The 57,671-nt window shown below is 41.2% G+C and carries 46 protein-coding genes, 1 tRNA gene and 4 pseudogenes (1 of these 51 running past the window's edge); 17 read left to right on the top strand and 34 right to left on the bottom strand.

All coding sequences use genetic code 11. From position 1 onward, the window contains the following. From F9856_RS04285 to F9856_RS04270, 4 genes are all read left to right on the top strand, one after another. Positions 1-58 carry the end of a flavodoxin gene (locus tag F9856_RS04285; protein ID WP_012775265.1) on the top strand. Its footprint begins 404 nt before the window's first position, so only the last 58 of its 462 coding nucleotides appear in the window; the start codon falls outside the window, past its left edge; its stop codon occupies positions 56-58. A 139-nt stretch (positions 59-197) separates the two neighbouring features. After that, positions 198-467 carry a 30S ribosomal protein S14 gene (rpsN, locus tag F9856_RS04280; protein ID WP_002940393.1) on the top strand — a complete coding sequence of 90 codons (270 nt, stop codon included), beginning with the start codon at positions 198-200 and terminating at the stop codon, positions 465-467. An 81-nt stretch (positions 468-548) separates the two neighbouring features. After that, complete coding sequence (locus tag F9856_RS04275; RefSeq protein ID WP_029173708.1) at positions 549-827, top strand: chorismate mutase; 279 nt, start codon at positions 549-551, stop codon at positions 825-827. Next, positions 817-2,001 carry a chloride channel protein gene (locus F9856_RS04270; protein ID WP_202105855.1) on the top strand — a complete coding sequence of 395 codons (1,185 nt, stop codon included), beginning with the start codon at positions 817-819 and terminating at the stop codon, positions 1,999-2,001. Before F9856_RS04275 ends, F9856_RS04270 begins: the two co-directional genes overlap by 11 nt. 105 nt (positions 2,002-2,106) lie before the next feature. Here F9856_RS04270 and F9856_RS04265 read toward each other — a convergent pair. The 4 genes from F9856_RS04265 to holA form a co-directional block, all read right to left on the bottom strand. After that, positions 2,107-2,178, bottom strand: a tRNA-Arg gene (locus F9856_RS04265). Between the two features lie 197 nt (positions 2,179-2,375). Then, a complete protein-coding gene (locus F9856_RS04260) occupies positions 2,376-4,400 on the bottom strand; it encodes a surface-anchored 5'-nucleotidase (RefSeq protein ID WP_202105854.1) in 2,025 nt (674 codons plus the stop codon). Positions 4,401-4,812: 412 nt separating this feature from the next. Further along, on the bottom strand, positions 4,813-5,418 hold the full coding sequence (gene sodA, locus F9856_RS04255) for a superoxide dismutase SodA (protein ID WP_202105853.1): 606 nt from the start codon (positions 5,416-5,418) through the stop codon (positions 4,813-4,815). Positions 5,419-5,509: 91 nt separating this feature from the next. After that, positions 5,510-6,541, bottom strand: a complete 1,032-nt coding sequence (holA, locus tag F9856_RS04250) for a DNA polymerase III subunit delta (RefSeq protein WP_202105851.1) — start codon at positions 6,539-6,541, stop codon at positions 5,510-5,512. A gap of 145 nt (positions 6,542-6,686) precedes the next feature. On the opposite strand from holA, the gene F9856_RS04245 reads away from it, so the two are divergent. After that, complete coding sequence (locus F9856_RS04245) at positions 6,687-12,317, top strand: G5 domain-containing protein (RefSeq protein ID WP_202105849.1); 5,631 nt, start codon at positions 6,687-6,689, stop codon at positions 12,315-12,317. Between the two features lie 326 nt (positions 12,318-12,643). Here the strand turns inward: F9856_RS04245 and F9856_RS04240 are convergent, their stop codons facing one another. The 3 genes from F9856_RS04240 to F9856_RS04230 form a co-directional block, all read right to left on the bottom strand. After that, positions 12,644-14,881, bottom strand: a complete 2,238-nt coding sequence (locus F9856_RS04240) for a DNA internalization-related competence protein ComEC/Rec2 (RefSeq protein ID WP_202105863.1) — start codon at positions 14,879-14,881, stop codon at positions 12,644-12,646. Beyond that, entirely contained in the window at positions 14,865-15,527 is a 663-nt protein-coding gene (locus tag F9856_RS04235; protein ID WP_202105848.1) for a helix-hairpin-helix domain-containing protein, read from the bottom strand. Before F9856_RS04235 ends, F9856_RS04240 begins: the two co-directional genes overlap by 17 nt. Before the next feature lie 66 nt (positions 15,528-15,593). Continuing rightward, positions 15,594-16,340 (bottom strand): lysophospholipid acyltransferase family protein, encoded by a 747-nt coding sequence (locus tag F9856_RS04230; RefSeq protein WP_202105847.1) that lies wholly within the window; start codon positions 16,338-16,340, stop codon positions 15,594-15,596. Between the two features lie 146 nt (positions 16,341-16,486). On the opposite strand from F9856_RS04230, the gene F9856_RS04225 reads away from it, so the two are divergent. From F9856_RS04225 to F9856_RS04205, 5 genes are all read left to right on the top strand, one after another. Continuing rightward, complete coding sequence (locus tag F9856_RS04225) at positions 16,487-17,932, top strand: UDP-N-acetylmuramoyl-L-alanyl-D-glutamate--L-lysine ligase (RefSeq protein ID WP_202105845.1); 1,446 nt, start codon at positions 16,487-16,489, stop codon at positions 17,930-17,932. Positions 17,933-18,083: 151 nt separating this feature from the next. Continuing rightward, positions 18,084-18,869: an ABC transporter ATP-binding protein gene (locus F9856_RS04220; RefSeq protein WP_202105843.1), complete on the top strand. Its 786-nt coding sequence runs from the start codon at positions 18,084-18,086 to the stop codon at positions 18,867-18,869. A 12-nt stretch (positions 18,870-18,881) separates the two neighbouring features. Then, the gene (locus F9856_RS04215; RefSeq protein ID WP_024378241.1) at positions 18,882-19,811 is read left to right on the top strand and encodes an ABC transporter substrate-binding protein; all 930 of its coding nucleotides are present in this window, start codon (positions 18,882-18,884) and stop codon (positions 19,809-19,811) included. A 13-nt stretch (positions 19,812-19,824) separates the two neighbouring features. After that, the gene (locus F9856_RS04210; RefSeq protein ID WP_029185280.1) at positions 19,825-20,850 is read left to right on the top strand and encodes a FecCD family ABC transporter permease; all 1,026 of its coding nucleotides are present in this window, start codon (positions 19,825-19,827) and stop codon (positions 20,848-20,850) included. Next, the gene (locus F9856_RS04205) at positions 20,847-21,848 is read left to right on the top strand and encodes a FecCD family ABC transporter permease (RefSeq protein ID WP_202105842.1); all 1,002 of its coding nucleotides are present in this window, start codon (positions 20,847-20,849) and stop codon (positions 21,846-21,848) included. Before F9856_RS04210 ends, F9856_RS04205 begins: the two co-directional genes overlap by 4 nt. An 18-nt stretch (positions 21,849-21,866) precedes the next feature. Here the strand turns inward: F9856_RS04205 and F9856_RS04200 are convergent, their stop codons facing one another. Continuing rightward, positions 21,867-22,346 carry a glutathione peroxidase gene (locus F9856_RS04200; protein ID WP_202105840.1) on the bottom strand — a complete coding sequence of 160 codons (480 nt, stop codon included), beginning with the start codon at positions 22,344-22,346 and terminating at the stop codon, positions 21,867-21,869. Between the two features lie 13 nt (positions 22,347-22,359). Beyond that, complete coding sequence (locus F9856_RS04195) at positions 22,360-23,076, bottom strand: pseudouridine synthase (RefSeq protein ID WP_202105839.1); 717 nt, start codon at positions 23,074-23,076, stop codon at positions 22,360-22,362. A gap of 138 nt (positions 23,077-23,214) precedes the next feature. Here F9856_RS04195 and F9856_RS04190 point away from each other — a divergent pair, with 138 nt between their 5' ends. Then, complete coding sequence (locus tag F9856_RS04190) at positions 23,215-24,171, top strand: glutathione S-transferase family protein (protein ID WP_202105838.1); 957 nt, start codon at positions 23,215-23,217, stop codon at positions 24,169-24,171. 72 nt (positions 24,172-24,243) lie between these two features. Then, a complete protein-coding gene (locus F9856_RS04185; RefSeq protein WP_202105837.1) occupies positions 24,244-25,359 on the top strand; it encodes a low temperature requirement protein A in 1,116 nt (371 codons plus the stop codon). Positions 25,360-25,448: 89 nt separating this feature from the next. On the opposite strand, the gene dltD is transcribed toward F9856_RS04185, so the two are convergent. From dltD to F9856_RS04155, 6 genes and pseudogenes are all read right to left on the bottom strand, one after another. Continuing rightward, complete coding sequence (gene dltD, locus F9856_RS04180; RefSeq protein WP_002941704.1) at positions 25,449-26,714, bottom strand: D-alanyl-lipoteichoic acid biosynthesis protein DltD; 1,266 nt, start codon at positions 26,712-26,714, stop codon at positions 25,449-25,451. Continuing rightward, the gene (gene dltC / locus F9856_RS04175; protein WP_002937198.1) at positions 26,707-26,946 is read right to left on the bottom strand and encodes a D-alanine--poly(phosphoribitol) ligase subunit DltC; all 240 of its coding nucleotides are present in this window, start codon (positions 26,944-26,946) and stop codon (positions 26,707-26,709) included. The genes dltD and dltC overlap by 8 nt, the downstream gene beginning before the upstream one ends. Positions 26,947-26,988: 42 nt before the next feature. Continuing rightward, the gene (gene dltB, locus F9856_RS04170; protein ID WP_024399067.1) at positions 26,989-28,230 is read right to left on the bottom strand and encodes a D-alanyl-lipoteichoic acid biosynthesis protein DltB; all 1,242 of its coding nucleotides are present in this window, start codon (positions 28,228-28,230) and stop codon (positions 26,989-26,991) included. Further along, positions 28,227-29,789, bottom strand: a complete 1,563-nt coding sequence (gene dltA / locus F9856_RS04165) for a D-alanine--poly(phosphoribitol) ligase subunit DltA (protein ID WP_202105836.1) — start codon at positions 29,787-29,789, stop codon at positions 28,227-28,229. Before dltA ends, dltB begins: the two co-directional genes overlap by 4 nt. Then, positions 29,779-29,904, bottom strand: a complete 126-nt coding sequence (gene dltX / locus F9856_RS04160; RefSeq protein WP_002937209.1) for a teichoic acid D-Ala incorporation-associated protein DltX — start codon at positions 29,902-29,904, stop codon at positions 29,779-29,781. Before dltX ends, dltA begins: the two co-directional genes overlap by 11 nt. Before the next feature lie 245 nt (positions 29,905-30,149). Then, a pseudogene (locus tag F9856_RS04155) lies at positions 30,150-30,963 on the bottom strand (IS982 family transposase). A gap of 127 nt (positions 30,964-31,090) precedes the next feature. Here F9856_RS04155 and F9856_RS04150 point away from each other — a divergent pair. After that, entirely contained in the window at positions 31,091-31,648 is a 558-nt protein-coding gene (locus F9856_RS04150; protein WP_202105835.1) for a low temperature requirement protein A, read from the top strand. Positions 31,649-31,686: 38 nt separating this feature from the next. On the opposite strand, the gene F9856_RS04145 is transcribed toward F9856_RS04150, so the two are convergent. Continuing rightward, positions 31,687-32,391, bottom strand: a complete 705-nt coding sequence (locus F9856_RS04145) for a glucosamine-6-phosphate deaminase (protein WP_202105834.1) — start codon at positions 32,389-32,391, stop codon at positions 31,687-31,689. A gap of 347 nt (positions 32,392-32,738) precedes the next feature. On the opposite strand from F9856_RS04145, the gene queA reads away from it, so the two are divergent. Both queA and F9856_RS04135 read left to right on the top strand, forming a co-directional pair. Then, a complete protein-coding gene (queA, locus tag F9856_RS04140) occupies positions 32,739-33,767 on the top strand; it encodes a tRNA preQ1(34) S-adenosylmethionine ribosyltransferase-isomerase QueA (protein ID WP_202105833.1) in 1,029 nt (342 codons plus the stop codon). A 63-nt stretch (positions 33,768-33,830) separates the two neighbouring features. Then, complete coding sequence (locus F9856_RS04135; RefSeq protein ID WP_002941715.1) at positions 33,831-34,304, top strand: arginine repressor; 474 nt, start codon at positions 33,831-33,833, stop codon at positions 34,302-34,304. A gap of 325 nt (positions 34,305-34,629) precedes the next feature. Here the strand turns inward: F9856_RS04135 and F9856_RS04130 are convergent, their stop codons facing one another. The 17 genes and pseudogenes from F9856_RS04130 to F9856_RS04050 form a co-directional block, all read right to left on the bottom strand. After that, on the bottom strand, positions 34,630-35,970 hold the full coding sequence (locus F9856_RS04130; protein WP_029997586.1) for a dipeptidase: 1,341 nt from the start codon (positions 35,968-35,970) through the stop codon (positions 34,630-34,632). A 115-nt stretch (positions 35,971-36,085) separates the two neighbouring features. Next, a complete protein-coding gene (locus F9856_RS04125) occupies positions 36,086-37,591 on the bottom strand; it encodes a YfcC family protein (protein ID WP_105147235.1) in 1,506 nt (501 codons plus the stop codon). 342 nt (positions 37,592-37,933) lie between these two features. Beyond that, positions 37,934-38,881, bottom strand: a complete 948-nt coding sequence (gene arcC / locus F9856_RS04120; protein ID WP_002941719.1) for a carbamate kinase — start codon at positions 38,879-38,881, stop codon at positions 37,934-37,936. A 313-nt stretch (positions 38,882-39,194) separates the two neighbouring features. After that, positions 39,195-40,208, bottom strand: a complete 1,014-nt coding sequence (gene argF, locus F9856_RS04115; RefSeq protein WP_105118362.1) for an ornithine carbamoyltransferase — start codon at positions 40,206-40,208, stop codon at positions 39,195-39,197. A 17-nt stretch (positions 40,209-40,225) separates the two neighbouring features. Next, positions 40,226-40,666 (bottom strand): GNAT family N-acetyltransferase, encoded by a 441-nt coding sequence (locus F9856_RS04110; protein WP_002941721.1) that lies wholly within the window; start codon positions 40,664-40,666, stop codon positions 40,226-40,228. Continuing rightward, positions 40,666-41,895 (bottom strand): arginine deiminase, encoded by a 1,230-nt coding sequence (gene arcA, locus F9856_RS04105; protein ID WP_236659542.1) that lies wholly within the window; start codon positions 41,893-41,895, stop codon positions 40,666-40,668. The genes F9856_RS04110 and arcA overlap by 1 nt, the downstream gene beginning before the upstream one ends. 260 nt (positions 41,896-42,155) lie before the next feature. Continuing rightward, positions 42,156-42,851 (bottom strand): Crp/Fnr family transcriptional regulator, encoded by a 696-nt coding sequence (locus F9856_RS04100; protein ID WP_029944536.1) that lies wholly within the window; start codon positions 42,849-42,851, stop codon positions 42,156-42,158. 410 nt (positions 42,852-43,261) lie between these two features. Then, positions 43,262-44,179: a DNA-binding protein WhiA gene (gene whiA / locus F9856_RS04095; protein WP_202105832.1), complete on the bottom strand. Its 918-nt coding sequence runs from the start codon at positions 44,177-44,179 to the stop codon at positions 43,262-43,264. Then, positions 44,176-45,150 (bottom strand): YvcK family protein, encoded by a 975-nt coding sequence (locus F9856_RS04090; RefSeq protein ID WP_002937257.1) that lies wholly within the window; start codon positions 45,148-45,150, stop codon positions 44,176-44,178. Before F9856_RS04090 ends, whiA begins: the two co-directional genes overlap by 4 nt. Further along, positions 45,147-46,034: an RNase adapter RapZ gene (rapZ, locus tag F9856_RS04085; RefSeq protein ID WP_202105831.1), complete on the bottom strand. Its 888-nt coding sequence runs from the start codon at positions 46,032-46,034 to the stop codon at positions 45,147-45,149. Before rapZ ends, F9856_RS04090 begins: the two co-directional genes overlap by 4 nt. A 20-nt stretch (positions 46,035-46,054) precedes the next feature. After that, the gene (locus F9856_RS04080) at positions 46,055-46,432 is read right to left on the bottom strand and encodes a RidA family protein (protein ID WP_172108798.1); all 378 of its coding nucleotides are present in this window, start codon (positions 46,430-46,432) and stop codon (positions 46,055-46,057) included. 50 nt (positions 46,433-46,482) lie between these two features. Beyond that, positions 46,483-47,328 (bottom strand): annotated as a pseudogene (locus F9856_RS04075) (MATE family efflux transporter); the annotation flags it as partial. Positions 47,329-47,604: 276 nt separating this feature from the next. Then, a pseudogene (locus F9856_RS04070) lies at positions 47,605-48,069 on the bottom strand (MATE family efflux transporter); the annotation flags it as partial. Positions 48,070-48,194: 125 nt separating this feature from the next. Continuing rightward, complete coding sequence (locus F9856_RS04065) at positions 48,195-50,960, bottom strand: G5 domain-containing protein (RefSeq protein WP_202105830.1); 2,766 nt, start codon at positions 50,958-50,960, stop codon at positions 48,195-48,197. A gap of 866 nt (positions 50,961-51,826) precedes the next feature. Next, positions 51,827-53,173 carry an asparagine--tRNA ligase gene (gene asnS, locus F9856_RS04060; RefSeq protein ID WP_024379823.1) on the bottom strand — a complete coding sequence of 449 codons (1,347 nt, stop codon included), beginning with the start codon at positions 53,171-53,173 and terminating at the stop codon, positions 51,827-51,829. A gap of 14 nt (positions 53,174-53,187) precedes the next feature. Next, a complete protein-coding gene (locus F9856_RS04055; protein ID WP_202105829.1) occupies positions 53,188-54,369 on the bottom strand; it encodes a pyridoxal phosphate-dependent aminotransferase in 1,182 nt (393 codons plus the stop codon). Beyond that, the gene (locus tag F9856_RS04050; protein ID WP_202105828.1) at positions 54,366-54,863 is read right to left on the bottom strand and encodes a DUF5590 domain-containing protein; all 498 of its coding nucleotides are present in this window, start codon (positions 54,861-54,863) and stop codon (positions 54,366-54,368) included. Before F9856_RS04050 ends, F9856_RS04055 begins: the two co-directional genes overlap by 4 nt. Before the next feature lie 213 nt (positions 54,864-55,076). Between F9856_RS04050 and F9856_RS04045 the strand changes: the two genes are divergently transcribed. Both F9856_RS04045 and F9856_RS04040 read left to right on the top strand, forming a co-directional pair. Next, positions 55,077-55,526, top strand: a complete 450-nt coding sequence (locus F9856_RS04045; protein ID WP_002938613.1) for a MarR family winged helix-turn-helix transcriptional regulator — start codon at positions 55,077-55,079, stop codon at positions 55,524-55,526. Positions 55,527-55,588: 62 nt separating this feature from the next. Continuing rightward, a pseudogene (locus tag F9856_RS04040) lies at positions 55,589-56,139 on the top strand (NADPH-dependent FMN reductase). Positions 56,140-56,343: 204 nt separating this feature from the next. Here F9856_RS04040 and glf read toward each other — a convergent pair. Beyond that, positions 56,344-57,456: a UDP-galactopyranose mutase gene (gene glf / locus F9856_RS04035; protein WP_202105827.1), complete on the bottom strand. Its 1,113-nt coding sequence runs from the start codon at positions 57,454-57,456 to the stop codon at positions 56,344-56,346. Positions 57,457-57,671 lie beyond the last annotated feature (215 nt).

Genomic DNA, 57,671 nt, shown 5'->3' with positions numbered 1-57,671 from the left:
TGTTAACCTTGAGCAATTTGCGACAGACCTTGTTGCTAAACTAGATACAATGAATTAACTGACAGACAGACTGGCTTATCAATAGGTCTAGTCTGTTTTCTTTTAGCCTTTTATTAAGATTGTACACCTATTGCTTGCAATCTTAATAGTTTTGATATGTAATTAACTGGTTAAGTTTTTTAAAAAAGGAGAATTTTATGGCTAAAAAATCAAAAATGGCACGCTATCAGAGACAGTTGGAGTTAATCGAGCGCTATGCGGATTTACGTAAAAGTCTCAAAGAAAAAGGTGACTATCAAGCACTTCGAAAATTGCCTCGCGACTCAAATCCAAATCGACTGAAATACCGCGACAGGACTGATGGCCGTCCGCATGCCTATATGCGAAAATTCGGTGTGAGTCGGATTACCTTCCGTGAATTAGCCCATCTTGGTCAACTTCCTGGGGTAAAAAAAGCAAGTTGGTAACTTCCTCAAACAAGGCTAGTATTCTGCCTTGTTTTTTGCTATACTAAAAAACAACTGAAACAATATACGGAGGTTTATAAGATGAATTTGGATTGCATCCGCGAACAGATTAACACGATTGATAGCCAATTGGTTGAACTACTTGAAAAACGAATGGAGTTGGTCGACCAAGTTACAGCCTATAAGCGTGCAACAGGTAAGCCTGTTTTGGATACCAGCCGAGAAAATGCTGTCCTTGAAAGAGTTGGAAAATTAGTTCAAAAGGATGATTACCGCTCTGCCATTCAAGCAACCTTTAGCGATATTATGGCCCAATCAAGAGCTTATCAATCTTCCAAGTTAGCGAATCATGAGCAATAAGATGAAACAAGCCATCCAACTCCTTTTCTTTTCCAGCTTAATTGGAGTCGGTGCAGGAATTATCACCACACTTTTTGGGAAAATTCTACTAGGGATTGGAGACTTACGGTCTGAATATTTTACATATCTAATCCCCTTTCTGCCACTTGCAGGGGTGGTGATTGTTTTCATTTATCAAAAATGGGGAAGGGAAGTCCAAGCAGGTATGGGCTTAGTCTTCAAAGCTGGACAAGGGGAGCTAGTGCAAATTTCTCCAGTTCTCATTCCACTCATCATCTCTACAACTTGGCTCAGTCATCTTGTCGGTGCTTCCGTTGGTCGCGAAGGTGTAGCTGTCCAACTTGGAGCCAGTCTCTCACACTGGTTACAAAAACATGATTTCACACACTTGCCCAAAGATATGATAACAAAGATTGGTATGGCCGCAGGTTTTACAGGGCTATTTCAAACACCATGGGCTGCTAGTTTCTTTGCCATTGAGGTATTAATCGTTGGCCAATATTCTTGGACTAGTCTCCCCTATTGTCTAGTTGCCGCTTTCACGGCTTCTACTATTTCCCATTTATTGGGATTAGAGAAATTTTCGCACACTATTTCATCTTTTTCATTCCAGTTTACAGATAGTTTCAAATGGCTATTTATTGCCCTTTGCTTCGGTTTCATCGGCAATTTATTTGCTTGGTTTCTGGCGCAAGCAAAAAGCATCTCGACTCGATGGCTTCCAAATCCTTACATTAAAATAGCTATCATGGGAGTTGGACTGACCGTTCTACTATTCTTCTTTCATCAAGGTCGTTATGCTGGTTTGGGAACCAATTTGATCGATGCCAGTTTAGCTGGGGAACAGGTGTTTGCTTTCGATTGGCTACTAAAACTCCTACTAACCTGTCTTTGTTTGGCTGCAGGTTTTCAAGGGGGCGAAGTTACTCCACTCTTTGCGATTGGAGCAAGTTCTGGGGCTGTTTTAGCAGGATTACTAGGTCTACCAACTGAACTTGTTGCAGCCCTTGGGTATTGTGCCGTATTTGGAACAGCCACCAATACCATACTGGCTCCTCTCTTCATTAGTTATGAAGTATTCGGTGCTAATATCCTGCCCTATGCTATTCCTGTACTTGCCATAGCTTATCTTATAAACAGAAAACAGACTATTTATGGGGTGCAGGTGAGATGAACTATTGGATTCATAGTTTGCCCCTTTCTTACCCCTCGGTCACATTTTGGAAAAAACAAAACCCTTGAAAACATTGATATTTCAAGGGTTTTCGTTGTATTTCCATCTCCCCTGCAGGAATCGAACCTGCAACTAATTCTTAGGAGGAATTTGTTATATCCATTTAACTAAGGGAAGTCTGCTTCTCTATTGTACACCAGAAGAGAGCAGATTGCAAGAGCAAGGTTATGTAAGTTTTTTCAAATTTTTACAAAAAAGCAGAACTTACTCTAAGATGAAATACTTATTATTTTTATGCATTTCTCTCATGATAGTCTCTAAAAGAAGTAATTCTAGAATGTACCTCGAAAGTTTGTCGTTTTTATGCTTGATTCCTATTCCCCTTCCTTACGTCTCATTGAGACAGCCATTCCGAGTGAAACTAAGCCACCCAAGCTAATAAGAAGGGAGCCTAGGGCTTCTTGACCGGTATTTGGAAGTGTTTGATTTCCTGATGCTTTTTTAGCTTTCTTATTTGAAATAGGAGCCACACTTCCAGATGGTGCCGGTTGCTCGTTTGCTTTCTGATTTGCCACACTATCGCCACCGTCGCTTACTTTTTCAGGTGTTTTCGTATCGGTAGTTGTCCCAGCAGTATCTCCTTTTTCTTCTGCTTTTGGTTCTTCTACGTACTCCTCTACAAATGCTTTTCTACCTGTAATAGTTGCACTAATGGTTTGACCTGCTTTTTCTAAATCAGTCAAATATTCAACAAATACTTCTGTATCTGGATTGATAGCGCCAATCAGTTTAGCTTCTTTGAAAATCGAGAAGCCATCCCCACCGCCAAATAGGAAGTCATTGATGACAAGTGTATAGGTTTCTGTCGGAACAATCTCTGTTCCATCTTCTTTGAAGGCTTTAACAACCTTGTAAGGATTTTCTTCCGTTGGATTATCTGCTTTCGTGTAGATATATTTAATTCCAGACATTTGAAGGAAATATTTTTCGCCTTCATCGTATTGTTGATTTAAGGCTGTATAGATCTGCTCACCTGTCATTTGAACGACTTGTAGGATATTCCCAAATGGTTGAACAGCTTGTGCTGATCCCCAAGTAACTGTTCCATCCTCTTGGACCTTCAAATCTGCCCGAATCCCGCCATTGTTGGTCATTGCAAAGTCAACATCATAACCTGATTTCTTAGCAATAGCTAATTGAGCCGATGTTACTAAATTGCCCACAGCACTTTCTTTAAATTCATTTACCTCGCGAGAAATATCTGTCGCTTGACTAGCCGTACCAATTTTTTGCTCTGTTACTTTTTTAACGATGGTATTTGCTTCGTCTACAATCGCCTGAATTTCTGGACTTGGTGTTTTCTGCCCTGGTGCTACTGCAATAATTTTCGCAGTCGGAACTTCTTTAAAGTCGGCAATATCTGTATCATAAACAGCTCTAACATCTGCATAAGCCTTACCTTGTGAGGTAGCTTGTACAATCAAGGTTTTGCCTGTTGTACCGTTTGTATAGACATGGTTGTGACCGGCAAATACAAGGTCAACGGAGTGTTCAGGATAGATTTCATTTAGCTTAGCAATCATATCTGCAGCTTCACCAGCAGCCACACCATCCTTGCTTGTAGCTGGGACGTGAGCCAGTACAACTATCGCATTTACACCCTTTTCAGCTAACTCACGCGCATATTTCGCAATCGTCTCTGCCTCATTCAAAAAAGTGTACTGCTCATAGTTTTTCTTCAAAACAAGATTAGGAATTTCTGTCGTAACTACACCAATAAAGCCAATATTTGCTTCTTTATCATTTACAGGAATAGTCTTAATAGCATACGGTTTCCAGCCATACGGAATTTCACCCGTCTCTTTGTCAATAACGTTGGCGATAACAATCTCCTGTTTGGCTGCTTCATGAGTATAATTATCTACAATCTCATTAAACTGGCCTTCTTTTGGAGCTTCACCAGTCATGATACGGTTATACTCATCAAGTCCCTCATCAAATTCATGGTTCCCCAAAGTACCGTATTCAACATCCATTTTGTTAAAGACTTTTACAGTTGGTTCATCTTGTAAAAGTCCAGAATTCGATGGACTTGCACCAACCATATCTCCAGCTTGAACACGGATAGACTCTGCAGGTGTTTCTGTTTCTGCTGCTGTTTCTTCAAATTCTGCTTGCGAATCATCCATGTAAGCATCAAGCAAAGCGGCAGTTCCTGCATTCCGAACTGTTTCCCCCTCCAATCGCGCTGTCCCTGTCGTATCAAGCGCACCATGGAAATCATTAACTCCCATAATTTGGACAGCTAATTCATCTGCTAAAACAGCCTGTGTTGTAATGACACTAAAACCAGCTACAAGAGCTAGTACACTGCTTTTCAACCGAATATTCTTTTTCATAAGCAAAACAATGCTCCTTCTATTTTTTTCATATTGACATATCTATAATAATCCTTTTTTTACGGCTTTTCAATATCAAATCAGTCATTTATAACAAAAAATTATAAAAATATTCGTTTATTCTTACTTTTACATCATTTTTCTGAAAATATCTTGTTGTTTTTATCCATAATACGAAAAATCATCACTCTTCCCTTACACAATTCTCTCCAAAATACTCCTCACAACTAAAAAAGGGAGTGGGAAAGAACTCGACCATTCATAGAAGAGTTCGTCTTCCCACCCCCGCACAGTTGATTAGGTCAGATTTGGAGTGTAAAACACGAATAAATCTGCCAATCAACCACTGCGCTGAGATGTTGACACTAACGTTGAGAAGCGGTGCTGGGCTTTTTACCCAGCCTCACTGCTCTTATTTAGCTGCTTTATAAAGTTCGTTAACCTTGTCCCAGTTAATCACTTCAAAGAAGGCTTTGATGTAGTTTGGACGGACGTTACGGTAGTTAAGGTAGTAAGCATGCTCCCAAACATCCAATGCCAAGATTGGTTTCAAACCTTGCATGATTGGTGTGTCTTGGTTAGCAGTTGAGATAACTTCCAACTTACCTTCTTTATTAACAACCAAGAAAGCCCAGCCTGAACCGAAACGAGTTGTTGCTGCAGTTGTGAAGGCATCTTTGAAGGCATCAAATGAACCAAAGGTCGCATCAATATCGGCTGCCAATTCTGCTGAAATGTCTGTTTTTTCAGGTGTAAGCAATTCCCAGAAAAGAGCATGGTTCAAATGACCACCACCGTTGTTAATCAAAGCTTGACGAATGTCAGCTGGAATTTGCTCCACATCTGACAAAAGTGCTACCAAGTCTTCACCGATTTCTGGGTGTTTTTCAAGGGCTGCATTAGCATTTGCAACATAAGTTGCATGGTGCTTGTCATGGTGCAGGGTCATTGTTTCTGCATCAATATGTGGTTCCAAGGCATCGTATGCGTATGGAAGGTCTGGTAAAATAATTGCCATTTTCGTTTTCTCCTATACTAAGTGATAGTTCTATTCTACTCCAATGTGAGAGCCTTTTCAATTTTTTTGTCTGAAAATACTAATCAGACACTTAACTCGTTGCAATTTTTAACAATGTAAGATCAAACAAGTAATCCTTATCAAACCGTCCTGTCTTGATTTGATAATCTGTTTCTATCAATAATCGAACAACTTTTTTCAAAAATCCAATGGACAGATGGCGTGAATCACGCAAAGCATACTTTACTTGGTATGGATTCACCTTACGCCCCATAATAGTTGATAACTCAGCTACTATCTGCTGTTCCCCTCGGCCTTGCTCTACTAGGATTTGCACTTGTAGATAGGTTCGAAATTGAGTTAACATGATGGCAATCAACTTAACCTCTTCCTCCCCTTGCAACCGCAAGTCACGAACTAAGTTGCGAGCCTCGTCTACCTTGGATTGTAGAATTAACTGTGTTAAATCAAAGATATTATCCTGTAGTGTCTTGGGGATAGCCGCATCAATATCTGAAATTTCAATCGTCTCTTTTCCCTTATAAGATTGAAGAAAGACTAGGTTCTTACTGATTTCTGCAAAATCAAAATTGGACTTTTCTAAAAGATATTGAAAAACCTCTCCTCCCATCTGCAATCCAAAACGCATTATCTCCTTTTGGAAATGATTTTTCAAATCCATCTCCTTCAGAGGATTGGCTTCTAATACTAGTCCATCTCGTTTGAGGAGTTTAACCAGGCGTCGCTTGCTATCCAACTTTCCTGGGGCTAGGATAATCAAACGTGTTGTTTCGACAGGATTTTCCAAATAAGCCTCAAACTGTTTAAGCTCATCGTCTGTCAAATGCCGCTTCTTGTCTGTGGTCAAATCAGAAAAATAATCCAGTATGACAACTTTTTCGTCTGAAAAAAATGGGAGAGAAACCAAATCCAAATCTACCTGATGATAATCAGCCTCCGACATATCAAAATAGGCAAAACCTAAATCTGCCGCATCAAAATCAAGCTTCCGAAGAAGTGAGTCTTTCGCTATTTGGTATTGTCCGATGTCTTCACCGCATAAAACGGTCAGAAGCTCTAATTTCTCTTTTTTTAATTTTTCAATCTGTTCAATAACTAACATGTATACCTCATATTCTGTTTTCATTTTACCACAAAAGCAATGAGGCTGGCAAAGTGTCTAACAAAATCAATTACTATACTATTTGCAAAAACGCTTAATTTCTGTTATATTCTAGATAACAACATGAACTAGAAAAGGGGAAAATATGGAACGGAAACAAAGATTTTCTATAAAAAAATTATCAATCGGTGTTGTGTCCATTTGTATCGGATTTGCATTTCTTACTCAAGGAAACAGTACTGTAGCAGCCGCTGAAAAGAGTGTTGAAGTTATTGTTAGCAACGCAACAGGCGAAGAGGAAAACATCCCTACTCAACCTACGGAAACTCCTAACAATAGAGAGAGCATTCAAAATACGGAAACTACTACTCAAGAAGAAATCACCATAGATAATACGGTTGAGGGACAAACTGATACAGAAAAAAGTACCAGTCCGGAACAAGCGGTACCCGAATCTACCGCCAGTCATACTGACCACCTTGCAAATACCGTAGACACCACTACAACTTCATCTTCAACAGAGAGCTCAGTAAATGAAGTAGAGTTACCAACGGAAACTACTGCTCTTTACTCCCCTGAATCATCCTCTAAAATAGAAACTATCGACGCCAGTCTTAAAGCAGAGCAACCTAACACAAGCGAAGGAACAACAGCCCTTCGTGCCGCAACCAATACAAGCCCCACAACTACTGTGTCTGGAAATGATACTGCAATCCAAGCAATCGAAAAAGGAAGCATCACTCAGTCTAAAACGATAGCATCTCTAAACGCTGAAGAGAAACAAACACTTAGCAACCTCATTCTCACAAACTTTGAAACCAGCGCTGATAAAGTAGCTTTACTAGATGTTGTGAAACCTAAAGAATGGTTAAGCCCTGCTGACTCAACGAAGTATTTCATTCCACTGATCCAAAAGATTAGATTGGATGAAAAATACAAAAATCTCTCTAATGCTGAAAAAGTAGAAGAAGCAAGAAAATTAGCACTGATTGAAGCGAACAAAAACCTCTACGAAGATGCGAGTATTGAAGCTCTTGCGCCTGAGGCGAAAAACACTTTCCAACAACTACTTGCATATAACAATGGTCAGCTACTTACGGAAAAATCAGGGCTTACAGTTGAAACTCTAAAAAATAATCTTAGTCAACTCTACCGTGGCGTCCTTTATCTCCAGCAACAATACTCCTTTGAAAAAGATTTACCACAAACTCTTGTCTTTACTCCCCACACAATTGGTAATATCCAAGCAGACCAAACAAGTGCCTATGACCGATTGATGGCTTATGGTGGTCGTATTACTGATAAACGGTCACTTGCCTTAAATCTCAATCAGAATCAGTTCAAGGAACGCCTAATTAGCCAATATACCGGTACTAAGTCTACGGCTGAATTGGTTGAAAAAATTGCTCAATCAAAAGGTAAAGATGTCAATAGTTACTTTACAGAACAGTCCCAAGCTTTGATTGGAACAAGCCCAAACATCTCCATCTTTGAATTATTAAAAACAAATAAGCCAGATTACATTCTCCCTATCCTCTCACAAGGAAGAGGAATTTACGTTGCGGGTACTAGCAATAGTTTGACTCTTGGACTTTTAGATTCGTATACAGACCTGTACCCTGAGTTGAAAAACTTTACTAAAGAACGTGGGGTACAACAACCTACATCTACTTTCTTCGAAAAAATCCTTACCTACCAAGAAAATTGGTTGACTTTCCTTAACTCTGCTAAAAAAGATAGTACAACTATTCCATTTACACTAGCAGTTGATACGATGAATGTCTATAACGAGACCACCAAAGCACACACTTGGTCACCTAACGAAGGCACTTCTGCACATTCTGCGGTACTCAACTTCTTCTCTCCAATGAATCTCTGGGAAAATTATGTTCGTTCAGGAGTTGGACTAGGAGGTGTTGCAAATGGTGAAAATATGATTAAAGCCTACGAGACACGCTTTATGCACAGTAACCTTTCAGGTGTCGCACTGTTCACTCACGAAATGACTCATACAAACGATGAGGCTAGGTTGTTCGGTGGAACTTATCGAAAAGAAGGTCGACGAGCTGGTCAAGGACCTGAAGTGTATGCACGAGGTTTATTTGAAGTAATTGATAATACACAAAACGGTGTTCCTGGTGAGTACAAACCTGTCTTTAATTTGAATACCACTCTCACTATTGCTGAAAGTTCTAATCGTACTCAAGCATTAACACCTCAAACTTCTACAGAAAAGTTAGCAAATTACACAAAAAATCTTGTTGATTTAGTCGCTTATTTAGAAGCTGTTGAAGCGAGGGTTGCTTTAAAATCCCTAGCAGAGAATGAATTAGCTACTTATTTCAATAAGGTCGTCCAAGTACCTCGCAATACCACTTCTAACACTAGCACGACAACCACCAGTCTCCCTTCTACCAACGATGCATTTCTCCCCTATGGGCAGTTGACGGTTGCTTCACTTACTAAACCAACTAGCATCAATGATTTGGTTGACCAAGATGCAGTCAGTGGTCAGTTTATCCCTCGTGGAATTTCCCCTATCCTAACGGAATTAAGTCATAACCAATATGATCATGTCCCACTTCTAGAAAGCTTCTACGGTGCTTCAGAAGCTCCAAGTGGCAATAATACCGTTGGAGATATCTCTTTCAAGCGACATGCATATGAAATATTGGCATGGAAAGGCTGGGATGCCTTTATAAGTTACATTAGTAACAGATACAATAGCGACTCAGAAGCTTTTAAAGCAATCTTAGGAAACGAATATTCAGATTGGGCTAGTTTCAAAAAAGCGCAATATAAACGGTTAGAAGATAAGGAACCGGTTAATCAATTGTGGCAAACTAGCCAATTGGAGAAAGAGTTAGAAACAGCTATAAAAGCTGATTTAGCAGTATTAACCACCTATCGAAATTCAATTAACAGTCTACTTAACAGTCGTTCCACTGTTACTCAAACGCAGTTAGACCAAGCAGCTCAAAAAGCTTCAGTTGCTCGGTTAGCAACTAATGTCCGTAAAGTTAAATTAGATATTCTAAACAAAGCTCTACAGTTTAACAATCTAGAAGCTAGTATCTTTGAAGCACCAAAACAATCTGACATTATCTATGTAAAAAATGGCGGAAACGGACAAGGACTGACAGAAGATACCCCTATGGGAAGTTTGGCTGAAGCCTTGCAGAAAGCTACAGATGGTACTATCATCAAACTGGTCGGCAATGCCACCGAGCGAACTCCACTCGTCATCAATAAAGCAGTTACCATTGAGAGTGATAGCAGTGAAAATGCGATTATTTTTAATGAGAGTATTCAAATTTCAAATAACGTTACCCTACGTAATTTAAGTATTCATGCTTTAACAGAAAGCAATGTCCCTGGAAACATCTACATAGATGGTCAAGTGACAATGGATCATGTATCCACTCTTATATCCAATCGTCAAACTGATAAACGCCCTAGTCTTATCATAGGTTCATCAGCAGATACAACTGATAAGCGTGAATCCAGTTTGAAAATTTTAAATACAAATGAAACTGTTTTCGATAAGATGACCGTCCAAAATGCCGCAGATATTGCGATTGCAAATGGTACACAAATTAAAAACGGTGTCGAAGTGACTACACCTTCTCCTGTTACAATCACTTCCGAAAGTAATCAGGTCAATAAATTCCAAGCACCTGAAACCAATCAGGTAACCCTTATTTTTAATAATAGCAAAGCAAGTAATGTAGAGTTAAAAAACATCTCAAATCTCATAGTAAAAAACAATTCCTTTATCTCCCTAAACAGCCAATCACTCAATCCAATCCAACAGGCATTAACAGTAGAAACTGGTAGCCAAATAAATTTGGGAGATTTAGAAGCTCGTTTCCAATCACTTAAAGGAGATGGAATATTAGGATTCACAGATAAGGGACAATTAGCCTTACAAGATTTAGACGGACAAGCGACTATCCAGTTTAAACGCAAAGATATGAATTTCTCTGAATCAGACGGTAAGACATTTGTCACTATTGCTTCTAAACAAAGTGGCCTTTCAGTCAAGCTAATACCGCTGGATGAAATACTTAAAATGGACAAAGACGGAAATTACATCTATCATCAGCCTTACTCAGCAGGATATTATTTTGAATCCGTAGAACTTGATAAGATATTGCCAAGTGAAGTCGAAGATTTATTGCCAGAAGATAAGGAAAGTCCTAATCAAGCGATTCCACAACCAGAAGCGATTACTGAAATAGTTGTAGATGGGGATGGAAGATGGGTCTTTGACAGATGGGAACTTGATTCTAATAGTACTACAAAACGACAATTCTATACCGGTTACTGGCGCTATACGACTTCCCCTCAAACAACCGTTCGTTTTGAAGAGATTCCATTTACAACTATCTATCAAGCCGACGAAAACAGAACGGCTGGGGAAAAAGAAACCATCTCTAGCGGAAAACTTGGAAAGGTAAAAATTACTGAGACAGAAGGTTCTGAGCCAGTAAGAGAAGTCCTTGAAAAACCACAAAACGAAATTGTCGCTGTCGGTACAAAACCAGTTGTTGTAACCAACATCTTGAAATACAAGACAACTACCGTAGAAGACCCTGAATTGCCAAAAGGACACACAGAGACCGTCACTCAAGGTAAAGAAGGCAAGGAAATCATTACTACAACCTACACACTGGATACCAAAACTGGAAACATTACTGCGAACACCGTAACGGAAACAATTGAACCAGTCGAAAAAGTTGTGAAAATCGGAACCAAATCTTCCCCTCAAACAACCGTTCGATTCGAAGAGATTCCGTTTACAGTTATCTACCAAGCTGACGAAAACAGAACAGCTGGAGAAAAAGAAACCATCTCTAGCGGAAAACTTGGAAAGGCAAAAATTACTGAGACAGAAGGTTCTGAGCCGGTAAGAGAAGTCCTTGAAAAACCACAAAACGAAATTGTCGTTGTCGGTACAAAACCAGTTGTTGTAACCAACGTCTTGAAATACAAGACAACTACCGTAGAAGACCCTGAATTGCCAAAAGGACACACAGAGACCATCACTCAAGGGAAAGAAGGCAAGGAAATCATCACTACGACCTACACACTGGATACCAAAACTGGAAACATTACTGCGAACACCGTAACGGAAACAATCGAACCAGTTGAGCATGTCGTGAAAATCGGAACTTTAGAAATAAAAGTTCCCGAAACTGCTCCTGAACAACACATAAAACCTGAACTCAAATGGAGTACAACAATCATACCAATTCCTTTCCAAACGAAATACATCGTGGATAATCAGTTGAAACAGGGAGAAGAAATTATCCTTGTACAAGGAAAAGACGGTCAACGACAAATTATTGCTCTCATAAATGGAGCGGTCGTTGGAAGAAACAATGAAGAAATTATTTCTGATACCATCCTCCTTGAGCCGATTGAACAAGTTATCAAAATCGGAAGTCGCAGTACCGATAACCTCCCAAACAAGGAAGAAAAACCAGATACTCCAAATCTTGTACCGATTTTGCCACCAACATTGCCAACTAATGAAGCAATCCCTACTCCAATGAAGCTCGCAGAGACACCAAAATCGATAGAATATCTGTCGAATAGACAACATGATGCTATCGTTTCTCCGAGCCAGCTTCAACAAACCAATGGCGCACTATTACCAAAAACTGGTGAGCAAAAAGAAAACTTCCTATCTAGATTGGGATACATTTTCCTAGTATCTTTAGGACTTGGTTGGGCTATCTTGCCTCTTCTCAAAACTAAAAAGGAAAAGTAAATAATATATACTACCCCAAAAAAGTTAGATATTTCTATCTAACTTTTGGGGTGATTCAATATAAGATTACTTCTCAGAAGCGATCAACTCCTTCTGAAGGGACTTTTGGGAAATCAACCAAATCTATCCTGAGAGACTGTAATGTCGTCTTCTCACCTCCTCTCCAAAGAACTTTGTGGAGATAAGAAACGAGTACCAACTAGAATAAACTACATACATGAATAACTTGCTAAAAAGCTGAGGCTATCCAACTCCCCTAATGGGCACTATAATTTCTGCAGTGGGTAAATCCACCAGAGAGATTATAGGGCCCTTTTTTAAAACCATCACTCCCTCACCGTTTCAATTCGCCACTTCTTCCAGCCTCGAAAGCGAATGGCGCCCTGCTGATCAGTTCGATAGACTTGGATATTCCGGCTGTCAAAACGGTCCAAGGTTTCTTGGTGAGGATGCTTGTAGCGGTTACTTTCTCCTGCTGATACCAGGGCAATCTTGGCTCCGATATGGTCCAAAAATTCAGGATAGGAAGAGCCTTTGGAGCCGTGGTGACCAGCTTTGAGAACATCAACAGGCAGATTGGGATAGGTTTTAATCAAGTCCAACTCTCCCTGCTCCAAGTCCCCTGTAAAGAGGAAATTGGTTTCCAGCAAGCGACCGTAGAGAACAATGGAATCATTATTACCTCCGTCCCCTGTCCCGTCTGGATAGAGGACTTCCAGATAGGAGTTAAAAATCGGCAAGCGGTCACCCACTTTTATCACATGGATAGGCACATTGATTTTTTTCAGAGTTGCTACAAAGTCAGGCACCGCCAGACTTCCAGGCGACACGTAAATCCGACCAATCTGGACCTGCTTGGCCACTTCCAGCACATCGCCCACATGGTCTGCGTCGGTATGGGTCAGGACTAAACTATCAATCCTGTCCACGCCCCGACTATGCAGATAGGGAATCAAAGTCCGCTCTGCATTAGCCTGCGAAGACCGCTCCTGCCACTCCTCCTTAGCCGCAAAATCAACCCGTCCGCCCACATCAATCAGGACCGTCCGCCCCCGCATATCCCGCAAAAAGATACTGTCCCCCTGCCCGATATCCACCACCGTCACCTCGTTTTCCAGCGGGTGTTTGGTTATGAAAAATAGCAGAGCGAGGACCAGGCTCAGACCTAGGAGCCAGTTCTTTTTCCTGTGGAAATCATAAAGTAAGAAGAGACAGATTAGCAAGAGAACAAGAATTACCCCAGACGGCTTGCCCAGTATCCAAGGTCGCAATCCCAAATCCGCCACCCAGACAATGATTTTTTCCATAAAGACAAAAAATCCGTTGACCCAAGTTATCTTGACAACTGGCGACAGGAGAAAAATGACTGACAAACCTGGCAAAAGCAAGACATCAAAGATAAAGGAAAAGACAAAAGTCAAGAGAATAGACAAGGGCTGAAAGGCATAGAAATAGGTCATGAGCACCGGCAAAATTCCAAGTGAAATACTGAGACTCTCCACCGCAGCCTTTTTGACCTGCCCCAAGTCCTCAAAATCAAAGACCGTCAGCAAAAAAGCATAGGTAAAGGTCAAGACACCACCAGCTGTCAGCAAAAATCGGGGCAGAATCAGCAGACAGACAAAAACTGTCACCGCAAAGTTATCCAGCTTCCGCAAGCCCATATTACCCAGAATTTTCTGGACCAAGGATCGCACAACCGACACAGAAAAGCCTGTCAAACCAGCATAAACAATGGAAAAGGGAATCTGCAACTTGTCTACGGTTTCCTTGGTCAAGCCCAAACGCAGTAAAATCCAGCGAAACTTGTCGATGAAAAATCCCACCTGCATGCCAGACAGGGCAAAGAGATGAATGATTCCTAAACTAGAATAGAGGTCACTCATCTGGTCGAAATCACTATCCAGCTCCCCAAACAAAAGCCCTGTCATGTAGTGACTCATCGGAGCTGGAAAATTGGTTTTGACATAGACCAAGGCATGCCTCCGCCAGCTTGATAACCAGTCAAAAATATTCCACGACTGGACAAGGACAATCTTCTTTATCGCAGAAATCTTAACTGTCCGATAAATTCCCTGCGTTTTCAGATAGGTCTGATAGTCAAAGCCCTTGAAATTACGTTGACCAGCTGGCAGGCTGACCTCTGCTTCCACTTCTAGTTGGACCAGACCTGTCAGTTTTTGAAAATAGGCCTGTTCCTCCTGACTAGCTAATTTGTAGAAAACCTGATAGGTTTGTCCGTCAGCCCGACCCCGAAAGGACAGACTGTCCCCGTTTACTTCAATGGTATCTGGAATGACCTGCACAGTTGTGACTTGCTCTGGGGCTAACTGGTCTGCCCGCTCCCATTGGACCTTTTGACATCCGAAAAACAGACCGCACAGGGCTAGAAGCAGCAGCGTTTTGAGGAAAACCGTCTTACCTTGCCGAAAACCAAAGACAGCTAACACCAAACTGAGCAGGCCCATTGTCAAAAGGGAAAAAGAGTGGACTGCAAAGTAGGCCACCACCGCTAAGATGGCTAGGTGGATGGGCTGGCAGGGGAGCTTACTCAACCGTGACATAAGGTCGAATGCTTTCCATGGTCTTGTCGCCAATGCCTGAAACATTGTTAAGGTCGTCCACCGATTTGAAGCCGCCATTGGCCTCACGATAGGCGATAATGTCCGCCGCTCGCTTGGAACCGATGCCCGAAATAGTCTGTAGGTCCGCCTCAGTCGCCGTGTTGAGATTGACTAGACTGGTGTTTTTTTCTTCTTGGGACATAGCAGAGCTGGCCGTCGTGCTAGTCACCACCGAGATATTTTCATCCTTGCTGGCCACATAGACCACCGCTTCGTCGCTGAGCTTCTGAGCCAGATTGATAGACTTGGGGTCTGCCTGACTGGTCAAGCCGCCAGCTGCTTCAACTGCATCATTGACACGCGCATCAGCTTCTAAAGTGTAGAGTCCCGGCTTTGCTACTGCTCCTTTGACATCAACGACCAGCTGGCTGGGCTCTTCGCTTGCTTCTGTACTGGTTTCCTCGACCAAGTCAGAGCTACTAGAAGTTTGTTCGGTCTGTGGAAAATCTGTCAGGCCTGTCTGATCAGACTTGGCTGATTGACTGAATATTAAGAACGTCGCCATTAGCAAGCCAGCCACTGCAGGCAGGGCAATCTGCCACTTATATTCTTTAAGCATTTCTATATAAGTTTTAATCGTTTCCATAAATTACCTCCACCTATATAGTTCGTAAAAAATACAAAAAACCCGCAAGCTGCGAGTTTCATTTACTTATTTTTTATCCAACTGAGTACTTGGTTGCCAGAAGAAGCTGGCAATATAGCTAAAGACGTAGGTCAAGCCCAAGATAAGAGCAACCAGCAAAAGAACTGGGATACGGTAGATATAGGTCAAGATATTTGGCTTTTTCTTGGTTTGGAAAGAAGTCGCATGGTCATCTAAGCGTTTGAATTCAGCCTCGATACGGCTAGTTACTTCTGCTGTACCTGCATCGTCCATACGCTTGATGTCTGAAACATCGATAGGATTTCCAAAAGCTACATCGATTCGTTCACCAGCTAAAAGCCCTTTGATAGTCATGGGACCCACATAGGTTGCTGGCATGAGTTTGACCTTGGCTGACTTGGCGATGACTGCTACTCCACCTTTTAGTTCAGATGAATGACGGCTACCTGATGGGAACATGACAAGTGAGCGGTCACTTTTTTTCAACATGTTGACAGGATACTTGATAGCAGCCATACCAGGATTGTCACGGTCAATTGGAAAGGCACCGCATTTTGATATCCACCAGCCAAAGCCGCGGTCCTTGAAGAGTTCTTTTTTAGCCATAAAGATGAACTGCTTGGGAGCAGCTGCGTAGCCAAGAAAGACTGGATCCCAGAAGGTTTTGTGTGGGGCGATAAGAATATAATTTTCCTCCTGTGGCAAAATCTTTCCTCTATCATGATAGTGAATATTGCCATTGATGGCCCACAACAAGAATGTTAATAGTGTTCGTAGATAAGAATAAAACATAAACTTCTCCTTTTTCAATCCCCTCTATTATAGCACAAATTTACTCCTTGGCGAAATGTCATATTCATTCAAATTTACGGTCAAAATACCCACTATTTACATAGCCCAGACTTGTCAAATATCCTCGATAGGTTTACAATAGAAACATGATTACAATTGAACGTGTATTAGAAATATTGAAGGCGGATGCTAACTTCCGCCAAATCAAACAAAATAACCAGACTGACAGCACATGGACTGATGTCCAATTTGACGCTCTCAGCTATGACAGCCGGACTGTTAGCCCAAGGACCCTCTTTTTTGCCAAGGGTTTGGCCTTTAAGAAGGAGTTTCTGGAAAAGGCTATCGAGGCTGGTCTTGCTTTTTACGTGTCTGAAATCGACTATGAGGTCGGCATTCCTGCTATCATCGTCCAGGACATCAAACAGGCCATGAGCCTGATTGCTATGGATTTTCATGGTCATCCTCAGAAACAGCTCAAACTCCTGGCCTTCACCGGCACCAAGGGTAAAACAACGGCGGCTTATTTTGCTTTTAACATCCTCAAACAGAGCCACAAGCCTGCCATGCTTTCGACCATGAATACCACACTGGACGGTGAGACTTTCTTTAAGTCCGCCCTGACCACGCCTGAAAGTCTGGACCTCTTTGCTATGATGGCGGAGGCGGTCAAGAACGGTATGACCCACTTGATTATGGAGGTGTCCAGCCAGGCCTATCTGGTCAAGCGGGTTTACGGGCTGACCTTTGATGTCGGTGTCTTCCTCAACATCAGCCCCGACCACATCGGCCCCATTGAGCACCCGACCTTTGAGGACTATTTCTACCACAAGCGACTTTTGATGGACAATAGCAGAGCAGTCATTGTCAATGCTGGAATGGACCATTTTGAGGTCGTGAAAGACCAAGTCAGCTCAAAGGACCATGACTTCTATGGACCTACTTCTAAAAACCAGATTAGCCAATCAGCAGGTTTTGACTTCACAGCGACTGGCAAATTGGCTGGCCATTACGACATCCAGCTGATTGGTGGCTTCAACCAAGAAAATGCCATCGCAGCAGGACTGGCCTGTCTCCGTTTGGGAGCAAGTCTGGAAGATATTCACACAGGAATTGCCCAAACCAATGTCCCTGGCCGCATGGAAGTCCTGACCCAGCAAAATGGTGCCAAGGTCTTTGTGGACTACGCCCACAACGGCGACAGCGTGAAAAAGTTAATCGATGTCGTCTTGGAACACCAGACAGGCAAGGTTATCTTGATACTTGGAGCTCCAGGTAACAAGGGAGAAAGCCGCCGCAAGGACTTCGGACTTCTGCTCAATGACTATCCGCAGATTGAAGTGATCCTGACAGCTGATGACCCCAACCGTGAAGATCCAGCTGCTATTGCTGAACAAATCCGTGCCCACATGACCCGTCCAAGCAACTTTATCTTGGACCGAGAAGAAGCCATTCGCACAGCCATGAGTCAGACAAGCTCTACAAAAGATGCCGTCATCATCGCAGGCAAGGGGGCTGACGCCTACCAGATTGTCAATGGCGAAAAAGCCGCCTATGACGGTGACATCGAAGTAGCAAAACAATATTTGTAACATACGGTCCTTGTTCACAAACAAGGACTTTTTTATAACGATTCTCATTAAATTAAAATTTTCAGAAAACTCTTTGTTTTGGTAAATTTTTTTGATATAATACTGGTCGGAACAAATTATTAATGAGTCATATTCTGGAAAGGAGGAGTTTGTGTCTTCGATTCAAGCGGAAAATATCCAAGTCTCTTACGACAATCGGATTATTATTGATGAATTATCAACAAGTATTCCAAAAGGAAGTATAACGACAATCATTGGTGCCAATGGCTGTGGAAAATCGACCTTGCTTAAAGCGATGACAAGGATTATCCCTGTTCAAGAAGGGGCTATCTATTTAGATGGACAAGCCATTTCACAACTACCAACCAAAGAAGTTGCAAAAAAATTGGCCCTGCTCCCTCAGGTCTTAGAAGCGACAGAAGGGATTTCCGTTTATGAACTGGTCTCCTATGGTCGCTTTCCGCATCAAAATGGGCTGGGGCATCTCACTAATCAGGATAGAGATAAAATCAACTGGGCCTTGGAAGTCACCCAGACCGCTCCCTACGCTAGGTTACCAGTTGATGATTTATCAGGTGGTCAGAGGCAACGTGTTTGGATTGCGATGGCACTTGCCCAAGATACGGATACCATTTTCTTAGATGAACCAACAACCTATCTTGATCTCAATCATCAATTGGAAGTCTTAGAACTTTTAAAAGAACTGAATCAAAGCCGACGGAAAACCATTGTGATGGTCCTTCACGATGTCAATTTATCAGCTCGATTTTCAGATTATATGATTGCCATGAAAGAGGGAGATATTCGCTACCATGGGTCTGTGTCCAATATGATGACAACTGAGATACTGAGGGACATTTTTAGCATTGAACCTCAATTGATGCAGGTTACTGGTCAAGATTACCCTATTTTGCTAACTTACGATTTAAAAAAATAATAAGGAGAAAAAATGAAAAAGTTTTTAGCTATTTTTAGTTTATTTGTTGGGCTGGTTTTCTTAACAGCTTGTTCTACCTCTTCCTCTTCAACAGACGTAGAACTGTCTAGCATGCCAAAGATTGAAGGCATTACTTACCACGGTGACATTCCTAAAAATCCTAAAAAAGTTGTCAACTTTGCTTACTCTTACACAGGCTATCTCTTACAATTAGGAATTGATGTATCTAGCTATAGTCTAGATTTAGAGAAAAATAGTCCCGTCTTTGGAGACAAACTAAAGGATGTTCCACAATTGACAACGGCAGATACAGAAGCGATTGCCGCACAAAAGCCAGATGTCATTCTAGTATTTGCTGGTGATGATAACTTAGAAACACTGAAAGAAATTGCTCCAGTTATTGAAATCACTTATGGAAAGAGTGACTACTTAAAAATGCTGACAGATATTGGTCAGATTTTTGGAAAAGAAAAGGAAGCACAAGCCTGGTTAGATCAATGGGATAAGAAAGTTGCTACTGCGAAAGAAGAATTGAAAGGATTGATTGATACAAGTTCCACATTTACCGTCATGGACTTCTTCGATAAGAACATCTTCCTTTATGGTAATAACTTTGGTCGTGGTGGAGAATTAATCTATCGCGCTCTCGGTTTTGCCGCTCCTGCAAAGGTTCAAGAAGACATCATCAATAAAGAAGGCTGGTTTGGGGTATCTCAAGAAGCTCTTCCAGAATATGTTGGCGATTATGTCCTTGTTAACGTCAATGATAAAACAAAAGAAGCAGCTGCCTCTCTCAAAGAAAGTGATATTTGGAAAAATCTACCTGCTGTAAAGAATGGTCACGTCATCGAGATAGACTATAACCTCTTCTACTTCTCCGATCCGATGTCTTTAGATTTACAAATTGACGCCTTTGTCTCAGAAATTCAAAAACTTCAGTAAAAGGACTGGATATATGAACAAACTAGTAAGTTCTCGTTATCCCAAAACAAAGCCAAAGAATATTTGGCTTGTTTTTTTCATCATCTGTCTTTCTTTCATAGCTGGAGTCTATCTTAGTTTACGCTTTGGAGCTATTTCTTATAGCCACCAACAACTGATAGAAACCCTAAAGCATCCACTGACAGATTCTTCCGCTCAGGATGTTATCATCGATTTGCGCTTGCCTAGAATGGTAGCCGCCATCTTAGTGGGAGCTGCCATGGCCCAAGCTGGGGCAATGATGCAAGGAATTACACGCAATCCGATTGCCGATCCTGGCTTATTAGGAATCAATGCTGGAGCAGGACTTGCTCTCATTGTTGCCTATGCTCTATTCGGCGGTTTGCACTACAGTCAAATTTTATTAATATGTTTACTGGGCTCCTGTCTAGCAGCCGGTCTAGTCTTTGGTCTAGCTTATCAGGTGCAAAAAGGCTACAATCAACTCCGTTTAATTTTATCTGGCGCCATGGTAGCAAGTCTATTTTCTGCTATTGGTCAGGCTATTACTATCTACTTTGATTTATCAACTGCAGTGATTGGCTGGCAAGCAGGGGGATTGGTACAGGTAAACTGGAAGATGCTGGCCATCATTGCTCCTCTTATCATCATCGGCCTCATCCTTGCTCAGCTCTTTTCGCATCAGCTGACCATCCTGAGTCTCAACGAAACCGTTGCTAAAAATCTAGGTCAACGAACCTTACTGATAACCTTGGTTTTGTTGGGAATTGTCCTTCTACTCTCAGCTTCTGCGGTAGCTCTTGTGGGCTCACTTTCTTTTATCGGGCTCATTATTCCTCACTTTATCCGCATGTTTACAGGGAAAAATTACAAGCTACTCTTGCCATTAACTGCCTTTGCAGGGGCTAGTTTCCTCATCTGGGTAGATTTGGTTTGCCGTTCTATCAATCCACCTGTTGAAACTCCCATTAGCGCAGTCATCAGTATCATTGGTCTCCCTTGCTTCCTATGGTTGATTAGAAAGGAGAAACACTTTTGATAAGACATCACAACTATCTAAAAATATTCACATTCCTGCTAATCCTTTTATTTGTCATTTTCCTACTTTCCTTATCTATCGGCTATAGCAATTCATCCTTTTCAGATCTCATCGACATCATGAGTGGGCGTGCCAGTTCATCGACTCTACTGATCATTGGGCGAATTCGCTTACCTAGAATAATCGCCTCCATGATCGGAGGGGCTTCTCTGGCTTTGGCGGGTTTGTTGCTACAAACTTTGACCCGCAATCCTCTGGCAGATTCTGGAATATTAGGAATCAACGCAGGAGCTGGTCTTGTTGTGGCACTATTTGTCGGTCTCTCTTCAAAAATCAGCCCTGTCTTATTGAGTCTCATGCCTCTATTTGCTATGATGGGCGGTGGATTAACTATTTTTCTAGTTTACTGGATTGCACGTAAGAAGCTGTACGGCATCCATCCTGCACGCTTAATTATCACGGGAGTTGGAATTTCGAGCATGCTGTCTGGTATCATGGTCAGCATCATCAGCCAATTAGATGACTTTAAGATGGAATACATTGTCCAGTGGCTCAGCGGTCGAGTAAATGGTGGAGATTGGAAAACTATCGCAATCTATACTCCTCTTCTTCTATTGGTGTGGATGGCAACATTTAGTCGAAGTCGCTCACTCAATATTATGAATCTAAACGACCAGACAGCCATGGCTTTGGGACTCCACTTACAGCGTGAAAGGCGGACTACCTTGGTATTGGCTACCGCCCTAGCCTCTCTTAGTGTCATTTTAGTTGGTAATATAACCTTCGTTGGTCTCATTGCTGGTCACATTGTGCGCAAATGGTTAGGAAATGACCATCGTGTCATCATTCCAGCTACTATGATAATAGGAAGCTTCATTCTACTTCTAGCGGATACCATAGGACGAGTACTACTTGTCGGAACAGGCATCCCAACCGGCATCATCGTCTCCCTTATCGGCGCTCCCTATTTTCTGTGGTTACTAAAACAAGAAGGCTAGATGACTCCAGCCTTCTTGTTATGTTTCTAGGTAAAGTTCAATATCCTCTTTAAGTTTTAATGGACTAGTTGTTGGTAAATATCGTTCGACCACACGCCCTTGTCTATCCACCAAAAACTTGGTAAAATTCCACTCGATTCGACCTCCCAATAAGGTCGATTTTTCTTTCTTAAGATAGCGATATAGCGGACTAGCTTCAGATCCATTCACAGCAATTTTAGCAAAACGAGGAAAAGTTGTACCATAATTCAAGCTACAGGTCTGATTGATGTCTTCCGCAGAACCGAGAGCCTGATTTAAAAATTGATTACAAGGGAAATCCAACACTACAAAACCTTGGCCTCGATAGCTATCATATAGCTCCTGTAGTTCCTTGTATTGTGGTGCCAATCCACAACCTGGCGCTGTATTGACTATAAGTAAAACTTGTCCTTGATACTCAGCCATGGACTGATCTGTTCCATCTTGTTTTTGTACTGTAAAATCATAAATGCTCATTATATATCCTCCTCTAGTCAAAATAAGTGAATAAATGTTCCATTTCATTTGGTGTGAGTTGTCTGTATGCACCTCGTTCCAAATCCCGCAGTTCAAAACCACCAAAGGAAATCCGCTTGAGATAAGTGACCTTGACACCATAGGCTAAAAACATCTTTTTGACCTGATGAAACTTACCTTCTGCCAGCTTGATGGTCGCTCTGCTATGGTCCAAAGAAGCCTCCAAGACAGTCAAATCTGCAGGCTGACACCGTGTTCCATCCAAGAAAGTAACACCTGAGGCAAAAAATTTTGAAGCATCCTCAGCCAAGCATCCATTTACCTCCACATAGTAGACCTTGTCCACATGGTGGCTGGGATGGAGCATGCGATAACCGAGCGGACCATTGTTGGTAATGAGGACTAGGCCTTCGGTATCCCTGTCCAGGCGACCGACTGGGTAGAGACCTTCCCTACTGTCTTGCGGAGAAATCAAGTCGATGACTGTCTGATGCTCCTGGTCTGTCACTGCAGAAACGATACCTGCTGGTTTATGGAGCAAATAATAGGCAGATCCTTCTAAAGCAACTTTTTTACCCGAAACTTGGATAGTTTGTAACTCTGGGTCAACAATCTGGCTTAGGCTTTGAGCTGCTTGTCCGTTAATCTTGATTTGCTGGGCTTTGAAAAGTTTTTTAACTTGCTTACGCGAGCCAACTTTGGCTTTCTCTAAACATTTGTCCAATCTCATGGGACTATTGTATCACAAATCATATAGCTTGACTCTTTTTGAAAAAAGTTTATAATACTAGTTAGTGATATATTTTTTTACAAAGGAAATCCAATCATCCTATTGGATTTCCCATTTTTTCAGTAAGGGAGAAAATTCATGGGACTTTTACAAGATGGCAAATGGGTGGATCAGTGGTATGATACCAAATCAACAGGCGGTAAATTTGTCCGTACTGTCACACAATTTCGCAACTGGATTACTCCAGATGGACAAGCAGGTCCGACAGGAAAAGGCGGTTTCAAGGCCGAGTCTGGTCGCTACCACCTCTACGTTTCTCTGGCTTGTCCTTGGGCGAGTCGGACCTTAATCATGCGAAAATTGAAGGGTCTGGAAGACCATATTTCCTTGTCTGTCGTTCATCCCCTCATGTTAGAAAATGGTTGGACCTTTGCGGACGGACCTGGTGTTATCAAGGATACCCTCTTTAACAGCGATTATCTCTATCAGGTCTATTTGAAGGCTAACCCAGCTTACTCTGGTCGGGTGACGGTGCCTGTACTTTGGGACAAAGAAACCAATACCATTGTCAGCAATGAATCGGCTGAAATCATGCGCATGTTTAACTCTGCTTTTAATGATATTACTGGAAATTACGATGACTATTATCCAGCAAACCTGCAAGCCGAGATTGATGCTATGAACGACTTTATCTATCCAAACATCAACAATGGAGTCTACAAGGCAGGTTTTTCAACTAATCAAAACGTTTACGACAAAGAAGTCAAAAATCTCTTTGCTGCCTTGGATAAACTAGAAGAGCATTTGGCTGATAAGGACTATCTGGTGGGCAATCAGCTGACAGAGGCTGATATTCGTCTCTTTACTACATTAGTGCGGTTTGATCCAGTTTACTTTGGGCATTTCAAATGCAATATCAAGGCTTTGGTTGACTATCCAAACTTGTGGGATTATACCAAGCGGATTTACAACCACTCAGGTATTGCGGAGACGGTTGACTTTGACCATATCAAACAGCACTACTACGGTAGCCACAAAAACATTAACCCAACAGGTATTGTCCCAGTCGGACCAGACTTGGACTGGACATTGTAAGAAATAAAGGGAGATGACAGCCTCCCTTTTCGTATGGTATAATAGGTCAGATTTTTTGAAAAGGAGATTTCCATGTCTGAAATTATCGCAAAACGCGTATCCAACTATGAATTATTTTATGATTTGGTCTTTGTCCTGGCCACTTCTTCACTGACTGGACTTTTGCACGGTGACCATATCGGTCTCAGGGAAATTCTAACTTTTATCACCGCCAACCTGATTATTATGACCTTGTGGATTAATGAGACGATTTACCTCAACAAATATGGTGAGCGAGATTTGCTGGATATTTTCACTATCATCGCTTCTATGTTTGTTGTAGGACAATTATCCCTAAACTTTAGTCATGATTTTAAAGCGACAGCCCTACCCTTTACTATCTTTTTGACCCTGTCTTATTTGCTACTTTGCTTGCAGTACTACCTTCGTGGGCGAAAAATCGGTTTTACGGCTGATATTAAGCATAGTCTCTATATGTTTGGGATTTATTTGCTGGTATTTTTCTTGGCTTTGGTAGCTATTTACTTCAATTTCTGGACCTATGATGAAAAGAGCCTCTTGCTTTTTTATCTTCCATTTTTCATTTCCTATTTTTTCAAAGACAAACTCAGCCATGATGTGATGAACTTTCCTCATATCGTAGAACGCTGCCAGCTGATTACTATTATCACCTTTGGTGAAACAGTCATTGCGATTTTGAAAAATTATCCGATTCTAGAACTTCCTTTGGAAGGAATCCTCCTCTTCTTCGCAATGGCGACTCTGTTCATCTTCTATATTTCTCAGACCTATCTCACTATCGACCATCACCGCAAGGCAGATGCGACTGTTCTGCTATACGCTCACTTGGTGATTGTTCTTGGCTTGAATTTCTTCACAGTGGCAATGGAACTTTTCCCTAGTCATCATAATGATTTGGCCTTGCCCATGCTGATTGTAGGAAACCTTCTCTTCTATAGTGGTATCCTTTCGACCTCCTTCTATAATCAACAAGTCCATCAAGTTGGCAGGAGAGGGCTGTTCATCTATGCTCTCATTTTACTAATTGGAAATGTTGCCTTATTGCTGGATGGGCATTCAAATATCCTACTATTTGTTATCTTAAACCTGCTCTCACACGCTATGGTTGCCTATCATGTTATTCGCTTCCGCAAAGCCAACCACAGTTTGTTGGGGGAAGATATATAATCATTCAGTTTATTACAGTAAAAGAACAAAAAAAGCAAGGAGACTTCCTAATTCAAAGCCTTCTTGCTTTTTATTATAACTGTATCTAACTATTTCAAAAATAAGTTTAAATCTCCCTTATATGCAGCCCATTCGGAAGTTAAAAATTCTTTTTTTAACTGATAATGAACAGGTGCTTGTTGTTCTGTCAAGAATGGGTGGATATACTTATCAAGCTCCAGCCAGCCTTGCCAACCGATGTGGATTGTATCTTGCATAAAATAATCTATCCCCCCCTGCTCCGACAAATCAGCAATATGATTGAAACCTTGACTGGTCAACTGGTACTTAATCTTTGCTACTGTTGCCCGATACATATCTTTATTGAGACCAGTGTAGTTCATCCAACGTTCATTAACTGGGGGAATTACAAATAGCACATCAGTCTGATGTTTAGCAAATTCATTCAAAACCAGCTGAAAATCATTGTACTCCGGTGATTGCAGATAAGATATTTTTGTCTGGGATTGTTTGAGTTTTTTGATTTTTGACTGAAGACGATTTCTATAAAACCTATCATCAATTTGGAAATCATTTGATTGAGTAGAACGACTCCCGTCCTCATTAGCCACTTTACTCAAGCGGTCATAGGAAAAAGGCTCTGGAAGTTTCATCGCTTCCGTTTCTACCAATCCTAAATTACTACCAGAATCAGCAAAGCGACTAAATAAGGCATCTTGCTTTTCTAATAAATAGGCTTGCCAGGTCAACTGCTCTCTATCCCATTTCGACAATTCCTTACCACTAGCTACTTTTTGAAACATTCCTGTCAAACTACAGTCTGATTTAAGCTCTAAGAAACGCTTTGCTGCATATCTATCATAGTCATCCTCAGCACTTGTTTGCAGAAAATGAGTGGCTTGATCACTACTAAAATATTGTTCAAATGCCTTGGATGATGCCCCTTTGGGTGAAAACCATTGAGGAGAAACAACATAGATAGCCTGACTATTTTTTAAATGTGCCCCAATCTGTTGCATGCCAAAATATTGTGTCAGCGAAGCTGCACCACGTTGTCCTAACAAATAGGGAGTATACTCTCTCTGATAGGCATCTGCCAACACTGACGGATGCATACTATCAAAACGTGACCATTCACTTGACCCAAAGAAAGGAACAAAGCGATGATTTTTGTCTCCCAGAGCTCTATTTTTCTTATATTTGCTCTTAAAACTAATATAAGACAATGCTACTGCATCTTGTTTTTCTTCTTTGAAATTTGACCGAGAAGAACTCGGGAAAAACAACAAGGTGAGAATAACTAAAAACGTTGCACAAATCACAGGCCCAAAAATCTGCCACAATTGCTTACGCATGCATCAACTCCACAACACCAGAAATGATTTTGTTAGCTGTATTCCAATCTTCACGACCAAACTCTGAAACTGGAACTGTAATATTAAAACGACTTTCTAACTCCACAATAAGTTCTACAGTTCCCATACTATCCAAAACACCCGCATCAAATAGGTCTTCATCCATCATTTCAGATACATCTTCCATAAATAATTCTTCGATAATATTCAATATTGTTTCTTTTACATCCATTTTTTATTCCTTTCTACGATTCATACAATCGTTACCTATTGTCTACTTGAACCACAATTTATCTAAAAATCCTGAAAATATCAAGAAAGAGAACATGACCGTATGGAAGGTCACAAACATACCAGCGAAACTCGTCCAACGATTATCCAGCAGTGGTTCTTGCCCAGCTTTTTTTCGAGCTAAATTAATTGATTTCCTCTTACGAATCCAAGCGTCATTGATGATCAACCCCAAAGCATGAAAGAGACCATATGCAATATAATACCATGTTACACCATGCCACAAGCCCATCAAGAGCATATTTAACAGATAGGCAACATTAGATACCGTATTTCGATTTTTGAAAACCTTATGTTTTAACAAAGTCTTAACCAGACGCATGAAGACGAAATCACGGAACCAAAAAGATAAGCTGATATGCCATCGATTCCAAAATTCCTTAAGATCACGCGATTTGAACGGTTGATCAAAGTTAATTGGGCAACGAATACCCATAAGATTGGAAATACCTATGGCAAACATGGAATAGCCTGCAAAGTCAAAGAATAATTCAAAACCATAGAGATACATAACTCCAATAGTAGGTAAGTTAAACCATCCACCTTGATCCAAGGCGACTGCCTTTAAAGGCTCCAGTAAAGTATGCCCGATAAAATAGGCTAGAATAAACTTATATAAGAAGCCCATCATAATATAATGCACAGTCTGATCGAGCATATTTAATAACTCAGTTCGCTCAGGAATTTGTTTGTAATCTTCCGTAAACCGTCTATAACGATCAATAGGACCACTCGAAATAGTTGGCATAAATAGCAAAAATCGTAAAAAACTCCCTAAACTAAATTCCGTTAGTAAACCGTCCCGCATTTCAATCACCATTCCGACCGACCGAAACGTTAAATAAGAAATACCTAAAAAACCGAAAATTGCCCCATGCTGACTAAAAGTCGGGGCCAACTTTACCCAAGTCAACGGAAAAACAGCTAAACACACGATTAAATAGAAGACCCAGCTTTGATTTGCCCGTTGACGATAATGTTTGTAGAAAAAAATCAACATTGTCTGCCAAATAATATAGGCCAATAAAGACAGCAATTGCATTGTCTTTGTATCTGTAAACATCAAGACAATGAAGGCTAAACTAACACCTGTTTCATACAAGGGGAAACGTTTTTTAAAAAGGAGTCCTATAAAAATTGGTACTAGCGCCAAGACTAGATAGAAAAAGTACAATGGATTCCCATAAGGCTCTAACTGAGGTAGCTGTTTGAAAAACTCCATCATTGAGCATTCACCTCAGCGATCAATCCCTTAATATCAATCTTCCCATTTGCAGTCAAAGGAAGACTGTCTCGATAAATAAACTTCGAAGGCATCATATAATCCATCATCCGTTCTTTTAACTCCTGCTTGATGACCTTGGTTAACTCCAACTCTCGATCGAACTGCTCCATAATCCCTGCTTTAGGGACAACATAAGCTAACAGATTTTGCACTTTATGGTCAGCATTATAACGTGGAACAGCTACCGCAGCCTCAATATAGGTTGATTTATTTAAGTGTTGGGCAACTTCTTCCAACTCGATACGATAACCATTATATTTAATTTGGAAATCCATACGCCCACCATAGAGTAACAGACCTTCATCTGTCATTACACCCAAATCCCCAGTATGATAGGCCTGTAAGCCGTCAAACTGGAAAAATGCCGCCTCGGTTCTCTCAGGATTATTCAAATATCCTTTAGAGACAGCAGGACCTGATACAACAATTTCTCCCTGTTGACCATTCGGTACTACTTGACCATCCTCATCCAAAATAAAAGTTGGTGAGTCTGGTTTGGTATAACCAATCGGCAAACGTTTATAATTCACTAACATCTCATCAGTGATAGCAACTGCTGATAAGGCGACTGTAGCTTCGGTCGGTCCATAAGCGTTAACAATCACAGCTTTTGGAAAACGTTCGCGGAGCTTCTGAGCTGTTTTTACAGTTAACTCCTCTCCGTCAAAATAGAAATGCGTCAAATTTGGTAAATGTTTCCCATCGAACTCACGAGATAGCAAAGCCATATCGACAAATGATGGTGTCGAAGTCCAAATCTTAAATGGCAAAGTTTGAATAGCTGCAAATAAGGTTTTAAAATCCAAAGTCAACTCTTTCGGTAGGGCAAATAAGGTCCCACCAAGGGCAAGCGTCGGAGCCCAATACATAACCGACAAGTCAAACGAATAGGAAGGTTGAGCCAACATTTGCGGTCGCTCTGGTAGCGCAAACTCCTTATCCATTATCATCCAGTTGGTGAAGCTGAGCAAATTGTCATGCGAAATTTGCACCCCTTTTGGTTTACCCGTTGTCCCAGAAGTGAAGATAATATAGTAGGTATCATCTCCACTTACAGGATGCATCAACTGATAAGTCGACTTCTTCTCAAAAATGGCTTCAACTTCAGACAAACCAAGCACTGGCAAACTTGTCTCTAGCGGAAAGTCTGCTACCGCAAACACCAAACTCGGCTCTGCTATTTCCAGAATAGCTTCAATCCGATCCAAAGCAGAATGACTATCTACAGGGATATATGGATGGCCAGCCTTGGTTAAGGCAACAAAGATTGCCAACATCTGGTACTCCTGTCCGCCAAAAACAAGAACAGGAGAGTTTGCTGGTAAATCCAAACTATCAATATGGGCTGCTAAAGAATCTGAATCTGCCTTTAAATCCCCATAACTGTACAACTGTCCTAGATAATGGTAAACAGGGTAGTCAGGATTTTCTGTCGCAAAATGCTCTACCCGCTCTAACATACTGCTAATCTTTTTTATACTCTCCTCTTTAAAACTCATTATAGATAAATCCTCCCTGTCCAATGTCTAAATAACTATACAGATACAAAAGTAGTAACAATATAAAAAAATAGAACAGGGTTCTACAGATAAATCGTACAACTGGATGTTGCATGTTCTATCTCCTTCCATCTCTTATTCCTGCGAATTACTTTAAATACAATGTCTAGTCAATCTTGACTTACTTCGAACTCATTCCATTCATTAAATGATTAATTTTAAATCAACCTACATTTTACCATAATTTTGTCAATTTATTTCTTTTTTCACTAAAAAATACAAGAATATACCTGTTACACAAAGACTACCCGTGTGCTAGTTCATTTCAAAATAGCGTAAGTTATGAGCTAGAATAATTTGTTAGATTCGTAACTGTAGTCCAGCTAGCCCTCTAGCTAATGTCTGTTCGATGTCAAAGAGATGACACAGTTCAGAAAAACGTGTTTCAATAGTTCGTCTCATGGCCATCACTTTCCAATCATTATGTTTTTCAGCACCTGCCATATTTTGTCGAAATAGCGTCCATAGATGGCACCTTTCCCGTTTCAAGTCCTTTGCTTAGGTAGCCTAAATCACCCAGGATAACCGATTACTTACACCCTTCTAATAGCTCATAAACCACCTTGATATCGTGGACAGAGGCTGGTGTGACAACATAATTCAGAATATAACCTGATAAGGTCACGGTCACCAGCATATGAACCTTGAAACCGTAGAACCAAAGATGTTTAGAGGCGTTGTAACCAATATCGGCTAATCCTTTAAAAATGGTAGCTCTGTGATTGCGAACAGGTTGACAAAGTGGCAAAGGAAAACTATCTATAATGACAATGTCATCGGGATTAATCATATCATTCAAGGCTTTTCGGATGAATTGGACGAGCCAAATCAATTGTCTAGACCGACGATTGAAACGACTTCTTTCTAGTAACCGACCACAAGGAAAGAGGCGGCAGATGTTGTAGAAATGGCGTTGTGATGTCATGCCTAGTTCAGCTTGTAACAAAAGCAAGACAAGGAGCGATTCATCTGAAACTTTGGCTAAGCCAACATTACGCCGATATTTGAAGGAATCCGGGCAATAGTTGTGGTAGAAGTGATGACAAATTTGTGATAATTGGCGTACATTCCATTGCAAATGATGAGATTTAGCAGTGTACTGTAAGCGGCTCATTGGGACTAACCTCCTGTATGTTTCGTCACTTACAGTATAGTCCATTTGGGCTTTTTATTGTATTTTGAAATGAACTAGCACCACGGGTATTTCCTATTTCTTCAAGGACAAACTCAGCCATGATGTGATGAACTTTCCTCATATCGTAGAACGCTGCCAGCTGATTACTATTATCACCTTTGGTGAAACAGTCATTGCGATTTTGAAAAATTATCCGATTCAGACGCATCTGTTCGACAGTGTTATATTGTTCTTGGCAATGGCTTTCTCCTTTATGTTTTACATTTCGCAAACCTATCTCAATATCAACCACCATCAAAAGACAAATGTAGCCACCTTACTCTATGCCCATATGGTACTGGTTTTGGGTCTCAACTTCTTCACAGTCTCTGTGGAGGTCTTGCCTGGTGAGCATGCTAGTTTGGGCTTGCCTTTCCTCCTCATTGGTTACTTCCTCTACTTTATAGGAATCCTGATGACCAGTCGCTACAACCAGGACCTTTATCAACTAGATAAGATGGTTTGGCTTCAATATGCTATTGTAGTATTCACTACCATCATTCTTCTGATAGCCTTCCACCACTATCTAACCTTGATTGCCGCTATACTGGTTGCTAGTTCATTTATGATGCTGGTCATCTCTTTCCGCCACCGCAATCGTGTAGAAGCTGACCTTGAATCCTAAAAAAACCGACTACCAAAAATGGTAGTCGGTTTTGTCTATTATGCTAATTTACTCGCAGCGGATTGGTCGAGGATAAGGATGACATTGTCGTGGTTTTGGAGGACGCTAGCTGGGACTTGCTCTGTCACTGGTCCTTCCACCGTCGCCTTTATGGCGTCAGCTTTTTCCTGACCATAGGCCATGAGAACAATGGTCTTGGCTGCCATAATGTTGGCGATGCCCATGGAGATAGCTTGTTTTGGCACATCTTCTAGATTTTCAAAGAAGCGAGCGTTGGCTTCGATGGTTGATGGCGCCAATTCAACCAGATGGGTCTGACCATCAAATGGAGCACCTGGTTCGTTGAAACCAATATGTCCGTTGCGACCGATACCCAAAATTTGGAAATCAATTGGATGCTCTGCCAATACTTGGTTGTAACGTTCTGTTTCAGCAACTACATCTGTCGCCAAACCATTCGGTAAATAAGATTTCTTAAATGGTTTGTCATTGAAAAGATTTTCCTTCATAAAATGAATATAGGATTGGTCGCTCTCCTCACCTAAACCAACATACTCATCCAAGTTTACAGATGTCACATCCGAAAAGTCTAAATCCGACTCACGAATCAATCTGTAAAATTCTAACGGACTGGAGCCTGTTGCCAAACCTAATACCTTGGCACCTCCGTTCAATTTTTCTCTTAAAATGTCTAATGCTACAGTTGCTCCTTCAACTTGATTGTTTACTACATGAATTTTCATAACACACCTCTTTGGTCTATACCATTTATTGCTTTTCTTTATTATATGGTATAGACCAATTTTTGTCAAGAATTTATACTTATAGAGTATTACATCAGCACGAATAATTTTAATTCTCTTCCCATCCATCAAGACTTAAGTGTCTAACTATGATATAATACATTTATGACAGATGTGCTTTTTTACTTATTTTTTATTGGTATTCTGTTCTGCCTTACTGGCTATTTTATTTCTAAATCAAAGGTCCTAAAGTTTATTTTCTACCTGATTGGTAGTCTATTGGTGGCTTTGCCATTTGCCCTATTGATTTATTTTACCTATATTTTATTTTAGTCTAAGGAGTGAATATGAATACTGCAGATTTTGATTTTGATTTACCCGAAGAGCTTATCGCTCAAGTTCCCCTTGAAAAGCGCGACAGCTCTAAACTATTGATCCTCGACCGCAAAAAACAGAGCATGGTTGACAGTCACTTTGACCATATCATCGACCAGCTGAATCCCGGTGATGCTCTGGTCATGAACAATACACGTGTTCTGCCTGCCCGTCTCTATGGCTACAAGCCTGAAACTATGGGACATGTTGAGCTTTTGCTTTTGAAAAATACCCAAGGTGATCAGTGGGAAGTTCTTGCCAAACCAGCAAAACGTCTGAAAGTCGGTACCACAGTCGCTTTTGGTGACGGACGATTAACTGCTACTATCGTAGAAGAATTAGAACACGGTGGAAGAATTGTTGAATTCTCCTATGAAGGTATCTTCCTTGAAGTCTTGGAAAGTCTAGGCGAAATGCCACTTCCACCTTACATTCATGAGAAATTAGAAGACCGTGAACGCTATCAAACAGTTTATGCCAAGGAAAACGGTTCTGCCGCAGCTCCAACTGCTGGACTACATTTCACCCAAGAGTTACTCGAAAAAATCGAAGCTAAAGGAGTGAAGCTAGTCTATTTGACTCTTCACGTTGGGCTTGGGACCTTCCGACCAGTCTCTGTTGATAACGTTGATGAGCATGAAATGCACTCGGAATTCTATAACCTATCAGCAGAAGCTGCTCAAACCCTCAATCAAGTCAAAGATAACGGTGGTCGTATCGTCGCAGTCGGCACTACATCCATCCGCACCCTCGAAACCATCGGTAATAAATTTGATGGCCGTTTGGAAGCTGATTCTGGTTGGACAAATATCTTCATCAAACCTGGCTACACCTTCCGAATCGTTGATGCCTTCTCAACCAATTTCCACCTGCCAAAATCTACTTTGGTTATGCTAGTTTCTGCCTTTGCAGGTAGAGAATTTACCTTAGATGCCTATAAACATGCTGTTGAAGAACGTTACCGCTTCTTTAGTTTTGGGGATGCAATGTTTATTCAATAGGCTGTTATCACCAATTTATTCTGAGTTCAGATTTTATTTTCCTTACATCTCAAGGAGGGCCCTATGAACAAGATTGAAAGCCGCCATCAGCTGATCCTATCTCTAATCATGGAGAAGAAAATACATACCCAGCAGGAATTGCAAGAATTACTAGAGGTCAACGGAGTCTCCGTCACCCAATCTACCCTCTCCCGTGACATCAAGATGCTCAATCTTGTCAAAGTCAACGAAGATGATTCTTCTCACTATGTCATCAACCCCATTGCTCCTACTCGCTGGGAAAAACGACTGCGACTCTATATGGAAGATGCTTTGGTCATGCTAAAACCTATCCAACATCAAGTGGTGCTCAAGACCCTACCTGGATTGGCCAACTCATTCGGTTCTATTTTGGATGCCATGGAGATTCCTCAAATTGTAGCGACCGTCTGCGGTGACGATGTCTGTCTCATCATTTGTGAAGATGTCGAGGGGGCACAAGCTTGCTTCGAGCACTTGAAACAGTTTACTCCACCATTTTTCTTTAGTAAATTATAAAAATTTGTGTTCACAAACAACATACTTAATTTTAAAGATAATTTTTCAAATAAATATCAATAACTTCCCTTTATACTCATAAACGAAAATATAACATGTAAGTGTTTTATTGTAGAATAGTCTAACTTGACTTATTCTATATGCAGATGGGTTCTATTTCTAAAATAGCATATAATAAGTCACACTTTCATATATTTTTGTCCACTTCTTGTAAACAGTGACACATTTCTATCTCATCTTTCAATGTTATTCTTCATAAGAAAAGCTCTTAGATATTTCACTAAGAGCTTTTAAACTGTAATTTACTATTCAATACTGATAGTGGCTATTCCGCAGCTAGGCGATAGACTGCCTCAGCATAAATATCCATTGTTTTATATAAGTCTTCTAATGGCATGCGTTCATTTTCCTGATGCTCTGTTTGTTCTGTATCTGGGAAACATGCACCAAAGGCCACACAGTTTGGCATGGTACGAGCAAAGGTAGCCCCACCTGACGAGATTGGCTCGCTTGTTAAATCTCCTGTCTTATCTTGATAAACAGACATGAGCGTAGATACCAGCTGGCTGTCTAATGGCACATACAAGGAAGCAAGGTAGTCGTACTCTTCATAGGTCAAGCCACATGATTGCGCTTTGGCTTGTAAAGTAGAAACTAGGGCTTCTTTATCCGCAGTGACAGGAATACGAATGTCCAAGCGAATTTCTGATTTTTTTGCGCTAATGGTTAGACCTGCAATATTGAAACTGAGTGTCCCTGATGGTTCATCGGTCACATCACCAAAAAGCTTAAATCCTGTGGCATCTTCACCAACTGCATTGACGATAAAGTCCAAGGCTGGATGACTTTCGAAATGTTCCAAAGCCTTTGCCAAACGAACGATGGCATTGACCCCCTCGGCAGCATCCTTGGCGTGCCGCGAAATACCAAGAACCGTTACTTGATCATCTTTGGTTTCATAATCAAAGCCTAATTGATCTAATTCCGCAATAACTCCTGCTAATAAATGACCGGAATAGCTTGCCTTGGCAGGTACTACGTTATAGGCAGTTCCCGCTTCGATACTCAGACAAGGGTGACCTGGACCATGCAATTTGGCCTGTAGCAATCCTTTTTCAGCATAAGTCAAAGGGAAGGAAGAATCTGGTGCAAAGCCCATAGTTGCCACTTCTTCCAACTGATTGTAGCGGTTCATACACCGCCATAAGGTCTCTTCATCTGTTCCAAAAATGAAACGAATCCGTTTGTTAAATTGGACTCCCGCATCAAGAAGTGCTTTTACTGCAAATAAGGCCGCCATCGAAGGACCTTTATCATCCTGAACCCCGCGTCCAATAATGTAATCTCCCTCTACCACAGCCTCAAAAGGCGGCGTCTGCCATTGACTAAGATCACCAGCAGGTACCACATCTAAGTGGCAAAGGATTGCTAATAATTCTTCGCCTTGCCCAATTTCAGCATAGCCATAATAGCCAGCAGGGTCTAAATAAGTTTTAAAACCCATTTTTTCCGTCAAAGCCAACGTGTGCTCCAGAACATCCTGAATCGCCTGACCAAATGGTGTTTGGTTTTGACCTTCATGCAGGACAGACGGAAAAGCTACCAGTTCCTTAATCGCCTCTACACAAGCCTCTTGATGCTGTGCTTGAATAAAACTTGTTTCCATTGTTTCTCCTTTCAACAGATTAAAATATAGTTCTTTCTGTTTTCATTCTATCACAAATGGAAAAACTGAGCCAAATTTATCTGTATTCATGATAAAATCTGACCCAGAATTTCGATTAGAAGAATGTCGCAATGACAAGAATAGCAATTGATGCAAGTACAATAGCTGCAATCAATTTACCTACAAATTTATACCAAGTACCAATTTCAACACGACCAAGTGCCAAGGCTCCCATTACAATACCTGATGTTGGAGCCACCAAGTTCAAGAGACCTGATGCAGCTTGGAAAGCTGTGATAACCAAGCTCGCTGGTACATTTACAAATTCACCAAGAGGTGCCATGATACCCATAGAAGCCCCTGCAAGACCTGATGAAGATGGAATCAGGAAGGACATTGGTAGATAGAAGAGATATGTCAAAATGATGAATACTTGTGAAGACAAACCTTGCAAGCCAACTTCACCCCAATGCAGAATAGTCGCTGTAATCATACCGTCATTCATGATGACTTGAATACCACGCGCCACCGCACAGATAAGGGCAACACTGAGCAAGTCTGCCGCACCATTCATAAAGGCTTTTACCAGACGTGCTTCATCCATGCCATAGACAATACCGACCAAGACACCAGCAAAGGCAAAGAGCATAGCTCCTTCAGGGAAATACCACCAGCCAAATGGATAGGCTGAACTACCAATCACCTGACCGATTCCTGGCAAGCCAAGTAACCAGGTGTTAAAATCTGCAAAGACAGAAACACCCAAGTCTTCCCAAGGAATAAAACTACAAATCATGACTACAAAAGTCAATACGAAGACCCAAAGGACACGTTTTTGAGCAGGTGTCAAGACAGCATTGACTTCTTCACTTGATGTGTTGACATTGAAATGAGCCATATCTGCTTCACGTTGTTTGTAAACGAGGGATTTAGTTGGGTCGTTTTTCACTTTTTCAGCATAGTTAGCAACGAACCACACACCCAGACCCAAAATAACGATAAAGAAGATAATCCGCCATATCATACCATCGGCCAAGGAAACCCCTGCTGCATCCGAAGCCACACCTGTCGCAAATGGGTTTACAGTCGAAGCCAAACAGCCGATTTGAGAACCCAACAAGATAATAGCAACACCTGTAATACTATCAAAACCAACTGCCATCATAACAGGAACAAGGAGCGGGAAGAAGGCCATGGTTTCCTCACCCATACCGTAGGTAGAACCGCCCAAGGCAAACAAAGGCATGAGAATGTAAATCAGCATTTTCTCGCGACCCTTGAAGCGTTTCACAATGGAGGCAATCCCCACATCAAGCGCACCAGTTTCATTGACCACGCCTAAGAAGGAACCAACCATCAGAATAAAGAAGGCAACGTCAATAGCCTTACTAGTATCGCCATGACCCAACATAGCACGGACAGGTGCCATCAGAATATCCCAAATTCCCTGCGGATTTTGAGCCACTGCTTGATAGGTGCCTGTGATAAATTTTCCAGCTTCGTCTTTTTCATACTGACCTGCTGGAATAACCCATGTCATCACTGCCATAAAGGCAATAATGAGCATCAAAATAGAATACGATGAAGGCATTTTAAAGCCTTTTTTCACTTTTTCGCTCATCGCAAAAACCTCCTATAATATTTTAAAAGTTTATCCCCTATTTAAGGGAAATTGTATCCGTAATAACCGTATCAAATATCCACCTATCTTCAAGAGATGTCTATCTCCTTCAGTCTATTATCTGAAATCATTGCTTATAGATAGATACTTGATAGGAAATGGATGAGAGGGGAGAGAGCTTAGACGCCCAGACCTTCATGTTTAGATTAAAGGGAACCCTTATGGGACTATCAACACTTTCTCTCCCCTAACTCCATCAATAAATAACCCGTCTAGTTTAAAAACTATATTTGCATGCAGAGTACATCAATAAATAGAAGCCTCAACGATACATACAGCTACTTAGCCTTTGACAATGATAGTGCCGCTATCGGATTCAATCAAAGCACCTAAGTTTTCTAATGAGGTAATGACTGCTTTTGATTGCGGCTTATTGTTTACAAAAGCAATAGCTGCTTCAACTTTCGGTAGCATGGAACCTGGTGCGAATTGATTTTGTTTGATATATTCTTCCAATTCAGCTACGGTAACTGTTTCTAATTTTTCTTGGTCTGGTTTGTTGTAGTTAACAAAGACATAGTCTACACCGGTCAAGACGATAAACAAGTCTGCGTCAACCAATTCTGCCAAACATTGAGAAGCAAAGTCCTTATCGATAACTGCTTCCACACCGGTCAGGGTGCCATCTGCTTCTTGGACAACTGGAATACCTCCGCCTCCAGCAGCTACGACTACCTCACCTGCATTGAGAAGGGTACGAATGGTACCTATCTCTTTGATTCCTACAGGTTTTGGCGAAGCAACGACTTTGCGCCAGCCACGACCAGCATCTTCTTTGAAGGTTGCACCAGTCTTTTCTGCTTCTGCTTTCGCTTCTTCTTCTGTATAGAATGGTCCAATCGGCTTGGTCAAATTTTCGAAGGCGGGATCATTCTTATCCACGATAACCTGGGTCACAACAGATGCTACATCTTTTTCAATGCCTTCCTTGAGCAATTCATTTTCCAAGGCATTTTGCAACCAGAAACCAATCGAACCTTCTGTCATGGCTACCAAACTGTCTAATGGAAAAGCTGGGTTCTTTTCCGAATCAGCAGCAAGGTTTTGAAGAAGTAAGTTTCCAACCTGAGGACCATTACCATGCGTGATAATAAGGTCATCCCCATTTTTTATCAATTTTACAAGGTGCTTGGCTGTTTGTACCAAGGCCTCTTTTTGTGCTTTAGCCGATGGGTCGGACGATAAAATGGCATTGCCACCCAAGGCTACTACAATTTTACGATTTGCCATATCTCTTGCTTTTTCCTCACTTTCGCGAAATAGTAATCGCTTACACATCTATCCTCAAAATAAGGGGGCTGGGTGCCAGCCCCCGGAGGTTGCGATGACTAGAGAATATACTCAATGAAAATCAAAATCAGACTTGCTTCAAAGGTTCGGGGAACCTTTGGAGGTTGGAAATAGAGCGAGCGAAGTTCGCTTCACATATGAAGATAGAACTCCGTTCCTTTCATACTTCAAGGGAACAGGCTGAAAACCTCCACTGGAGCTTTTCAGTCATCAAATCGAGTCGACAACGTATGAGTTTGATTTTCGAAGAGTATTACACACGTGGAACAAATGGATCCCCTAAAGTAGCCGCCATCACTGCTTTAATAGTGTGCATACGGTTTTCAGCTTGGTCGAAGTGACGAGCATATTTGCTACGGAATACTTCGTCTGTTACTTCCATTTCTTCTACGCCGAATTTTTCAGCGACATCTTTACCATAAACAGTGTTTGTATCATGGAAGGCAGGCAAACAGTGTAGGAAGATAAGATTGTCGTTTTCTGCTTTTTTCACCAATTCCATATTCACTTGGTATGGTTTCAAGAGGGCAACGCGTTCTGCAAATTTATCTTCTTCACCCATTGATACCCAAACGTCTGTATAGAGAACATCTGCGCCTTTGACTGCTTCGTCAGCATTGTCAGTAATGAGAACACGTGCTCCACTTTCTTTGGCAAAGCCTTCTGCCAATGCCACAACAGTTTCATCAGGGAAGAGTTCTTTTGGAGAGAAGATATGGACATTGACACCAAGAATGGCACCAGTCACCAAGAGAGAGTTGGCAACGTTGTTCCGGCCATCACCACAGTAAACCAAAGTCAAGCCTTCCAACTTGCCAAAGTTTTCTTTAACAGTCAAGTAGTCCGCCAACATTTGAGTTGGGTGCCATGCATCTGTCAAACCATTCCATACTGGCACACCAGAGAATTCTGCCAATTCTTCCACCATTTTTTGGCTGAAACCACGGAATTCAATACCGTCGAACATGCGTCCCAAAACTTTAGCAGTATCTTCTGTAGATTCTTTCTTACCAAGCTGGATGTCGTTTGCACCAAGATATTCTGGATGGGCACCAAGGTCAATCGATGCTACTGTGAAGGCAGCACGAGTACGTGTTGATGTTTTTTCAAACAAGAGAGCAATATTTTTACCTTCCAAATAACGATGTGGAATATTGCGTTTTTTCAAATCTTTCAAATGAGCTGAGAAATCAATCAACCATTCCAATTCTGCGCGCGTGAAATCTTTCTCTGCAAGGAAATGTCTTCCCTTAAAAATGTTTGTCATTGTTTTTCTCCTAATGTTTAAATAAATTTTGTCAATGTCTGGCACCATTCTCCATCTTCTTGATAAACTTCAGAAGTTGCTTGGTAGCCAACTGACTCATAAAAAGTCTTTGCAGTTAACTCCGAATGTATATTCAACTGATGAAAGCCTGCTTCACGTGCATAAGCTTCCAAAGAGCTGATAATCATTTTTCCATAGCCTTTTCCACGAAAATTCGGTAGAGTGGCTATTCGGGTTAGACGAGCTTGACCAGGACCGACAGGAAGAAAACGTCCCGTCGAAACAGGCTCTTCACCAATAAAGAGATTGGCGTAAACTCTTCCTTCCGTATCATTCTGGTCAAATTCATCTTCCTTTGCAATACCACGCTCAAGGACAAATACCTTATAGCGGACATAGATAGAGGCTGCGCGTTGCCATTCTTCCGAACCGATTGTTGTTCGTTCTATACTCGGCATTAGATGTCTTCCCGTTCGAACGGCATTGACATACAACGAGGTCCACCACGACCACGAACCAATTCGCTTCCGCCAATCTTAATCAAACGAAGCCCTTTGGACTCGAGGATTGCATTGGTAATCGTATTGCGTTTGTAAACAACTACCACACCTGGTGCAATAGTCAATGTATTTGAACCATCATTCCATTGCTCACGACCAGCAGCAACCATATCACCGCCACCACAACGAATCAATTCTACTTTTTCAAGACCAAGGTTCACAGCCAAAAGTTCTGCCAAGTCACCATGTTCTTCTTCAATATGAAGTGTATCATTTTCATAGGTTACAGAGAAGACACGAAGGTCACCTTCAATTTCTGGGTGGATAGTAAACTTATCGTAGTCAACCATGGTAAATACTGTATCCAAGTGCATGAATTTACGGTTGTTAGCAAATTCGAATGCCAATACTTTCTTGAAGCCAACATGCTGTTCAAAGATATTTACCAATAGTTTTTCAATTGATGCAGCATCGGTACGTTGTGAAATACCTACTGCCAAAACATCTTTTGAAAGAACCAATTCGTCACCACCCTCTATACGAGTAGTTTCTTCTCGATTGTAAACCAATGGAACTTTTCCACCATATTCTGGGTGATGAGTGAAGATGTATTTACCATACAAGGTTTCACGGTTCCGTGTTTCTGAATACATGTGGTTAAGAGAAACAGCATTACCAATCGTAGCAAATGGATCCCGTGTGAAGTAAAGGTTTGGCATTGGGTCTATTGCAAATGGGTAAGAGGATTCAACCAAATCTGTCAAACCTTTTTCTTCAGAAGGGATTTCTGGCAATTCTGCCTTTTGAACACCAGCCATCGTTTTCTCAACCAGTTCTTGATTATCTTCAATAGACATCAACAACTTGCGGATTGCCTTCTTAGTCGCCCGACCACGAATGTTAGCTTCTTCGAGATATTCATCAATAAATTGTTCACGAATTTCAGGCGTAACAAGTGACTCAGCAGCTAATTTTTCCAAGTAGAGCACTTCAACCCCTTCATCACGAAGAGCTTGAGCAAAAGCATCATGCTCTCTCTGCGCATCTTCTAAGAATGGAATATCATCGAAGAGTAGGCGTTCTAGGTAGTCAGGCATCAGGTTTTCAATTTCCTTACCTGGTCTGTGTAACATAACTTTTTTCAGCTTACCAATTTCTGAAAAAACATGAATTGGATGGTTTGACATGATCTGTCCTCCTTGTAGATTTATACATGATGGGAAACGAGGAGGACCGTACGCTTTCCTGCCTCTCATTTCCTCTTTACATCCATAGTTTAACAGAGCAAAAAAACAAAAACTTGAAAACGCTCACATTTATTTTGAGAAATTCTTCACATTTTCAACCTTATTTATAAATAATTATCGATTATATCGCCTATATTCCGCATAATTCTTTGCGTTATATCATTATATGAATTTTTATTTTTTATAAAAAAACAGAAACTTCAATGAGTTTCTGTCAAATTTTCTAAGAAATAATCAATATCTAAATAAGTTAACTGTTTATGGCTATAAGCAATTTTTCCATTCTGCTTCAGTTGCTTCAAAACATAGCTAACTGTTTCCCGTGTCGTAGCTGCTAAACGCGAAATCTCTTGAATATGAATTTCAAATGGCAAGGTAGCAAACTGCTCTCGCTGGCACATATCCCAATAAAGAAGAGCCAAGGCTTGAACGACTCGATCTGATGCCTTGGAACGCATCGCATTTCGCAAGCGCAACTCTTGAAAACGAAGCACTTTGGATAATTTTTGACAGATATAAGTCATTTGACTCGGATTTATCTTCGACAAGGTTTCAAACAAGACCATCGGTACAATAAAATACTCTAGGTCCGTTATGGCAATGGCAGTATAATGATAAGGTTTGTCCTGAAACATATCTCCAAAAGGGAAGGCACCGCCCTGCCGAATATAGTCCAAATACGTAAAACTATCCGTCTCATCATATTGTTCAATCCGAGCATAGCCCTTATACAATACAAATAGATAATCTCTAGGATCCTCTGCGTAAAAAAAGATTTGTCCCTTAGGAATCTTTCGAAAACGAATATGCTTAGCTAATTGATCAAAGCTATCACGTGTCAAACGTTCAAAAGTTGGATGTGCCCTTAGATAATCATATTGTTCGTTGCTTATCATCAAAACTCCTTTCTAGCTAAAGTATCCTTCTATCTATTCTAACATATATTAATGTTATATGCTAATCATTACTGAAAAATTCATAAAACAGGGTCATTCCTGTGAAGAAGAATACTATAGTAGTTTGAATTAGGAAAAGGACAGTTTTGAGTTATAGTGTTAATAACCCACTCCTAAAATAACTTTAGAATTCTCAAATTGACAAACTTAGATATATCCTGTTTCTAATTCACTCTACTATATCACAGCTAATACAAAAAACTGGTCCTCTCGAACCAGTCTTTGTATCGTCGAATGAATTAACTTTCAGACAAGGAACTGAGGTGCAAGCAATACTAGAGTACGGCAAGCCGAAAGTAACGATGTATCAAAGTTAATTCAAATGTCTATAACATTCTATGTATACCTATCTATTCAGTCAATTCATCCGCAATCTTATTGATTTTCCGCAAACGATGGTTGACACCACTTTTAGTGATCGGTACCGTTAGACTATCTGCCAATTGCTGAATGGAATAGTCTGGATTCTGAATTCGCAACTGGGCAATCTCCTGCAAGTCACCTGACAACTGATCTAGACCGATAGTATCCATAATTTTGATAATATTATTGATTGTTTTCATACTAGCATTGACCGTCTTTGCAATATTAGCGGCTTCCGCATTTGTAGCTCGATTTAGGTCATTGCGAGCCTCACGAAGCAATTTAACATTCTCAAATTCTGTCTTTGTCTCTTCTGCTCCAATCACCAAAAGAAAGTCCATAATGTCCTCTGCACGTTGCAGGTAGGTAATGGTTCCCTTACTTCGCTCAATGACTTTGGCATCCAAAAGAAATTTCTGCATCAGATTGGCCAGGTCATTGGCATGGTCACTATAGACAGAAGCTATTTCAAGCTGGTATTTTCCTTTTTCAGGATCCTTAACAGAGCCTGCCGCTAAAAATGCTCCACGAAGATAGGCTTGACTCCACGAATCATTTTCCAAAACCAAGGGAGAAATCCCCGTCTCTAATCCAAAGAAGCTATCAGCCAAATGCAAATCGTTCAATATCTCATTCACGCCGTCTTCTATCAAAACTGCATACACACGATTCTTTTTGAGATTAGGTTTTTGATGATGGCGAATCTCAGCCTTAATCTGGTAGAAATGGAGTAACAGTTCATAAATGTGACGGGCAATCTTTGCATTTTCCGTGCTGATAGAAAGAGTCAAACCTGATGAAGCTAAGCCCAAACTACCTGATAATTTGATAATAGCAGATAGCTCGCTCTTATTTTGGCTAGACTGAAGCAGCAATTCTTCCTTTACTTGTACTGTAAAACTCATGGCCGCACCTGCAAAATCTTGAGCAACTCTTCTACCACCAAGTCACCATCATGGAAAGCTCCGCCATTTTCCAAACGAAGAAAATTCGAAGAAATCACACGATTAGCCTGTTTTTGTAAACCTGCAAAATCGTGTTTTACCTGTACCAAGTATTCATCAAACTGGTTACTATTCATATACTCTTGTGGAACTGGCTCAATATTGACCAAAACTGTATCAATGAATTGTTCAGCTAGGTGTGCATTGAGAACCGCCACGTGGTCCGCATCTGAGAAAAACTCAGTCTCTCCCCGTTGGGTCATAATGTTGCACACATAGGTCACTTCAGCCTTGGTTTCTTTTAGGGCTTTGCCAATGTCAGAAATCATCAGATTCGGCAAGATTGAGGTAAAAAGAGAACCCGGTCCAAGTACAATCATGTCACTTTCCATAATCGTTTCAACTACCTGGCGACTGGCTTTCGGTTCATCATCATTATAAGAGTTTGTCACATAGACATGATCAATCATCCCATTATGCTTGGAAATCTTGCTCTCACCTGCCACCTCGGTCCCGTCTGTAAAAATAGCATGAAGGGTCAAGGCCTGTTCGCTAGATGGATAAATCCGCCCTGTCGTATGGAAAAAGCGCGTCAACAACCTCATCGCATTGTAGGTTGAACCCTGCATCTCAGAAATACCAGCGATGATGAGATTCCCTAGTGGATGACCAGCCAAGGGTCCATCTGAATCCGCAAAACGATACTGGAAAATTTGTTCATAAAGTTTGGGCATATCCGACATAGCCAATAGGACGTTACGCAAATCACCTGGAGGGGTCACCTGCAAAGCCTGACGGATTTCCCCCGAAGATCCTCCGTCATCAGCTACCGTCACGATAGCGGTAATCTCTACATCCTTATCCCGCAAACTCTTCAAAATGACTGGAATTCCCGTTCCGCCCCCGATAACTGTAATCTTTGGTTTTCTCATGAGCGGTTGACCGTCTCCTTCCGTCTGTCCTTATCGCGATGGCTACGATTGACAATCCAGTTTTTCTCCAAATCATCTGCCAAGCGTTTGGCAAAAGCAACGCTTCTATGTTGACCACCCGTACATCCAACTGCAATAGTTAGAACTGATTTTCCTTCCTTCTGATAACCTGGCAGAATTGGCTCAATCAAGCCTAGAAGATTTCTGTAAAAGTCTTCTGATTCCTGATGGTCCATAACATAATCAAATACAGCAGGATCCAATCCAGTCAAGTTGCGCAATTCTACTTTATAGTAAGGATTTGGCAAGAAACGCACATCAAAGACCAAGTCCGCATCCAGAGGCAGACCATATTTGAAACCAAAGGACATGACTTCCACACGGAAGGATGGCTGATTATCTTGACTAGCAAACTGCTCTGAGATTGCCTTACGGAGATTACGAGGAGTCAGCTCTGTCGTGTCAATGACATTCTGGCTCATATTTTTCAAGGGAGCCAAAAGTTCACGTTCTAGCTGAATCCCGTCCAAAACACGACCATCAGCCGCAAGAGGATGTGACCGTCGGGTTTCCTTATAGCGAGCTACCAATTCGCTGTCTGTTGCATCCAAGAATAGGACTTTAAAATCTAAATCCTCTGCCCCCTCAATCTCATCCAACACCTCTCGAATCTCCGAGAAGAAGGAGCGACTCCGCATATCTACAACAAGAGCAATCTTATTGTTATCCTGGCTATGGCGAATTAACTCTAAAAACTTTGGCAAGAGAGTCGGTGGCATATTGTCAATGGTAAAATAGCCCAAGTCCTCAAAAGACTGAATGGCTACTGTCTTACCAGCTCCCGACATCCCTGTCACAATTACTAAGTGGAGTTTGTCTGACATGACATTCCCTCCTTTTCTTTCTACTCTACTACTGCAATCACTTCAATTTCGACTTTGACATCACGTGGCAAGCGAGCTACTTCCACCGCTGAACGAGCTGGAAAATCTGCTGAAAAGGCTGTTTTATAGACCTCGTTAAAAGCTACAAAGTCATTCATATCTTTGAGGAAACATGTCGTCTTAACCACATGATCAAAGTCTGTCCCAGCTTCTTCTAAAATTGCTGCGACATTTTTCAAGACTTGCTCAGTCTGCTCCTGAATGGTTTCACCAACCACTTCACCAGTTTCAGGTGACAAGGGAACCTGACCAGAGGCAAATAGGAAATTTCCAACAACCTTCCCTTGAACGTATGGGCCAATTGCTGCAGGTGCTTTATCTGTATGAATCGTTTTCATCTGATGATCTCCTTTTTATATTTCTATTGATATTATACCAAAAAACCGGCCTAATCGGCCAGTTTTCGTGTTTGTACAATAAATCTCCAGGTCAGGAAAATCGCTCTTAAAAGCAAATCAATCAAAATAGACAGCCAGACGCCGGCAATTCCTAAACCGAACATCTGACCTAAGACGACAACGCCTAAAACGCGCAGCCCCCACATCCCTATCACTGTGGAATAGAGAGGCAACTTGGTATCCCCCAAGCCCTGCAGTGCGCCAGCCATAATCAAAGAAACCGCCAGCCCCGGCTGGTTAAAAGCATCGATACGTAAAGCTGTGACGACTTGGCTGACAGCTTCTAAGTCTTTGGTAAATAGCAGAGCAAAACTTGGAGCTCCGAAAAATAAGACGATTCCCAGCAGGGACATGATGGCAACACCATAGGCAGAGCTAAGAAATGCGACCCGTCTAACTGTGAGGATGTCCCCTTTTCCCAAGGCTTGACCGATCAAAACCGCCGCCGCTGTCGCAAGACCATAGGCAGGCATATAGGTAAAACTCTCGATATTACCTGCAATCATATGAGAAGCATAGACAGTCGTCCCCAGCCCCACAATCAAACTGAAATAGACAACCTGTCCCAACCGCATAACCAAGCGTTCGGCTGCTGCAGGTAGGGTCAAATCCACCATTTCCTTAGGACTTCCCAAGTGGAACAGTTGCTTGAGATTAACTGCCAAGTCAGTCTGTTGCACCTTTCGGTAAAGCAAGACTGTACCAAGCAAGCGAGCTAAGACGGTTCCCAAGGCTGTCCCTACAATCCCCCAACCTGACCAAGAGCCAATACCAAAAATCAAGAAATAGTCCAAGACCACATTAAAACCATTGGTCAGTAAGCTCATTTTCATAGGGGTTGGGCAAAAAGCCTAGCACCACTTTTCAGAGTTCGTGTCAACATCTCAGCGCAGTGGTTGATTGGCAGATTTGTTCGTGTTTTACACTCCAAATCTGATTTCTACGACTGATGCGAACAGAGTTCGCTTCATTTCCAACCTTCAACAGTCACTACTCTGACTGTTGAAGCTATGCGGGGGTGGGAGTAAAATAGTCCAGTGGACTATTTTAGCCCGAACCTACATATTTGGAAGTGAGGGGAACTCTTTTTTAACTAGTCGAGTTCTTTCCCACTCCCCAGATGCCTGCAGGATTGTTCCCAAAATGGTCATCAAGGCCTGAAAAATCGTCAAACCACCAACCCAGTAAAAAAATACCTGGGCGCCAGCCAAACTCTCCGCATCTGCCCCCATTAAAACCAGCATCTGCCGCCCGAAAACAAGGGATAGTAAACCCAATAGCAGACCTACACCTACTGAAAGCACTAAGGCTTGACGGACATGAAAGGTAAGAGATTCCCTATCTCCTGCGCCAATAGACCGAGCAAGCAAAGCAGTTGCCCCAACTCCCAAAGCTATGTAAACCGCCAAATAGACATTCAAAATCGTATTGGCAAGACCAACTGCCGTCACCGCTACCAGCCCTAGCTGGGCTATTAAGAGGGTATCCACAAAACCAACCAAGGTCTGAAAGATATTTTCCACCGTAGCAGGCAAGGCCAAACGAATAATTTCTTTTCCTAAACTTTCTTGCTTCATTTTCCTCTCCACGATTTTATTTAGAATAATTATAAATAAAACCCAGTGAAAAAGCAAGAAAACAGACCACGTTTGTAGTCTGTTTGGTGAGTTATAATTTCAGGATACTTTGAATATGACAAAGATTAATCCATGTATTTTCTACGACGACGACTTGCAGCTAGTACAAGACCGCCCGCTAAGGATGTCATACCTAGAAGACTAATGTAGCTGCTTTCTTTCTCACCTGTGGCTGGGAGTGTTGAAGTCTTCGTCGAATGTGCATTTACTTCTACAGCTGTAGGATTATGCAGCGTTTTAGTGATGACCTCATCCACTTTTTGTTTAACAGAAGTTTCGGTCTCTGTATTCCTGTCAACAAAGGTTGATTTCTTCTTATTCATCGGTACAGTAACAGGAGGTTTAGATACCAGTTCTTCTTTTACTACTGGTTGCAAATCCTCATTGTTATTGATTGGTTGAGAAGGATTTTTTTGCTCCTCTTCGACAACTTTTGTTCCTAGAACAACAATCTCGTCAATTGCATCTTTAAGTATTTCTCTCTCAACTTCCGTTGTGATTTGACCTGTTTTAGGATCTTTTGTATTCGTTATTGTAACTTTGACCAGTCCATTTTCGCCAACTTGCTTAGTGTATTTATAACCTAGTGGTTGACTTGAATCAGTTTCTTCTCGGCTTGCGTATGCAAGAACTTCAATCGTACTTCCAACAGTAACTTCTGGTTTTTCTGAAATTTCTTCAGTGACTTCTTTTATTCCTACTAAAATAATTTCATCAATCGTGTCTTTTAAAACCGTTGTACTAGTCGTTTCTGTTACTTGACCTGTTTTACTATCTACAGTATAGGTGGTTTTTGTTTCCAACTGACCATTTTGACCTGCTTGCTTCACTACACGATAGCCGACTGGTTTGCTAGCATCCGACTCTTCTACAGTTTTAAATGTAATGGATTCTATAGTAACTTTAGGCTTTGTTCCTACTAAAACTTTACCATTTTGAGCTGGAGTGATATTAGTTGTAACACCATCTACAACAGTTTCTTTGATAACTTCTGGTTCAAAAAGCTTTTTGTAAATGGATTCCCAGTAAAATTCTGAAGCTTCAACAGGGCTATAACCTACATCATAGACTGTTTCTTTCATGGCATCATACTCAGCGTTTAGTCCAGCTAGGAAAGGTTTGTACTCATAAACCACACCATCAATCTTTTTATATCTCCTATAAGGAGTGCCAAAGATTTTATGGTTGATATACTCTCCTAGAGAATCCGCCCAGGCCTCACTTGGGGTCCATCTGATATATTCCCAAACATCTTCTTTGTTAAGGAAATACTCTTCAAAGACTTTTAGAAATTCATTCGAGTAGGACAGACGTCCGTTTGCTCTCATAAAAGAATATGTATCTTCGGGTTGGTAGGCATAGTAATCGTAAACGAATTTCCCAGACCTGAAATCAATAACATGCCCCAGTTCATGTAAGAAGATATCAATCAAATCATCTGGCTGCTTAGGAGAGAGTGTGACTTTCTTTTTCCCTTGACTCGAAAGGACTGGAAATGCCCTTTCTGTAAAATGTCTAATTTGAATATGGGAAGTTTCTAAATAAGCCCCTCCACGGTATTGTGGACCAGAGTCAAGAACCTCATCTGACACAATCAATTTGAGCAGATTCGACTTAACCGTATCTGGAAGCTGGGAAAGTTTTTCAACTAGGGCAGACTGGTCTTCGGCTGACAGGCTTGTATTCTCAAAAACGATTGGGTTTTGAATACTTCCTTTGGCATCATTGTAGCGTTTGGTAATCGTATCAAAAGCATACTGACCTGTTCGAATGATAGGGTTTTCTTGCATTATTATATAAGGATTTCCATCCTCGTCAACTGTACCTCCACCAAAGACTCTTTCTTTCAATTCTCCTTCTTTCACAGCTAGAAGGAATCTCTCGTAATTGGCCTTGGCGTCAGCATACAGTTGTTCGCTTATGGGGAGTTTACTTGTAAAATAGCTCTTAACTGCAGTTGCTTCATCATTGCCTTCACCCACAAGAGCATTGATATAACGGAAACCAGCCAAGTTGGCAAGCACTTCAGAGGATTTTTTCGCTAATTCAACATAGACTGCTTTACGCAATTGACTGTTGTTTGTGTCTTGTAAATCTCCTGTCCATGGGGTTGAAACCCCATTTTCTCTAGCAGTTCCTCTGAAACTGTATTCCTCCAACAGTGCTTGAAAGGTTGGATTCGTTGGATCAATACTTTCAGTAGTCAGATATATATTTGGCTTAGTGCCATCAACACTCGTCAATTTCAAAAAGCCTTGTGCTTCTGGTGGCGTTTCATACCTTACAAAATCTAGGTACTCTACCCCTGTCACAATATCACGGATGGATTGATGATTCTTGATTTCTTCTTCCGTCAATGGCTGAACATCCGAGAAGATACGGTCGATGACGATTTTATCACTCGGTTTTTCCTGACTATCATCAACATGATAAAAGTCCGTTGAGCCGTATTTGTAGTCAGTTGAGGCCATAGTATCTTTCGCCGATTGATCTACCATTTCTACTGGTTTCTCAACCACTTTATAATTTGTTACGGTTTCAGTCATACCGTCTACTGCTGGGGTAACAACTTCTATTTTACCGTACTCCAAGCTATCATCTGCAAGATATTCAGTTGTAGCTGGAATAGGGCTTGTTTCAACTTTAGGCTGAATACTTACAAATGTTGGGTCAGTTGTCGTTCCCACGCTAGTTGCTGGTCCGACTGTATCTTGATTTGATACTTCATCTGCAGCTACCGTTGGCGCAAGTAGGACCAAACCTAACAAGACGCTCCCAATTCCCAGGCTGGTCTTACGAATAGAGAAAATTTGTTTTTTGTCCCAAAACATTCCTACACCTCATTAAATATTTTTTATACTATTTTACCCCCCCCCCGATTTTGTCAAGGATTTTATTGTATTTTTATATAAGAATTTTAAATGGAAAATTCAGTTTTTTAGCAATTTCTAGCCACAGAACTATTTATAAAAATTAGCATTTCTATTTCGCACCCTCTATAGATTGATATATTAAAAACAATAAAATCTGGCTATTAACTTTTGAAAATAACACAGGAAGTTACAGTTAATTTTAGTCAGCAAAGTAAAGAATCACTAAATGCTGAGTAGGCTTCCTACTTAATAAATGGGGAAGATATAAAAGGTGGGTATGTCCCATAAGTCATGCCATTATCTTTATCAATATTCGAATCATTTTTGTAGACAAACAAGGTGCTACAGTAAGAAAACAGCCATTAAATTAATTTTCTTGGTGAACATTGTAAATGTCGATTGGGAAACGGCAGGTTCTGACCTGGATGATAGTGAGATTTCATTTAACAATCTATTTGAAGTAGCCTAGCAAAAACGACTATCCATCACTAACCTATAATGTTTAACAGGACCAACATGATCTGCTCCCTTCATAGTCGAATTTATTGGCTATCAGACAGGGGAACTGATGTGCAGGTTACTTCTACCAACATACGGATGTGCAATAAAAATTGAAAGCAAGTCACTTCCGCAGAGTAGGGTAAACCAATTTTGCTCAATTCTACTAATACTCAAAAAAAACAGACCACATTTGTAGTCTGTCAATGAATATTTATTTCGCAGTCTTTCAGTTTACTTTTAGTACTAGGCAACGAGCTACAGGCTGTACTAAGGTACGGCAAAGCGAGTTAACGACGTAATAAAAGAAAAACTGAACAACTGTATTACGGATGCAAGCGGTGCAACATACGTGGGAACGGAATGGCTTCACGGATGTGTTTTGTACCAGCGACGAAGGTTACCATACGCTCAATACCGATACCGAAACCACCGTGTGGCACAGAGCCGTATTTACGTAGGTCAAGGTAGAATTCGTATTCTGACTTGTCCATGCCTAGCTCATCCATCTTGGCTACCAAGGAATCGTAGTTATCCTCACGCATAGAACCACCGATGATTTCACCGTAGCCTTCTGGAGCAAGCAAGTCCGCACAGAGCACGCGCTCTGGATTGCCAGGAACTGGCTTCATATAGAAAGCCTTAAAGCTTGCTGGATAGTTAACAACGAAAGTCGGTACACCAAAGTAGTTTGAAATCCAAGTTTCATGTGGCGATCCAAAGTCATCACCATGCTCGATGTGTTCGTAGTCTGTATCTTCATCAGCTTCATGTTCTTGAAGAAGGGTAATGGCATCATCATAAGCCACACGTTTAAATGGCTCCGCAATGTAGCGTTTGAGGGCATCCACATCACGCTCAAGAGTTTCCAAGGCTTGTGGAGCACGGTCGATAACCCCTTGAATCAAGGCTTTGACATAAGCTTCTTGCAAGTCAAGTGACTCTTCATGGCTGAGGAATGAATACTCGGCATCCATCATCCAGAACTCAGTCAAGTGACGGCGAGTTTTTGACTTTTCAGCACGGAAAACAGGTCCAAAGTCGAAAACACGACCAAGGGCCATAGCACCAGCTTCCAGGTAAAGCTGACCTGATTGACTGAGGTAGGCAGGCTGACCAAAGTAGTCTGTTTCGAACAATTCTGTTGAATCTTCTGCCGCATTTCCAGACAAGATTGGGCTATCAAACTTGATAAAGCCATTCTTTTCAAAGAATTCATAAGTCGCATAGATGATGGCGTTACGAATTTGCTGGATAGCGACCTGTTTACGAGAACGCAACCAGAGGTGACGGTTGTCCATAAGGAAGTCCGTACCGTGTTCTTTCGGTGTGATTGGGTAATCTTGTGACTCACCAATGACTTCCAAGTCTGTCACATCCAACTCGTAACCAAACTTAGAACGCTCATCTTCCTTGACAATCCCTGTTACATAAACAGAGGTTTCTTGGCTGAGGCGTTTTGCTACATCGAACTTCTCAGTACCAGCTTCTTCACCGAATTTTTCGATGAAGTTTGGTTTGAAGGCAACTGCTTGGAAGAAGGCTGTTCCGTCACGCAATTGCAGGAAGGCTAACTTGCCCTTGCCTGACTTGTTGGCAACCCAGGCACCGATGGTCACTTCTTGACCGACATAATCTTTTACTTGGTTAATGGTAATCAATTTTCTAGACATTATTTTTCCTCTTTTTATTTTTTCATAAATGTGTGTAGTCGTGCCACTGCTTCTTTGAGCGTGTCCATATCTGTTGCATAGCTGAGGCGGATATTCTCAGGAGCTCCAAAACCAGCACCGGTCACCAAGGCTACTCCTACTTCTTCCAAAATGGCTGTGGTAAATTCAGTTACATCTGTGTAGCCCTTCATTTCCATAGCCTTTTTGACATTTGGGAAGAGATAGAAGGCACCTTCTGGCTTAATCACTTCAAAACCTGGTACTTCTGCCAGCAAGGGATAAATGGTATTGAGCCGCTCTTCAAAGGCCTGACGCATGGTTTCTACCGTATCTTGCGGACCTGTAAAGGCTTCAATAGCCGCATACTGAGCAGCGGTTGTTAAGTTTGACGTCGTTTGACCGACAATCTTACTCATGGCCGCAATGATTTCAGGATTACCAACGGCAAAACCAACCCGCCAACCTGTCATAGCATAGGCCTTTGCCACCCCATTGACAACAATAGTCTGCTGGCGAATGCTTTCTGAAATGCTTGAAATCGGTGTGAAGCTATTTCCATTATAGACCAAACGACCGTAAATATCGTCTGCCAAGATGAGAATATCGTGCTCTACAGCCCAGTTTCCAATAGCTTCCAATTCCTCACGACTGTAAATCATACCTGTCGGATTGGACGGACTATTGAGCAAGAGGACCTTGGTCTTGTCTGTCCGAGCCGCTTCCAGCTGGTCAACTGTTACCTTGAAATTGTGCTCTTCACTTGCAGTGACAAAGACAGGCACGCCTTCGTTCATCTTAATCTGGTCAGCATAGGAAACCCAGTAAGGTGTCGGAATAATCACCTCATCACCAGGATTGATGACCGCCGCAAAGAAAGCATAGAGAACAAATTTGGCACCTGTCGCAAGAACGACTTGATTGCGTTCGATAGAGTAGCCATAGAAATTCTCAAAGTAGGTATTGACTGCGTCCTTCAACTCAGGAAGTCCTGAAGCTACCGTATAAAAACTCGCCTTACCATCTTCGATAGACTTAATAGCAGCTTCTTGAATATTTTTCGGTGTGACGAAGTCTGGCTCACCCAAGGTCAGCTCTAAAATATCACGTCCTTCCGCCTTCAAGGCCTTGGCCCGTGCACCTGCTGCCAGAGTGACACTTTCTTCCATCTCTAAGACTCGTCTTGATAACTTGCTCATAAGCCCTCCCGTTTGATAAAGTTCCCTGTTTCAAATTCAACTAAATAGTAGGCAGTGCCTGACTTGACTTCCCAAATTGGTTTGTCATCCCTAAAACCTAGAATCACCCTATCAGCTGCTGACGCACCATTCTCTGTAGCGACTGCCTGCGCTTCTTCCTTAGAAATACCATTCGCCATTGGATAAATGTACACAGTATTTGTCTCTTCAGGAATGATAACCGCAATCATTTCCCCCTGACTCGTCTTTCCTTGTAGGCTAAAGTATGTTTCTGTCCCGTTGTAGATAGAGACATCATCAACATCCTCTATATCCGTATAGTCTCGAGCTACAGAAATAGCGTGATTCTGTACATCAGAAAAAGGCTTAGCTGCAAGGTCCCAAATAACGAATATCGAAAAAGTCATGACACTTAGGAGTATAAAGGAACCAGCTATCAGCTGTCCCTTCTTCGTTGCCAATACTTCCAAAAGTTGAAAAATCTTTTTTTCCATAGTAGTCCTATTATACTACAAGTTAAAGCATATTTCCATTTTTTCCGTAATTGAATTGTGAATAAACTTTCATTCTCCTTCAGACAGCGAACGGATATAAGAACTGGGACCCACAGTTCAGCTCCTCTATGCTATATAACCTACTTTACCTATGAATATAGGATTTAACTTTTTTTGCTTGATAACCGAACTATTTATTGCTAAAATATTCTCATGAGAACTGTTGAACAATCTTTAAACGAGAACAAGCATGCACTTCACAGTCTAGTCGTCTTTCGCAGAGCAGCTAATACTATCACAAAATCAGAATTAGAAACAATCAAAAAATACGGACTGACAGTTTGTCAGTTTGGAGTGATGGAGGCACTCTACAACAAAGGAAATCTGCGGATTCAAGACTTAATTGATAAATTATTAAGTACTTCTGGCAACATGACTGTCGTTATAAAAAACATGATTCGAGATGGTTATATCTACAAGACTATCGATACAAATGACCGTCGTGCTTCCTTGATTGCTCTCACTCCACTTGGACGCGAAACCATTGAAAAAATCCTTCCAGAGCATTATGATCACGTTGGAGAGATTTTTTCTGTCCTTAGTTCAGAAGAACAAGACCAATTAGCCGAGATACTTAAAAAATTCAAGAATCAGCAGACCTAGGATTGCCAACAAAAGACAAATACGATATACTAAATTTATGTTTTTATGAAAAGGAGGCCATCATGGCAAACGTATTGTTTTTAGTTGGTTCACTACGTGACGGTTCTTTTAACCATCAAATGGCCAAAAAAGCTGAAGCGTTCTTGGCTGAGAAGGCTCAAGTATCTTACATTGATCTTGCAAAAATTCCCCTATTCAACCAAGACATCGAGACACCTATCCTTCCTGAAATTGCAGAGCTACGTGCACAAGTAGACGCTGCGGATGCTATCTGGATTTTCTCACCAGTATATAACTATGCAATCCCAGGCATCGTAAAAAATGCTCTCGATTGGCTCAGTCGTTCGCTCGATTTATCCAATCCAAAAGGACCATCTATCCTACAAGATAAAATCACAACTGTCTCTGCCGTCGCTAACAGCGGTCACGACCACCTATTCAAAGACTTCCAACACCTTCTTCCATTTATTTTATTCGCACTCAGATTGCTGGTAAATTTACAGGTTCAACCATCAATCCAGAAGCATGGGGAACAGGTGTATTGGAGTTATCTGACGAAACTCTAGCAAAACTCGAGCAACAGGCAGCTGACCTGTTGGCAGCAATTCAATAATCAAAAAAAAACAGAATTTCTGGTTTTTTTTTGATTAATATTTTGAGAGCATTTCATACTCAACGAAAATCAAAAGTAGCCTAGGAAACGAAGTCGAAGATAGAACTGGAGTTCATCAAGGCAAGTTGACAACGGATAATTTTGATTTTCGAAGAGTATCAACTTCTGCCAAGAATCAATTACTACTTTGATGACTTCTCAAAATCATTCCCCAACTTCATTTCTCACACATTGCAAGGCTGCACCGATAACCTGGTGCATATCGTAGTAACGATAATGACCAAGACGCCCGCCGAATATAACATTCTCTTGTTGTTCTGCGAGGCGTTTATAAGCAGTATAGAGTTTGTTGTTACGCTCATTGTTCACTGGATAATACGGCTCATCACCTCGTTTCCAGGTCTTCGAATACTCACGAGTAATTATGGTTTTATCTTGTGTACCGAATTCGAAATGTTTGTGTTCGATGATTCGAGTATATGGTGTCTCGCTATCTGTATAGTTGACAACCGCATTCCCTTGATAGTTTTCCATATCCAACACTTCTGTCTCAAATCGAAGGCTACGGTACTCCAATTCACCAAGTTGGTAATCAAAGAACTCGTCAATCATTCCTGTAAAGACAATCTTCGGATAGGTAGCTAAATAGTCTTCCTTATTGGCAAAGAAATCAACATTTATCTCAACATCGATATTTTCATGATCCAACATTTTTTCAACAATCTGCGTGTAACCGCCGATTGGAATACCTTGATAAGTATCGTTAAAGTAGTTATTATCATAAGTCAAACGCACGGGCAAACGACGGATGATGAAGGCTGGTAACTCCGTACATGGTTTTTCCCATTGTTTTTCTGTGTAGGACTTGATCAATTTTTCATAGATGTCTGTACCAACTAGTGAGATGGCTTGCTCTTCCAAGTTCTCAGGTGTTTTACCTCCCAATACAGCTCGTTGCTCAGCAATCTTCGCTTCAGCTTCAGCAGGGGTCACCACACCCCAAAGCTTGTTAAAGGTATTCATGTTGAAGGGAAGATTGTAAATCTCACCCTTGTAGTTGGCGACTGGTGTGTTTGTATAGCGATTGAACTCAGCAAACTGATTCACATAATCCCAAATTTCTTTTTCAGAAGTATGGAAAATATGCGCGCCATATTCATGGACTTGAATACCTTCTACTTCTTTTGTATAGATGTTACCTGCAATGTGTTCTCGTTTTTCGATAACCTTTATTTTTTTACCCTTTTTAGCTGCCTCATGAGCAAAGACCGCTCCGAACAGACCTGCACCAACAACTAGATAATCGTATTTTTTCATATTGTTTTTACATTTAACTTTCTAGGAAAGTCATTTCTCCAAATCTTTTACTAGACTATCATTTATACCATCGTCTCATAGACAATAAAGAATGAGTTGTGATAATCTCTTCCCTAAAACCTTTCACTTAAAGCTTGCAATATCCAATATTATAACAGACAATACAACCTTCATCAAGTTTAGCAATAATAGAGAGAATAGCAGGAAATAAATAA

Source organism: Streptococcus suis (assembly GCF_016743335.1).
Classification (GTDB): Bacteria; Bacillota; Bacilli; order Lactobacillales; family Streptococcaceae; genus Streptococcus; species Streptococcus suis_Y.
The sequence above is the reverse complement of the archived record's forward strand: the minus strand, read 5'-3'. Positions and strand labels throughout refer to the sequence as shown.

Coding starts and splice junctions, on each gene's coding strand:
- F9856_RS04045 (WP_002938613.1), top strand. CDS start 55,077: ATGAGAACTGTTGAACAATCTTTAAACGAGAACAAGCATGCACTTCAC.
- dltA (WP_202105836.1), bottom strand. CDS start 29,789: ATGAGTTTTAAAGAGGAGAGTATAAAAAAGATTAGCAGTATGTTAGAG.
- arcC (WP_002941719.1), bottom strand. CDS start 38,881: ATGGCAAATCGTAAAATTGTAGTAGCCTTGGGTGGCAATGCCATTTTA.
- F9856_RS04275 (WP_029173708.1), top strand. CDS start 549: ATGAATTTGGATTGCATCCGCGAACAGATTAACACGATTGATAGCCAA.
- queA (WP_202105833.1), top strand. CDS start 32,739: ATGAATACTGCAGATTTTGATTTTGATTTACCCGAAGAGCTTATCGCT.
- holA (WP_202105851.1), bottom strand. CDS start 6,541: ATGTTAGTTATTGAACAGATTGAAAAATTAAAAAAAGAGAAATTAGAG.
- F9856_RS04135 (WP_002941715.1), top strand. CDS start 33,831: ATGAACAAGATTGAAAGCCGCCATCAGCTGATCCTATCTCTAATCATG.
- rapZ (WP_202105831.1), bottom strand. CDS start 46,034: ATGTCAGACAAACTCCACTTAGTAATTGTGACAGGGATGTCGGGAGCT.
- F9856_RS04195 (WP_202105839.1), bottom strand. CDS start 23,076: ATGAGATTGGACAAATGTTTAGAGAAAGCCAAAGTTGGCTCGCGTAAG.
- F9856_RS04065 (WP_202105830.1), bottom strand. CDS start 50,960: ATGTTTTGGGACAAAAAACAAATTTTCTCTATTCGTAAGACCAGCCTG.
- F9856_RS04245 (WP_202105849.1), top strand. CDS start 6,687: ATGGAACGGAAACAAAGATTTTCTATAAAAAAATTATCAATCGGTGTT.
- F9856_RS04270 (WP_202105855.1), top strand. CDS start 817: ATGAGCAATAAGATGAAACAAGCCATCCAACTCCTTTTCTTTTCCAGC.
- argF (WP_105118362.1), bottom strand. CDS start 40,208: ATGACAAACATTTTTAAGGGAAGACATTTCCTTGCAGAGAAAGATTTC.
- F9856_RS04150 (WP_202105835.1), top strand. CDS start 31,091: ATGAACTTTCCTCATATCGTAGAACGCTGCCAGCTGATTACTATTATC.
- F9856_RS04110 (WP_002941721.1), bottom strand. CDS start 40,666: ATGCCGAGTATAGAACGAACAACAATCGGTTCGGAAGAATGGCAACGC.
- asnS (WP_024379823.1), bottom strand. CDS start 53,173: ATGTCTAGAAAATTGATTACCATTAACCAAGTAAAAGATTATGTCGGT.
- F9856_RS04050 (WP_202105828.1), bottom strand. CDS start 54,863: ATGGAAAAAAAGATTTTTCAACTTTTGGAAGTATTGGCAACGAAGAAG.
- F9856_RS04080 (WP_172108798.1), bottom strand. CDS start 46,432: ATGAAAACGATTCATACAGATAAAGCACCTGCAGCAATTGGCCCATAC.
- F9856_RS04190 (WP_202105838.1), top strand. CDS start 23,215: ATGGGACTTTTACAAGATGGCAAATGGGTGGATCAGTGGTATGATACC.
- F9856_RS04240 (WP_202105863.1), bottom strand. CDS start 14,881: ATGTCACGGTTGAGTAAGCTCCCCTGCCAGCCCATCCACCTAGCCATC.
- F9856_RS04230 (WP_202105847.1), bottom strand. CDS start 16,340: ATGTTTTATTCTTATCTACGAACACTATTAACATTCTTGTTGTGGGCC.
- F9856_RS04125 (WP_105147235.1), bottom strand. CDS start 37,591: ATGAGCGAAAAAGTGAAAAAAGGCTTTAAAATGCCTTCATCGTATTCT.
- F9856_RS04090 (WP_002937257.1), bottom strand. CDS start 45,150: ATGAGAAAACCAAAGATTACAGTTATCGGGGGCGGAACGGGAATTCCA.
- dltB (WP_024399067.1), bottom strand. CDS start 28,230: ATGATGGAGTTTTTCAAACAGCTACCTCAGTTAGAGCCTTATGGGAAT.
- F9856_RS04055 (WP_202105829.1), bottom strand. CDS start 54,369: ATGAGCAAGTTATCAAGACGAGTCTTAGAGATGGAAGAAAGTGTCACT.
- F9856_RS04145 (WP_202105834.1), bottom strand. CDS start 32,391: ATGAAAATTCATGTAGTAAACAATCAAGTTGAAGGAGCAACTGTAGCA.
- F9856_RS04210 (WP_029185280.1), top strand. CDS start 19,825: ATGAACAAACTAGTAAGTTCTCGTTATCCCAAAACAAAGCCAAAGAAT.
- F9856_RS04130 (WP_029997586.1), bottom strand. CDS start 35,970: ATGGAAACAAGTTTTATTCAAGCACAGCATCAAGAGGCTTGTGTAGAG.
- arcA (WP_236659542.1), bottom strand. CDS start 41,895: ATGTCAAACCATCCAATTCATGTTTTTTCAGAAATTGGTAAGCTGAAA.
- dltD (WP_002941704.1), bottom strand. CDS start 26,714: ATGCGTAAGCAATTGTGGCAGATTTTTGGGCCTGTGATTTGTGCAACG.
- dltX (WP_002937209.1), bottom strand. CDS start 29,904: ATGCAACATCCAGTTGTACGATTTATCTGTAGAACCCTGTTCTATTTT.
- F9856_RS04185 (WP_202105837.1), top strand. CDS start 24,244: ATGTCTGAAATTATCGCAAAACGCGTATCCAACTATGAATTATTTTAT.
- F9856_RS04215 (WP_024378241.1), top strand. CDS start 18,882: ATGAAAAAGTTTTTAGCTATTTTTAGTTTATTTGTTGGGCTGGTTTTC.
- F9856_RS04100 (WP_029944536.1), bottom strand. CDS start 42,851: ATGATAAGCAACGAACAATATGATTATCTAAGGGCACATCCAACTTTT.
- F9856_RS04200 (WP_202105840.1), bottom strand. CDS start 22,346: ATGAGCATTTATGATTTTACAGTACAAAAACAAGATGGAACAGATCAG.
- sodA (WP_202105853.1), bottom strand. CDS start 5,418: ATGGCAATTATTTTACCAGACCTTCCATACGCATACGATGCCTTGGAA.
- rpsN (WP_002940393.1), top strand. CDS start 198: ATGGCTAAAAAATCAAAAATGGCACGCTATCAGAGACAGTTGGAGTTA.
- whiA (WP_202105832.1), bottom strand. CDS start 44,179: ATGAGTTTTACAGTACAAGTAAAGGAAGAATTGCTGCTTCAGTCTAGC.
- F9856_RS04260 (WP_202105854.1), bottom strand. CDS start 4,400: ATGAAAAAGAATATTCGGTTGAAAAGCAGTGTACTAGCTCTTGTAGCT.
- glf (WP_202105827.1), bottom strand. CDS start 57,456: ATGAAAAAATACGATTATCTAGTTGTTGGTGCAGGTCTGTTCGGAGCG.
- F9856_RS04235 (WP_202105848.1), bottom strand. CDS start 15,527: ATGGAAACGATTAAAACTTATATAGAAATGCTTAAAGAATATAAGTGG.
- dltC (WP_002937198.1), bottom strand. CDS start 26,946: ATGGATGTAAAAGAAACAATATTGAATATTATCGAAGAATTATTTATG.
- F9856_RS04225 (WP_202105845.1), top strand. CDS start 16,487: ATGATTACAATTGAACGTGTATTAGAAATATTGAAGGCGGATGCTAAC.